The sequence below is a fragment of the Streptomyces aurantiogriseus genome (assembly GCF_014649375.1).
Taxonomy (GTDB): Bacteria; Actinomycetota; Actinomycetes; order Streptomycetales; family Streptomycetaceae; genus Streptomyces; species Streptomyces aurantiogriseus.
This window is the reverse complement of the sequence record NZ_BMSX01000024.1, coordinates 1-55,910: the sequence shown is the minus strand read 5'-3', so window position 1 is coordinate 55,910 and position 55,910 is coordinate 1. Positions and strand designations below refer to the sequence as shown.

The window sequence follows — 55,910 nt, the reverse complement described above, 5'->3', positions numbered from 1 at the left end:
AACAGCGCGGACTCGTCACCGCCGGCGCCCGCCTTGATCTCCAGAATGACGTCCTTGTCGTCACTCGGGTCGCGCGGGATGAGCAGGAAGCGCAGCTTCTCCGTCAGCTCCTCGCGCTGCTTCTCCAGCTCCTTGACCTCGGCGGCGAAGTCGGGGTCGTCGGCGGCGAGTTCACGCGCGGTCTCGATGTCGTCGCCGGTCTGCTTCCAGGAGCGGAACGTGGCGACGATCGGGGTGAGCTCGGCGTACCGCTTGTTCAGCTTGCGCGCGTTGGCCTGGTCGGCGTGGACCGACGGGTCGGCGAGCTTCTTCTCCAGGTCGGCGTGCTCACCGACGAGTTCCTCGACGGCCTCGAACATCTCTGGCTCCTGTACTGCGGACGAAAGGGAAGGCGGGCGACCAAAAACGCCGGTCCCGGCGCACGCCTCGGAAGGGCGCGCGGCCGTGGACCGGCGAAATGGGGCTCGCTACTTCTTGGAGCCGGCGGCCTTGCCGAAGCGGGCCTCGAAGCGGGCCACACGGCCACCGGTGTCGAGGATCTTCTGCTTGCCCGTGTAGAACGGGTGGCACTCGGAGCAGACGTCGGCGCGGATGGTACCGGCCTCGATCGTGCTGCGCGTGGTGAACGACGCGCCGCAGGTGCAGCTGACCTGCGTCTCGACGTACGCGGGGTGGATGTCGCGCTTCAAGGTGTCTCCTAGGTATCGGGAGGGCGCCGGGTCGCCACCGCGGGATGCGAAGGCGTGAACCGGAGCCGACGTACCAGTCTGCCAGGACTGGCGCCATCCCCCAAAACCGGGGGGTGAACCGATCTATTCCCCGGGGTCCGGGCTCGCGCCGGGACCACCGCTCGACGGCCCTACGACGACGTCACGACTCCCGCCGCCTCGCCCGTGGCGGTGCCCTCGGTGGCCGTCTTCGGGATGGGCTGGTCGTTCTTGAGGGCCGTCCAGACCTGCTGGGCCTTCTTCTCCTGGACGAGGACCCGGTTGGGGTTGGCGGGGTCGTACTGGACCGGCATCGTGACCATGTTCATGTCGGCCGCACTGATGCCCTTGAGGCCCTCCGCGAAGGACATCAGGGAGTTCAGCGAGCCGAGGTCGGAGTCGGTGGTGACGGCCTTGGTGGCGGTGTCGGCGAGGTCGTACAGCTTGGTGCCGCTGGTGAAGAGGCCGACCTGCTTGACCTGGTTGACCAGGGCCTTGACGAAGGCCTGCTGGAGCTGGATGCGGCCCAGGTCGGAGCCGTCGCCGACGCCGTGCCGGGTGCGGACCAGGGCGAGGGCCTGCTCACCGTCGAGGTGGTGGGTGCCGGCCTTGAGGTTCAGGTGGCTTTCGGGGTCCTTGATGTTCTTGGTGGTGGTGACCTCGACGCCGCCCAGCTCGTCGATGAGCTTCTGGAAGCCGGAGAAGTCGACCTCCAGGTAGTGGTCCATGCGGACACCGGTGATCGACTCGACGGTCTTGACCGCGCAGGCCGCGCCGCCCGTGGTGTACGCCGAGTTGAACATCACGTCGTTCGCGGCGTCATGGGTGGCGCCCTTGGTGTCGGTGCACTCGGGCCGGTCGATGAGGGTGTCGCGGGGGATGGAGACCACGCTGGCCTGCTTGTGCCCCTCGTACACGTGGATGATCATCGCCGTGTCGGAGCGGGCGCTGCCGTCGTCGGTGCCGCCGCCGAGCTTCTTGTTGGCGCCGGAGCGGGTGTCCGAGCCGAGGACGAGGATGTTCTCGGAGCCGTTGTCGACCTTCGTGGGACGGTCGGTGCCGAGGGCCTGGTCGATGTCGACGCTCTTGATGTTGCCGTTGAGCTTGAAGTAGACGTAGCCGAGTCCGGACCCCCCGATGAGCACCAGTCCGGCCGCGGTCCACGCGGCGAGCGTCGCGGCCCTGCGTCGCGCGGTGGGCGGCTTACGACGCGTGCCCGTGCCGGCTATTCGGCCCTTGCTCTGGTCGCCCATATCTCCTCAAGTCCTTGTTGGTCCGATTGCCCCTGGCCGTGGCTTTCAGACACGGTGTGTCCCCCCTTTCGAGTTTTGTTACCCACTGGTGAGACAGCGGAGCGCCATGAAGGGTTGCACAGGTGACTGAGAGGTGAATGAGAAAAGGGTCTGTGCGCCCCGCGTGTCACACGAAGCGCACAGACCCTTGTTCACCTGCGGTTTTCGGCCGGATCAGCCGAACAGGTTGTACGCCTGCCAGCCGGTGCCGAAGTCCTTGCGTGTGGCGAAGATCCCACCGGACGCGGCGCCGTTGCCGTTGCCCGGGTACAGCCAGAGCTTGCCGGCCGAGTCACGGGCCAGGAGGTCCGCGTGACCGTCGCTGTTCACGTCACCGACGGTGATCAGAGCATTGAAGCTGCTGGTGGTGAACTTGCCGACGAGACGGCGGGCCTCGAACGGAGCGGAGGCCTTGCCGGTGCCCTTGTAGAGGTAGGTCGAGCCGTCGGAGGTGCGGGCGAGGATGTCGGCCTTGCCGTCGTTGGTGAAGTCACCGTGGCCGCGGACCGCGTTGTACTGGCCCCAGCCGCCGCCGACCAGGGTCGGCGCGGCGAAGCCGCCGACGCCGTTGCCCGCGTAGATGTGGAGGTAGCCGGTGGAGTTCACCGCGAGCATGTCGGGCTTGTCGTCGCCGGTGACATCACCGGGGACGAGGATCTGCTTGTGCTTGCCCCAGCCCTTGGCGACGAGCTTGAACTGCCAGTCGCCCTCGGCGCCGTCGGGCCCGGGCACGTAGTGGTCCCAGTACACGTCACCGTTGCCGATGCGGTACAGCAGGTCGTCGTAGTCGTCCACGTTCAGGTCGTTCTGGACGAGCAGGTTGACGTTGCCGAAGTTGCCGAGGTTGTAGGTGCGGGTCAGACCCGTGACCTTGGAGTGCCAGCTGAACAGGCTGGCGTCCGACGTACGACGCGCCAGCAGGTCGGCGGTGTGGTCGAGGCTCCAGTTGGCGTCGTTGACCCGGGCGCGGATCGGAGCGGCGTACGTGCTCACCTTCGCGTACACGCCGTACTTGCCCTCAGCCGAGCAGTTGATGTCACCCCAGGAGACGATGCCGACGAGCTTGCCGCCGGCCACCAGCGGGCCGCCGGAGTCACCGTTGCAGGTGGTCTCGGAGGTGGCGTCGTCACCGGTAGGAGCGGCACCAGCGCAGACCATGTGGCCGACGATGTAGTCCGAGCCGTACGCGGTCTGGCACGCGGCGTTGGAGTTGATGTCGGCGTCCGCGACCTTGAGCGTCTGCGAGCCGCTGTCGGGGACGGTGGAGCTGGTGCGGCCCCAGCCGTACACCTTGGCGTCCGTGCCCGGGGTGTAGAGCGCCGTGTCGGTGTTCTGCATGATCGGCAGCGGCTTGGCCTTGACCGGAGCGGTCAGGGTGAGCACGGCCACGTCGTTGTCGATCGTGACGGGGCTGTACTGCGGGTGGTTCCACTGACGGTACGCACCGCGCAGCTCACCGCCGTGGTAGTCCCAGCTGCCGTCGGGGTTCTGGGTAGGGATCTGGTCCGTGCCGGTGATGACCGTGCCGGTCTCGTACCACTTGATGCCCTTGACACAGTGCGCGGCGGTGACGACCTTCGACGGAGCGACGACGACGCCGCCGCAGAAGTAGCCGTTGCCCTCTGCGTCCTTGAAGTGGAGCTGGGCCATCCACGGCGCCGTGGAGATGGTGGTCTCCTGGCCGCCGATGATGCGCGTGGACGGCGCGGTGGTCTGGGCCGACCGCGGCGACGTGACGAGCTTCTGCTTGCTGGCCTCGTCGGCCTTCATCGCCTCGACCGCGCGGGAGCGCAGTTCCTTCTGGGAGAGCGGAGCGGCCTTCTGCTGGGAGGCGGTGATCTCCGGACGCTCGCCGGCTTCCGCGGCCTGCGAGCCGGACATCATCAGCGCCGTGCCGCCCAGGGCGAGCGCGGCGGCGACGGCCGGTACCGCAAGTCTCATGCGGCGCTTGTGCCGACCACCACGGGTGCGTATCTGCACGCGGTAACCCCTCGGGTTGTACCGGCAGAACGCATCCGCTCCACCGGTGGAAACTGGGTCATCGGTGGGGCGCGAGAACATGTGGACAGGCCTGAGCTGAGGCCCCCCGGCCTCTCATGGCACTGCGGCGGAATCCCCCCCACCTCGATTGGGCGATGATACGCGCGTCAACTGGTGGTTGAACAGTGGCCGGTGGGGTCACGGACAAAACGAGACCGCCCCGTCACCTCGGAGGTGACGGGGCGGTCCGTTACGCGGTTACACGGTTACATCGAACCGCGTACCGATAGGACGTCAGTCGCCGTTCGGCATCGGCGTCGTCTTCTGGATCTGCAGCAGGAACTCGGCGTTCGACTTCGTCTGCTTCATCTTGTCCAGCAGCAGCTCGATCGCCTGCTGCTGGTCGAGCGCGTGCAGCACCCGCCGCAGCTTCCAGACGATGGCGAGCTCCTCGTTGCCGAGCAGGATCTCTTCCTTACGGGTACCGGACGCGTCGACGTCCACCGCCGGGAAGATGCGCTTGTCCGCGAGCTTCCGGTCGAGCTTGAGCTCGGCGTTGCCCGTGCCCTTGAACTCCTCGAAGATCACCTCGTCCATGCGGGACCCGGTGTCCACCAGCGCGGTGGCGAGGATGGTGAGCGAGCCGCCGTCCTCGATGTTCCGCGCCGCACCGAAGAAGCGCTTCGGCGGGTACAGGGCGGTCGAGTCGACACCACCGGACAGGATGCGGCCGGAAGCCGGCGCGGCCAGGTTGTACGCACGGCCCAGACGCGTGATCGAGTCGAGCAGCACGACGACGTCGTGGCCGAGCTCGACCAGGCGCTTCGCACGCTCGATCGCCAGCTCGGCGACCGTGGTGTGGTCCTCGGCCGGGCGGTCGAAGGTCGAGGAGATGACCTCGCCCTTGACCGACCGCTGCATGTCGGTGACCTCTTCCGGACGCTCGTCGACGAGGACGACCATCAGGTGGCACTCGGGGTTGTTGTGCGTGATCGCGTTGGCGATCGCCTGCATGATCATGGTCTTGCCGGTCTTCGGCGGGGCCACGATCAGACCGCGCTGACCCTTACCGATCGGCGACACCAGGTCGATGATGCGGGTGGTGAGGACACCGGGGTCCGTCTCCAGGCGGAGGCGGTCCTGCGGGTACAGCGGCGTCAGCTTGTTGAACTCCGGGCGGCCACGGCCGTGTTCGGGCGCCATGCCGTTGACGGAGTCCAGACGGACCAGCGCGTTGAACTTCTCGCGCCGCTCGCCTTCCTTGGGCTGACGCACGGCACCGGTGATGTGGTCACCCTTGCGCAGGCCGTTCTTGCGGACCTGGGCGAGGGAGACGTACACGTCGTTCGGACCCGGCAGGTAGCCCGACGTACGGATGAAGGCGTAGTTGTCGAGGATGTCCAGGATGCCCGCGACGGGGATCAGGACATCGTCCTCGGCGATCTGCGGCTCGGCGGCGCCCATCTCGTCGCGGCCACGGCGGCCACGGCGGTCACGGTAGCGGCCGCGACGGCCACGGCGGCCGCCCTCGAAGTCGTCGTCGTCCTGCGGACCGGCGCCCCGGTCCGGACGGCCGCCGCCCTGCTGCTGGCTCTGCTGCTGGCGCTGGCCGCCCTGCCCCTGGTCGTCGCCCTTGCCACGGCGGTCGCGGTCGCGGTCACGGCCGCGCTCACGGCGGTCACGACGGCGGCCCTCGCCACCGTCGGCCTCACCCTTGGCCTCTCCCTGCGGCTGGGCCTGCTCGGGCTGCGCCGGGGTCTCGGTCTTGGGCGCGGCCTTGGCCTCGGCCGTGACGGTCTCGGGGCTGCCCGCCTCGGCGGTGGCGCGGCGACGGCGGCGCTCGGTGGGGGCGTCGTTGCTGGCCGGCTGGCCGGGGATCTCGATCTGCTGCTGGGCCACGGCCTTCTCGGCGGGGGCCTCGGCCGGGGCGGCGGCCGCCTTCTTCTCGGCGGTGTCGTCGCCCGTACGCGCCTTCGAGGTGGCACGGCGCTTCGGCTTGGTCTCGGTGGGGGCTTCGGCCTTCGCGGCCGGGGCGCCACCTGCGGCCTGCGCCTCCTTGATGACCTCGATCAGCTGGCTCTTGCGCATACGCGCGGTGCCCCTGATGCCGAGGCCGGATGCGACCTGCTGCAGCTCGGCCAGCACCATGCCCTCGAGGCCGGTACCGCGGCGCCGCCGGGAGCCGGCACCGGTGGCAGGCGCGGAGGCGTCCGTGGCGGGCGCGGCAGCGGTCTCCTCGACACGTGCGCCCATCAGATCGGTGGTGTCGCTCACGAAGGGTCCTTCCCTGGAGCGGACGTCGGCCTGTCTGGCTCGGCGACCGGTTGTGCTGTCCGACTTCGGTCCTTGATGTGGCGAAGCCGGGGCGGTGGTCCGCCAAAGCGGCGGAAGAGATAACTGGTGATTGGCGCTTCCTCGACGAGCCGTGACACCGAGTGTCAGGTGGCGTGGTCGCACCGGTTCCGGAGCGTGCCCGGCAGACCGCTCAGCGTCGCTGTACGGCGTACTGCCCAGGTACGACGTACGGAACGCAGTGCGGCTTGGGGAGCTCCCGGAAGAATGTCTGTCCCGGACGGGGACACGAAGCACCTCGCCATGGTGGGGTCGGGTGCAGACTTGAGGTTAACACTACCGGATCCAACAAACATTCCCCCTCTCGAAATCCGGCAACCGTGCGCTTTTAAATGTCCCCGGAGGGCGCAAGCGGCAGCACGCTCGCTCCCTGCAGGTCCAGGGCCAGCCGGTTCGCGGCCCAGTCCGCGCCCGCCAGGGCCTCGACCTTGTCGGCCGTGTCCGCGTCGGCCAGCGCCATCACGGTGGGTCCGGCGCCGGAGATCACCGCGGGGATCCCGTCGGCGCGCAGCCGCTCCACCAGCGCGGCGCTCTCCGGCATGGCCGGCGCGCGGTACTCCTGGTGGAGGCGGTCCTCGGTGGCGGGCAGCAGCAGCTCGGGGCGCCGGGTGAGGGCCTCGACGAGCAGGGCGGCACGGCCCGCGTTGGTGGCGGCGTCGACGTGCGGCACGGTGCGCGGGAGCAGGCCGCGCGCGGTCTCCGTCAGGACCGGCTTTCCGGGCACGAAAACCACCGGAACGATGGAATCGGAGGGCTCCATCCTGATCGCCCGCGCGGCGCCCGCCTCCATCCAGGAGAGGGTGAAACCGCCGAGCAGACAGGCCGCGACGTTGTCCGGATGGCCCTCGATCTCGGTCGCGAGCTCCAGAAGCGCGGTGTCGTCCAGCTTGGACTCCCCGCCTATGGTCACGGCGCGGGCGGCGACGATTCCGGCGCAGATGGCGGCGGAGGAGGAGCCGAGGCCGCGGCCGTGCGGGATGCGGTTGGCGCAGACGATCTCCAGGCCGCGCGGCTGCCCGCCCAGGACGTCGAAGGCGGTGCGCAGGGAGCGGACGAGAAGGTGCTTCTCGTCACGCGGCAGCGTCTCGCTGCCCTCCCCCGCGATGTCGATGTGCAGCCCGGAGTCGGCCACCCGGACGACCACGTCGTCGTACAGCCCCAGCGCGAGGCCGAGGGCGTCGAAGCCCGGGCCGAGGTTGGCGCTGGTGGCGGGGACGCGCACCCGGACGGCGGCGGCGCGGAACGCTGGACCGGCCATCGCTCGTTGACTCTCCTTGAGCTGCGTGATGGTCGAATGACATTCGATGACGTACGAAGACCCACGGGCCGCTCAGACGGCGCGGCCCCGTTGCCGGCCGCGCGATATGCGGAGGCATATGCGGTAGGCGGGTTCGGTACAGCCTATCGAAGGAAGGTTCTGTGGCGACATAGGGCGCACAGGAGGCGCACGATGCGTGTCGTAAGCCCCCTGTGCACCCCCGAGGGGGTTAACCCCCTCGATTGCGTTTGGGCTCCCTGATCAGGCGAGGCCGAGGCGCGCGGCCGCGGTCACCGCGTCGACGGGGACGGTGACCGGCTGCGGGGCGCCGGCGACGGCCCAGTCCGGGTCCTTCAGTCCGTTGCCGGTGACGGTGCACACGATCTTCTGCCCCGGGTCGACCTTGCCCTGCTCGGCGGCCTTGAGCAGACCGGCCACGGACGCGGCGGACGCGGGCTCCACGAAGACGCCCTCCTGCGCGGCCAACAGCCGGTAGGCGCGCAGGATTTCACGGTCCGTCACCTCGTCGATGAGACCGCCGGACTCGTCCCGCGCCGCCAGCGCGTACTGCCAGGAGGCGGGGTTGCCGATCCGGATCGCGGTGGCGATGGTCGACGGGTCCTTGACGACCTCGCCGCGCACGATCGGGGCACTGCCGGACGCCTGGAAACCCCACATTCGGGGGGTCCTGGCGGCGACGCCGTCGGCGGCGTACTCCTTGTACCCCTTCCAGTACGCGGTGATGTTGCCCGCGTTGCCGACCGGCAGGACATGGATGTCGGGGGCGTCCCCGAGCATGTCCACGATCTCGAACGCGGCCGTCTTCTGGCCCTCGATACGTACCGGGTTGACCGAATTGACCAGCGCCACGGGGTAGTTGTCGCTCAGTGAGCGGGCGAGCGTGAGGCAGTCGTCGAAGTTGCCGTCGACCTGCAGGATCTTCGCGCCGTGCACGAGGGCCTGGCCCATCTTGCCGAGCGCGATCTTGCCCTGCGGGACGAGCACGGCCGACACCATGCCGGCGCGCACGGCGTACGCGGCGGCGGAGGCCGACGTGTTGCCCGTGGAGGCGCAGATGACCGCCTTCGCGCCCTCCTCCTTGGCCCGGGTGATGGCCATGGTCATGCCGCGGTCCTTGAAGGACCCGGTGGGGTTGGCACCCTCGACCTTGAGGTGGACCTCGCAGCCCGTGCGCTCGGAGAGCACCTGCGCGGGCACGAGGGGCGTGCCGCCCTCGCGGAGCGTCACGACCGGCGTGCTGTCGGATACCGGCAGCCGGTCCCGGTACTCCTCGATGATTCCGCGCCACTGGTGGGTCATTGCTGGTTACTCTCCTTCAACCCGCATGATGCTGGCGACACCCCGCACGGTGTCGAGCTTGCGCAACGCCTCGACGGTCCCGGACAGGGAGGCGTCGGACGCGCGGTGGGTGACGACGACGAGGGAGGCCTCACCGTCCTTGCCCTGCTGACGAACCGTATCGATGGACACCCCGTGCTCGGCGAACACGGTCGCGACCTGGGCGAGAACACCCGGTTTGTCCGCGACGTCGAGGCTGATGTGGTAGCGGGTGACCACGTCACCCATCGGCGACACGGGCAGGGCGGCGTACGCCGACTCGCCGGGCCCCGTTGCCCCGCTGAGCCGGTTGCGGCAGACGGCGACGAGGTCGCCGAGGACGGCGGAGGCGGTGGGCGCACCGCCCGCGCCGGGGCCGTAGAACATGAGCTGACCGGCGGCGTCCGACTCCACGAACACGGCGTTGTACGCACCGCGCACGGAGGCGAGCGGGTGGGTCAGCGGAATCATGGCCGGGTGCACGCGCGCGGTGACGGAGCCCCCGTCCGCGGCCCGCTCGCAGATGGCGAGCAGCTTGATGGTGCAGCCCATCTCCTTGGCGGAGGCGAAGTCGGCCGCCGTGACCTCGGTCATGCCCTCGCGGTAGACGTCGTCGAGACGCACGCGCGTGTGGAAGGCGATCCCGGCGAGGATGGCGGCCTTGGCGGCGGCGTCGAACCCCTCGACGTCGGCGGTGGGATCGGCCTCGGCGTACCCGAGGGCCGTGGCCTCGTCCAGAGCCTCCTGATAACCGGCGCCCGTGCTGTCCATCTTGTCGAGGATGAAGTTGGTGGTCCCGTTGACGATGCCCATCACCCGGTTGATCTTGTCGCCGGCGAGGGACTCGCGCAGCGGGCGGATCAACGGGATGGCGCCGGCGACGGCGGCCTCGTAGTAGAGGTCCTCGCCGTGCTCCTCGGCGGCCGCGTGCAGGGCGGCGCCGTCCTGGGCGAGCAGGGCCTTGTTGGCGGAGACGACGGAGGCGCCGTACTCGAAGGCGGTGGTGATGAGGGTGCGCGCGGGCTCGATGCCCCCGATGACCTCGACGACGACGTCGATGTCCCCGCGTTTGACGAGGGCGGTGGCGTCGGTGGTGACGAGGGCGGGGTCAATGCCCTCCCTGACCTTGGAGGGCCGCCGCACGGCCACACCCGCCAGCTCGACGGGCGCCCCGATCCTGGCGGCGAGGTCGTCGGCGTGCGTCGTCATGATGCGCGCCACCTCTGAGCCGACCACTCCACAGCCCAGCAGCGCCACCTTCAGCGGACGCGTACGCATCATCCGACCTCGTTTCCTCATACCGTCTACGGTTGCACCAGTCTCACTCACCGGACCGGAGTTTCTATCCCCGGTCCGGATCGTGAGACGTCTATTTCATTTCCCCGGGGCCGGCAGACAGGAGATCTTCCGCCCCTTTTTTCGATGGAGCCTTCCGGACCTTTCGGCCTTCCGGACCTTTCGGCCTTTCGGCTTTTCGGCCTTTCTCAGCTCCGGTTCTCAGCCGACGTCGAGCCGCAGGAGGTCCTCCTCCGTCTCACGCCGGACGATGACCCGGGCCTCCCCCTCGTGCACGGCGACGACCGGCGGCCGCAGCACATGGTTGTAGTTGCTGGCCATGGACCGGCAGTACGCGCCCGTGGCCGGTACGGCGATCAGGTCACCCGGTGCCAGGTCCCCCGGCAGGAACGCGTCCTTCACCACGATGTCACCGCTCTCACAGTGCTTGCCGACCACCCGGGCCAGCATCGGCTCGGCGTCGGAGGTGCGGGAGACGAGGGCGACGCTGTACTCCGCGTCGTACAGCGCGGTACGGATGTTGTCCGACATGCCTCCGTCGACGGAGACGTACGTCCGCAGCCCGTCGAGGGGCTTGATGGTGCCGACCTCGTAGAGGGTGAAGGCGGTCGGCCCGACGATGGCGCGGCCGGGCTCGACGGAGATACGCGGCGTGCGGAGTCGGGCGGCCTCGCACTCACGGGTGACGATCTCGGTGAGCGCCTTGGCGATCTCGTGCGGCTCGCGGGGGTCGTCGTCGCTGGTGTAGGCGATCCCGAGACCACCACCGAGGTCGATCTCGGGCAGCTCGACGCCGTGCTCGTCACGGATGTCCTTGAGCAGCCCGACGACCCGGTGGGCGGCGACCTCGAAGCCGGACATGTCGAAGATCTGCGACCCGATGTGGCTGTGAATCCCGATCAGCTCGAGCCCGTCGAGCTGGAGGGCGCGGCGGACGGCCTCGGCGGCCTGTCCCCCGGCAAGCGGGATACCGAACTTCTGGTCTTCATGGGCCGTGGCGATGAACTCGTGCGTATGTGCTTCCACGCCGACGGTGACACGGATCTGCACGCGCTGCCGCCTGCCGAGGGACTGGGCGATGTGCGCGACGCGGACGATCTCCTGGAAGGAGTCGAGAACGATCCGCCCGACGCCGGCGCGGATGGCCCTGTCGATCTCCTCCTTGGACTTGTTGTTGCCGTGGAAGGCGATGCGGTCGGCGGGCATGCCGGCGGAGAGGGCGGTGGCCAGCTCGCCGCCGGAGCAGACGTCGAGGTTGAGCCCTTCCTCGTGCAGCCAGCGGACGACGGCGCGGGAGAGGAAGGCCTTGCCGGCGTAGAAGACGTCGGCGTCGGCCCCGAAGGCGCTGCGCCAGGCCCGCGCCCGCGCCCGGAAGTCGGCCTCGTCGAGGATGTAGGCGGGGGTGCCGTGCTGTTCGGCGATCGTCTTCACGTCGATCCCGCCGACGGTGACGACGCCCTGATCGTCACGACTGACGGTCTGCGCCCACACCTTCGGATCGAGGGCGTTGAGGTCGGCGGGCGGGGCGGAGTAGTGGCCCTCGGGGAGGACGTCGGCGTGACGGGGCCCGGCGGGGTGTGCGGAACGGCTCATGGTGGGCGTGCTCTTTCAGAGGTGATCGGGTGCGTCGATGCCGAGCAGGGTCAGGCCGCCGGCCAGCACCGTCCCGGCGGCTTCGGCGAGCGCGAGCCGGGCGCGGTGGGCGGCCGAGGGTTTCTCGTCTCCGCGCGGGAGGACGGCGGGAAGGAAGGGGACGGCAGTGTCGGCGAGGTCCAGGAGATGCCGGGTGAGGCGGGAGGGGGCGCCGATTCCGTCCGGGTGCGGGAGAGCGCCGGCCGTGGTGAGCACGCGGGGGTAGTCCGCGAGGAGGGTCACGAGGGACCGGGTGTCCGGCACCTCCACGTCGCCGGGGTCGGCGGTGAATCCGAGGGCGGCGGCGTTACGGCTGACGGCGCGGGTGCGCGCGTGGGCGTAACGGACGCGGAAGAGGGGGTTGCTCTCGCGCTGGACCAGATGGTCGGCGGTGATGCGCGGCCGGTCGTGCGGGGCGGGGTGCAGCAGGGCCCAGCAGGCGGCGTCGAGCCCGAGGGGGGTGGGATCCTCCGGCGCCGGAACGGGCCGCAGGTTCACGGGTTCACAGTGGTCGATCTCGACACGGCCCCCCTGCGAACCCACCATCCGCACGAGCGCGTCGGCGAGCACTTCGGCGCGGACGTCATAGGGGACGCGGAGTTCGAAGACCCGTCCGGCGAGGCTGGAGCTGTGCCCGTAGCGCAGGCCCTCCTGGAGGATCCGCCGGACGAGGGCGGCGGAGGTGGCGGCCTGGTCGAGGCTGATGTTGAGAAAGCCGGGCCCGGTGATCTCGACGCCGACGACGCCTGCGGCGCGGGCGAGGTAAGGCTGCAGCACCTCGGCGACGCGAAGCGGCGGCTGCCCGGCGGGACGGGCCAGCTGCAGGGCGACGTTGGTGGCGTAGTCCCCGGTCCCTCCCGGCCCGGGCGGCGCCACGACCACCCGCGCGGGAACGGCCACACTCAGCTCCCCGGCGTCGACAGCACGACGTACCGCGTGCAGCACGGTGCGCGAGAGCTCGACGGGGGTCACGGGACAAGGGTAGGGGAGGAGGGGGGTGGGTGAGCGAGCCGGTTTGGTGAGGGTCCGGGATGTGGACGGGGGTGAGAAGGGGAGGTGGGGGCCGGGGGGCGGCTGTGCAGGTCTGCTGGTGGGTGGGGGTTGGGCGCTGGGCCTTCTGTGGGGGTGGCCTTCGCGGATATGGCCCTTCGCGGATATGGCCTCCATGGCTGGGGCCCTCCACGGCTGTGGCCCTCCATGGCTGTGGCCTCCATGGCTGTGGCCTCCATGGCTGTGGATGGGCGGCAGCCGGTTGTTCCTACTCGAGTTCCGACTCGTCTTCCGACTCAGCCGTCGACCCGTTTTCCTACTCGGCAGTCGGCCCGTTTTCCTACTCGGCCGTCGGCCCGTTCCCCACTCCGACGCCTTCCCCGGTGCCGAGCACGGTCCCGATCCCAAGCGCACCTCGAGCATGCATCGGGCCGGTCCCCTCCCCGTCGGCTTCTCTGCTCTTCCCCTCCATCAGCCGCCGCACAAGGCTGACGAGTTCGGCGGGCTCGAAGGGCTTGGGGAGAAAGGCGTCGACGCCGGCTTCGAGGCCGGCCTCGACCTCGTACGGCGTACAGGCGCTGATGATCGCGAGGGGAAGGTCCCGGGTGAGCGGATCGGCACGCAGCCGCGCGGCAGTCCGCAGCCCGTTCAGCCGAGGCATGACGACATCGAGGGTCACAAGATCGGGCCGCACCTGATGAACGACTTCCAGACACTCGGCACCATCGGACGCGGTCACGACCTCGAGGCCCTCCAGCTCGAGATTGACCCTGATCAGCTGCCGGATGACCTTGTTGTCGTCCACAACAAGCACCCGGCCCGACGCGCCTGGCACAACTCGAGAGTAGGTCCGCACCGGCCACCGCGTCCGGGTTTTCCCCACTTCCACCCCGTGCGGGGGACCCACGCCCCCGCCGGCCCCCGTAAACCCGTTCATGAACACCCTGAGGGAGCTGGTAGTGTTCTACTCGTCGCCGCGAGCGAGAAGCTCCGCCCGACACGCCCCCGTAGCTCAGGGGATAGAGCAACGGCCTCCGGAGCCGTGTGCGCAGGTTCGAATCCTGCCGGGGGCACAAACGCCGGAACAGTGTGACCAACCCGCTGATCTGCGGAAGTGCCAGACATTGAGAGCCGGATCCAGTCCCACTGGGTCCGGCTCTTTGTCGTTGTGTATCGCTGGTCGCGAGTGAGTGGCGAGTGGGGACGAGGAGCCGTGAGACAGGTTCCGGCCGACCTGCGCTGCCCACTGAAGTCCAACCAGTACACGCTGCACCAGGTTTGCCGGGGCAGCGGTTCAGAGCTGGCGAGCGCTAGCCTCCCGGCGGGACTGTCTAAGCAGCAGCACGTGAGGGGCAGGGGTACAAGTGGATTCCGGGCAGGCGCGGGAACTCTTCACCAAATATTCCGCAGCGATGGCCTACATCGAGGTGGAGTCCCCAAACGGAGACCTTGGTATCGGGTCTGCGTTTCATGTCGGGGAAGGCGTATTTGTAACGGCCCGCCACGTGGTGGAAAACAAGCAGATCAGGGAGGTCTGCATGACGGAATCTGTCTACATCCCATTCACTGAGGAGGAGTTGCGTACAAAAAAACCCCACACTTTCCTGAACGGTGACACCCCTGTGCACTCGGTGTCAAACAATGCCCTAGTCATAAAGCGAGGACCACTGTTTCTCCCTCGCACTGAAATCGATGTGGCAATCTTCGAGGTTGAGGAAATCAATCCCCGCACACCAGTCATTCCCCTTGGAAGTCATCTCAACGACTTCCTAGGGCAGAGTGACTTCGTGCTGTCGGAGGCTGTCGTTCTGGGGTACCCACCCATCCCGATGTCTACGACACCTGTCCTCGTTGGCGCACGCGCAGAGGTGAACGCTCAGGTCGACCTATACGACTCTTGCGACGTTCATTTCGTTCTGTCCGCCACCGCACGCGGCGGCTTTAGCGGCGGCCTCGCGTTCTCCGAGTGGGGCTTTGCCCTCGGTCTAGTGACTCGATCGCTGCTGACCAACGACGGGACGGCCGAGTCCGGCTACATGTCAGTCCTGTCGATTGAACCAATCTACGAATGCCTCGCCCACCATAAACTGCTGCCCGAATGCCAAGCGGACGGTTGGGACGATCTATGGAATACCCAGACCGTTCATTTCACCCGAGGAGATCGAGGCATTTCTGGTGGGTTCCGGGTACTGGGTTCGGTCGATTCTTTCGATAATGGGCGACGCTACCACCTGACGGTCTGCTGCGATGACGACGTTGAGGTTTTTGAGCAAGCCCTACAAACCGCCACCGCCGCGCTCGGCGAATATCAAACAGAGCTTGTTGAAATCCGCCCCCGGATGACCAGAATTCACATTATGGGGGCGGATCCAGACCCTTCTGTCAGCGCTGCAATCACCGCAGCCTTGACGGCTACCACCAGGCTATTTGCCCAGCATGGCTACACCTCATTGTCGTATCCGCCGGTAGAAACAGAGGACCCTCAGGTGTAGAAGATCAACGCTCCGTTTCCTCCCATCCCATAGCCGCCTCGATTTTCCTGTTGTTCAGCTCCTCGTGGCCGTCGATGCAGCCCTCGTAGCGGCGGTGGATGACCTCTGGGGAGTTGCCCGCGCGACGAGCAACCTCAGCCACGGGGACCCCAGCATTCAGCCAGTTCGTGATGCAGGTGTGCCGAAGGTCGTAAGGCCGGTGCGCGAGCGGGGAATTCGTCTTGTCTGGCGGGAGGGCGAAGGGCCTTGCTTCCTTCCACACCCTCCAGTAGCTGGACGCCCCCAGCACGCCACCGCGCTCGTTGGCGAAAAGCCTGCCGTCTTTGGCCGGGCTGAACTCCGTGATGTGCTCCCGGAGCATCGCAACCAGCAGCGGCGGTATGGGGACAGGCCGGTCAGCTTTGACCTCACGCGACTTGAGCCCCCGCTTGTCGTGGCGCTGCCCCGAATCGGTCCACTTCTTGCCGGACACCGGGCGGGTTTCCCGAAGGGTGAGGGTCCCCCAGCCGGTCTCGGGCAGGTAGCAGTCCTTCTCTCGCAACCCGACCGCTTCAGCCGGCCTCAGTGCGGCGTAGAGCTGGCAGCCAAAGAAGGCGACCAGTCGACGGCCGCGGTTGCGGTGCACGGACCCCACGTACGAGACGGCCATGAGGAGTGAAGTCCCCTGAGCCGCATTGACCAGGACCCGAGGATCCACCAAGTCACCGCCCGTAGGTCCGGTCCGCTTCACGTTGGCTAGCGGGTTTTCGTCCAGATAGCCCGCCTCGATCGCGTACTCCATGGCGGTGTTGAAGCCGCGACGACGCCGCTTATACGTCTCTCCTGCCGCAGGGGTGCCGTCCAATTTGAAGGAAAGCCGGTACTGAACGTCCCGGAGAATTCTCGGGTCCGTCAGCGAGGACAGCGGAAGCGAACGGTTGGAGAGCCACGTACAGGCGGCCACGAGGTCGGGCGGGGGCTCTTCGCCCTTGTGAGCCGGTACGACAGCCCAGCGCACGGCCAGCCGCACTTCCTCAGGGGTCGGTGCCTTCGCTCCGTCGCCCATCATGGCAAGCGCCACGGTGGCCAGGCTGTCAGCGATACCTTCACGCGTCTTCGCCGCTGCGGTACGCCACCGCGCCGCCATGTACTCGCGGCAGAAATCCCACCATGACGGGTCTGGTTTGGTGTTCTCCTTCGCCGCTGCGGCCCGGAATTCGGACTCTGGCAAGCCGGTGTCCACGTCGAACGCCTCGCCCCTACGCATGGCTTGCCACAACTCCGAGCGCCGACTCTCAGCGAGCGCGACGGTGGTGAAGCTGGCCGTCTTCACCTTGCCCGCTACCGTCCAACGGAGCTGGTACGGCGCCTTCTTGCTCTTCACCTTGTTCACCTTCCAGACCCGTACGTCAGTGGAAAGGGTGGGGGCCGGTGTCTCAGGGCCGGACGGGCGCCCGCTGCTGCGGGCGCCCGTGGTCTTGCGGTGGTTCACGCGGCTTCCTCTCGGGTTTCGATCCAGCGCTCCAGTTCCGAGCGACGGATTCGCACCGAGCCGTTCGGGAGTTTGATGGCCTTCGGGCCCTTCCTGAGCTGGCGCCAGCGGTAGAACGTCGCTCGCGGTACGCCTATCTCTTCGATCACTTCGGGGATGGTCAGCATCTCGTCGCGGGGCTTGGCCACGACTCCTCCTTGGGCGAGAGAGCAAGGGAAGGTGGTGGGACCAGCCGAGAGCCGCCACAGAAACCTCGAAAACCACAGAAACCCTGCATTGCGGGGCTGACCTGCGGCGATGCCGCACCGTGGGGGCTGCCACAGAAATCGCGGGAAGTTCCACAGAAATAGGCGGCCGGACCGGCGGGGGCCAGTGGCGGGCTATTTCTGTGGCTTCTCGGTTGGTTTCTGTGGCAGCGCTCCGCGAGCCCCTGGCAGGAGTGTCAGTGCTGGTCAGGGGCTTGCCGGGGTTATTTCTGTGATTCTGTGGTTTCTGTGGCCGGGGTCAGGCGGTCGGGTCGGTCAGGCGGGGGTGGATGAGGTAGCGGGGGGAGGGCGGCCGGCCGCGTCCTCCGGTGCGCTGGACGGCTTGGGCGCGCACGTAGCCGTGGTCTTCCAGCAGGGCCAGGACCGGATCGAGGTCGTTGGCGGTGCGGAACTCGGAGCGGGAGAGCTTGACCATCAGGTCCCGCTTGCTGACCTCGCGCCACCCGTGGGCGTGGAGGACTTCCAGCACGGTGCGGGCCCGCTCGACGATGCGGTCGGCGCCCATGGAGTCGAACGCGGCGAGGCTGTGGCTGATGAAGTACTCGGCCAGCGCGATCGCGTCGCGCATGGTGGCTTCCGCCACGGGCACCGTGTGCCCTTTGGTGAGGTGTTCGGCGAGGTGGAGCAGGGCGGCCATGCGGGCGGTGGCGCCGACCAGCTTGCCGCCCCAATCGCCGATCTGGCCCATGATGCCGCCGCGGGCTTCCAGCATCGGTTCCACCCGTGCCTGAAAGGCTTTCAGGGCGGCGACCGCCTCGGGGGTGAGCTGGATGAGGGCCGGATCGGTCCACTCGGCGAGGAACAGCGTCAGGTCGAGGACGTGACGCCGGTAGGTCTCCATCACCTGCTCGGGGATGGGGTCCGGCTCGATCTTGCGGCGGCCGACCAGCGACTCGGGGACCGAGTAGAGGAACCTGCCGAGCAGCCCGCGGCCCTTGAACCCGTCCTGACGTCCGATGTCGTCCAGGACCTGTGGCTGCACGCACAGCCCCATGGTGAGGGCGGGGTGTTCGATGTATTCCTCGCGGGTCTGCCGGTCGACCTTGAGGCGGTCTCCGGCGTGGCCTTTGAGGAAGACCCCCATGTTGGGCTTGCCGGAGTAGCGTCCGGCGATGATGTCGAAGATGTCGCCCTCCGCGGACATGACGGAGATCCGGCCGCCCTGCTCGGCCATGCGGGAGGTGACCGTCTCGGCGGTGGTGTCGTCGGCGAGCAACTGCGGTTTGGCCGGCACGCTGACGCTGTCCGCGGTCTGCGCCAGTGCGATCGCCGTGGACACCAGTTCATCCCGCTCGTCCGCGCCTGCCGTGGCTGCCTTGGACGCGGCCTTGTCGGCTGCCTCCTTGGCGAGGCGGGCGGTCATCTCGGCTTCCACGATGGCCGGTTGGACCAGCGTGCGGAGCTGCTGTTCGGCCTCGTACAGCGGGTCGGTGAGTAGACCGAACACAGCGGACTTCCGGTTGGCGGGCGGCAGCGAGACCACGACGTAGAGGTTGGTGGGCTCGCGCCAGTGTCCGCGCACCTGCACCACTGCCCTACCGCCCGCCGCGGTGGCGAGCACGGACAGGGCGATGCATCCGGCGAGGTCGACGGGGGTCTGTGTCTCCTCGGCGACCGCGGCCACGAACTCCCGCAGCCACCCTGGAAGGGAGGCGGTGGGGAAGGGCGCGAGCTTGCGGGGTCCGGCGAGGGGAACGGGGTCCTCCCACACGGGTGCGGGCGGCGCGTCAAGGGTGGGCAGTCCGGCCCACAGGTCGGTGCTGTCCACAGGCTGTGCGGTCATGAGGCTGCCCTCCCTTCGGTGGGATCGCCGACGTGCGGGTCAGGACCAAGTGCAGTGCGGACGCCTTCGGCGACGTTCCTTCGGTCGCCTACGGTGGCCCGTGGTGCGGCCTGTGTGGCGTTCTGAGGCTGTTTCAAGGGGTTGAAGGGCTTATAGGTCATGTGGCGCCCCTCTCGGCCGCGCTGAGCCCGTTGGCGACCGCGCGGCGGGCGTAGGGCTCGGGGACACCGACCGAGACGGCCGCGGCCACGATCTCTGCCCCGATGACGTCCAGTCCGCACGGTCCGGGGCAGGCGGTGTGCTGGGCGGCGAGGAACCGGGCCACGCCGAACGCCTGTGATCCGGCGCCGGATTCGACGCGGGAGCGCACGAGGGTGAGGCCACGTTCCAGGCCGGTGCGGACGTAGCCGTCGGTGTGGCGGCATCCGGTGGCAACCGTGCGGTCCCACGTGGCGCGCTCGGGGAGGGAAGAGACCACCTCCCCGCGGGCGGGGGTGGTCTCTTCCCTCACCACCAGGTCGCGGACTGCCGACGGCAGATCGGCCATGCGGCCGGCGCCCGGACCGAGCCAACGCGCGTATGACATCAGGGACTTGACGTCGACGCCCGCCCGGACCGCGTTGTGTGACCCCATGACGCCCCGGTAGAGCCAGTGCTCACCGCGTGTCGTCGGCACGGTGCGGGTGGCGGGCAGGGTCTCGTGGGCCCAGGCGACGGCCGCCGCGTTGTCGAGGTCGACCGTGGTCAGCCCCGCCCCGCCGGGGTAGTAGCCGACGCACACGGCTCGCTCCCATGCTGCCGCCCATAGCGGGGACGTGATGACGGCGCGGTCGGTGGTGGCGGCGGCGGCCCAGGCGTGGCAGGGGGCGGGGCAGCGGCAGGTGCCCGCGCGCTTCATGTTCGGCCTGCCGCCGCAAGTGTTCTTGGCGCAGGCACGGCAGTTGCCGAACGGCACCTTGCCGTCCCGCAGCGGCAGGACCGGCACTCCGGCCTCAGCCAGGTGCAGCGCGGTCCGCTGGTGGGGGATCACGGTGCTCATGCGACCGCCCCCAGCGTCCCCGTGGCGGCGAGGTAGGCGCGGCCGATGAACTCGCTGTAGGCGGGAGGGATCGCCTCGGTCAGCTCCTCGCGCATGTCGGTCCATGTGATGCCCATCGCGGCCTGAAGCTCCGGGACTGACGGCTTGCCCCCGCCGCTGCCGTACGCGGCCACGTACGGGCCGTCGTAGAAGCGGCCGTGCCGGTAGCCGCGTACCCGCCCACGGTGCGGGACGTGCGCCGGCTTCTCGATGGTCCAGCCGCCCAACTCGAAGTTGCGGTGCCGGATGACCCCGAGCCCGAACATCTCACCGCACAGCGTCAGATCCTTGCGGATCTTCGCGCGGCCGTTCGGCTGCTCGATGACGTACGGCAGGCCGGTCCTGTCGAGCAGGTCGCGCGTGGGCGCCACCAGGTCGACGTGAGCGCGGCCCCATCCCTGCGATGCGTTGGTGCCCACGGTCAGGGCACATCCGTGCTGGCACGGCGGGGAGGCATGGACGAACGCGTACCGGCGGATCTCGCCCGTAGCGATGAGGCGGACAAGGTAGTCGAGGGCGTCGCCCTGGTGGTACAGGAAGGGGTAGTGCGGGCGGTGGGCGATGTCGCAACCGTCCACGGCGAACCCTGCATCCTCATACCCCTTGCCAGCGCCGCTGGCGCACGAGAACAGATCCAACAGGCGCGGCCGGGATCGGTCTCGCCGGATGGGGGTGGGTTGGGTCATGCTGGGGGTCTCCTGTTTCTGTCGAAGGGACGGAGAACCGGGGCGGTCGCGGTCTTTGGCGAGAGGCGACCGCCCCAGCCACAGCTACTGCTCGGCGCTGAGCCAGTGGGCGTACTGCTGACGGACGTAGGTGCGCGGGTCGTGGAACGGGCCCGGCTGGTCCATGTCCATCAGGAACACGGCCGCCGCGTCGGCGGTCTCGGTGGCGTCACTGAATAGATCGTGGGGTTCGTCCAGGAGCGCGATGCGGTCCAGCAGCGCGGCCTTGCGCAGGTAGAAGTCACGTCCCAGCTCGGTGAAGCACTCGGCAGCAGCGAGGGTGCGCGCCACCCAGCCGATCTCGCTGTTGATGCTCGGGGCGTTGGCGTATGCCTCCTCGGGGGTGGGCCAGGGTGCGGTGGGCTCTGCGTCGGCGGGCTCGTACTCGGCGCGGGCGTAGAGGCGGTTCCGCTTGCGGTCACGGGAGGGGTAGACACTCACGGTGCCGGTCGTGAACGTCCGGTCCAGCGCGGCGACGATCGGTTCGGTGTCGGCGGGATCGCAGATGATGCGGATCTCGAACATGGCTTACTGCTCCTTGCTGGTCTCGATGGCGGGCAGACCCGCGGCCTCGACGGTCCGAGGGTCGAAGCCGGGCAGCGTGGCGCGGGTGATGAGTGCCTGGGCGAGCTGTTCGGCGTAGGCGGCTCCACTGCGGGCCACCTCGACCTGCGTCTGAGCGCGCAGGGTCTCGACGCGTTCGATGTGGGCGTGTTCCTCGCGCCGCTCGCTCACCTGCCGCTCGAACGCGACCGTCTCGCGGCGGTCCTGGCGCCAGTGGCGGGCGGCGAAGCAGTAGGCGAGCACGGTGGTCAGCGCCCACAGCAGCAGCGGCAGGGACAGACCGTCGGAATATCCGGCCACCCCGGCGAGGGCGAGGCTGCCCGAGACGGCGTAGCCGACGGCGGCGAGCACGGGTTCGCCGGCGCGGGCCAGCGACGCGCCACCCGCTGCGGCCCCGGCGGCGAGCACGGTCATGAGGGCCGCGTTGCCGACGGAGTGTTCGGCGCCGTTGGCGTTCCAGATCCGGGCCAGCGCGAGCACGGTCGTCGTGGCGACGGCGGGCGCGGCTTTGGGCGCGGCGATGGCGAGCCAGTGCCGCGCGACGATGGGTTCGTTCACGGGGTGGTCTCCTCTCACTTGCCGAGCGCGGAGAGGGCGTCGGCGGACGCCTGCACGAGGTTGTGGATGGGCTCGTACGCGCCGGTTCCGGCGACGAAGAACCCGAACAGGAACAGCACCAGGGCGGCACCGCCCCCGGCGGACCGGGTCTTGACGGCGAAGAACGAGGCGGCGCCGAACAGCAGCACGGCGGAGATGTTCAAGACCATCAGGAGTCCTCCGGACGGGCGAGGTTGGTGAACCGGGCACGCATGTCGGCCAGTACGCGGTGCAGGTCGGCGAGGCTGACCGGATCGGCGCGGAACCGGTCCTGAAGGTCGGCGAAGGGCAGGAAGTCGCTCGCCTCGTCGTGGCAGACGATGACGCGCGGGCGGCGCTGCTCGGGGTGGTAGGTCATGGCTGGTCTCCCGGGGTCAGTCGGCGGTGCCGGCGCGGTAGATGCGAGCCCAGCGGTTGTAGAGCCACCGGCCGGCGCGTATGCGCTTGCCGGTGGCGTGGCAGCGGCGGCAGTCCTTGCCGCGCTTGAGCTGTCCCTTGCGGTTGGTCTTGAGCTGGTGGCCCATGCCGCGGCACTTGCGGCAGTCGCCGAACGGCGAGGCGGCACACACAGCGGCGTAACACAACGTGACGCCAAGCAGGAGCGTGATAGCGAACAGGGTGAAGGCCATGAAGTGCCCTTCCAGGCGGGTCTCAGGGGTTTCCGCAGGTGGGCCGCTATGCACTAGCGGCCTGATCAGAGCGGGTTTGGGGCGCTATCGGGGCCGCTATCGATAGCAGGGTCTGGCGCTATCGATAGCGGCCCCCAAGGCTCAGCCCGCGTCCCGCTTTCCGTCACGCTCCGCAATCGCTGCGGTGATCTGGGAGCGGTCGATGCCCCGCTTGTTGGTGAACTTGCCCTCGATGCGGCGACCCACCTGGACGGTGGAGACGCCGCGGGGCTTCAGGGCCGCGGCGAGCGCGTCGGAGTCCCATCCGGCGTAGACCTCCGGGCGCAGTTCGGCGAGCCGCGCAACGACGGTCTCGGACCACACCTTGGTCTCCTTGGCGGGGACCACGGCGAGGATGTCGGCGAGCAGGTCGTAGCCGGTGCTCGCGTCCGTCTCCGGTTCCTCCCCAAGCGCGTGCCCGGACAGCAGTCCGGCCAGCTCACGGGCCTTGCGAGCGCGGGCGGCGATGCTGTCGGCGCCGGGCCCGTCCACATACACCGAGCCCACGATCCGCGCGTCCGAGCCTTCACCCACGAAGTAGTGGATGCCCTTGTCACCCCAGGCGAACATGGTCGCCCGCACGCCCCGCTTGTAGGCGGACGTGCCGAGCACCATGTCGTTCTCCAACTGCCCCATGACCTTCAGGCACCAACGGGCCGACGCGTTCGCGGAGATGCCGGTGGGCAGCGCCTTCGCGTCGGGGCGCTGGGTGGCGAGCAGGAGCACGATGCCGGTGGCCGGACCGCGCTTGACCAGGTCGGTTGCGATCTCCTCGAACTCGTCCTTGTGCTTGGGGTGTTCGAAGAGCACCTGGCACTCATCCACCCCGATCACGATGGGGTGCAGGCCAAGGGAGCGCTTGTCGGCGAGTTCGCTGGTCACCTTCGACTCCGGGCAGATGTCCCGCGGCAGCGAGCGGATCACCTTGGTACGCCGGCGCAGTTCCTCGCGCAGCGCCCGGAAGTCCTTCAGCGCGTACTCGATGGCCTCGTCATCGTCGCCCGCGGCGTGCCGGTGCGAGACCGCGTTGCCGACCGGGTCCAGATCGCCGGTGCCCTTCATGTCGTAGGTGTGCAGCTCCGCCCGCGGGTCCAGCGCAGCGATCAGCAGCAACAGCCTGAGCAGGAAGGTCTTGCCCATGCGCGGGATGGCGCCGATGATGCCCGCGATGTACATCAGGGTGACCTCGACCCAGCGCCCGCGCTGGTCGGTGCCGTAGGCGACGGGCTTGAACAGGTTCACGCTGCCGCTGGTCAGCAGCGGCCACTTGGGCTTCTTCGAGGTCGACATGTCCTGATCGCCGACCCACAGCACCAGGTGCCCGGTGTGCTCGTTCGGTACCGCCTCGGGCCACACACAGCCCAGCGGGCGGCGCAGGCCGGAGGCGAGCCGGTCGCGGCGCTCGATGACGTCGGTCACGGTCACGCCGTACGGGAGGTTGCCCTCCGCACGCCAGCCCGGACCGTCCCGCGTGATCGGGGCGGTGAACTCGAAGCCGTCCCGCCCCTTGCCCTGCGCCTGGTTGATGGCGGGGATGCCGAGCGAGCCGAGCGCACGCAGCACGATGTCCGACGTGAGCTTGACCGCCTTCGGGAGCTCCACCGCGCGGTGGATGACCGGGTCGTCCGCCTTGCGGCCGGCGAACCCGAGCGCCATCACGACCGCGCTCACCGACACCGCCTGAAGCCAGTCGGGGGCGAGCACGTAGATGGCGAGCGCGGAGCCGAGCCCGATGAACATCGCGAGCACGGCCACCAGGGTGCGGAGTCGGACCCGACCGTCGCGCTGCCGTGAGAGCTTCAGGTACTCGGCAGCGTCCTCGCGGCGGACCGCGGCGAGGCGGACCGGTTCACCCTCGCGGTCGGCCACCCACCGCATGGTGCCGCCCAGGAACTTCGCGGCCCCGGACGGCGCCTGCAAGGTGAGCCGCGCGGCGTAGACCGGCGTGCGGAGCGCGTGGTAGCCGACCGAGTGGGCGTAGTGCCGTGCCACCCATCCGGTGGCGGTCTTCAGCTCCGCCGTGGACTTCAGCCACGCCGGAACGACGTCACGGCGCTGCGCGGCGAGCAGCCGACCGAGGTAGCCCGGACCGGCCGCCTTGGCGGTCGGAAGGTCGACCAACCGGCGGGCGGTCGGGTCGCCCGACTCGTCAGCCGACCGACCGGTCTCGGGGTCGGCCGACGGGTCGGAGCCGGGTCGGGTGGTCGGGTCGGCCGACTCGTTGCGGGCCGATCGGGCCTTGTCGAGGTCGACCACCTCGCCCCCGGAGTCGGCCATTTCGGCTTCCAGCCGGTTGAAGAGTTCATTGTCGTCGTCGGGGTGCTTCACTGGGATTCCTTCCACTTTCGGGTGTGAGGGAGAGCGGGTCCGGCCGTCGCTGTAGGAGGTGAGCGGCCGGACCCGTGGGCTTACATGCCGGGCGGGAGTGCGCTGCCGTCGGGGAATTCGAAGACCGTGACCAGGACTTCAAGGCCGGGGTCGTCGGCGTAGGCAACGCGGGTGTAGATGACCGTGAACTCGGTGCCGTCGCGGCCGGTGGTCGGATAGGCGCGGACGTCGTGGCCCCAGGCCCGGCGTCGGCTGATCGTGAAGCGGGCGTAGGACGCCGGGATCACGCCGTGCATGCCGAAGTTGCTGCCGGACAGGCAGACGGCCCGCGCGGAGTCGGCGGGCAGCGGCCGACCCAGCGAGCCGCCCGAGCCGCGGAAGAGACGAGTGAGCCGTTTCAGGTTCACCACCAGCGCGACTTCGGCTGGGGCACGAGGTACGGGCAGCCGTTGTTCATGTGGTCCAGACACGGCTTGCAGTCCTCGCACGGCTTGAGCTTGCGGTGGATGCTCCGATCGTGGGCGTGCTGCCAGCACTGCGGGCACTCGCCGGGCGGTGTCTCCTTGGCAGCCATGGTCACCACCACCCCGAAGACTTCTTGGCGGCCTTGGCGGCGGCGGCTTCGTTCACGACCCGCTGCCGCTCGGTCTGCAAGGCGGTCAGCTCCGCGGTGAGCCGGGTCATCACCGACTGCCACAGCGTCTCCAGCTTCCGTTCCGCGCGGCTGCCGCTCTTGCCTCGGGCGACCTTGTACGAGCCGCCGGCGAGCGCCCGCATCACCGCCCGCCGCTCCTGGCCGGTGAGCGGCCACATCTCTTCCTTGCGGACCGCTTCGAGCTTGCGTTCCGTCCGCCGGATCTCGCGGTCCAGACGGTTGGTGTTGGGCTTGGCCATGGTCAGCCCCTCCTCGGGGTGTCGTGGACGGGAGCGGGGGTGGAGGTGTCGGGGAAGGCGCAGGGCACGCACAGGCCGATCGATGTCGGGATGACGTATCCCGCGTCGGTGCGGCACTGGGGACAGGTGCGGCGGGCGCACATCGCCTTGGCGAGCGCGGCCCGCTTGCCGGGCGTCATCGGCCGCACGGGCTTGGCGCGGTCGACGCGGTAGAGGTAGGCGACCAGCGGGCCGCGGCGGTAGCGCGGGCGCAGCACCTGAGCCGCGATCGGCTGACCGCCCGGACGTAAGCCGCGGGCGCGCAGTTGGCGGCGCGTGGCAAGCCCGTCGGGGGCGTAGCGCCACGGGTAGGTAGGGATGCCGTACTGGCTTCCAGCAGGGTCGTAGCACTTGCTGAATGCCGCGGGCATCAGGCGGCCTCAGCCTCGGACTCGCCGCCCTCCGCGTCGTCCACGGCGTGCAGCGGGCGGCCCTCAGCGCGCTCGGCCTTCAACGCGTCGCGCAGCGCACGGGCGTTGGCCTGCGAGACGTGCACCGCGGTCCGGATGCGGTCCGCGGTCAACTCCGCGTCCTTCCACTCCGCGGTGACCGTGCGCGCCTCGGTCAGCAGCTCCTCGAAGGTGCGCTGCGGCTTCGCCTTCGCCTTGCCTTTGGCGGGGGCCTGTCGGCGGGGGCGCGGCTTGGCGTCGGCCGGGGGCGCCGACGTGTCCACCGGGGGCAGCGCGGGGGTGGGCTCTTCAGCGGCGGGGGCGAGGTCGCCCATGCGCAGCATCACGCGCTCGCGCCGCGGGGTCTTGGACCGCCACCTACGGCCGTACTGCTCGCGCAGGTCCGCGCGGGCCAACTGCCGCTCCTTCTCCCGTGCCAGCGCCTCGGAGTAGGAGGTGACCTCCCACAGCGTCATGCGACGCCACAAAGCGAAGGTGGAAGGGAACGCGAGCAGCCAGCGGGAGAACCGGATCTTCTCCATCCGGCGACCAGTGGCAGCGCCGATCCGAACGGCGTAGATGTGCGCGCCGATCTCGGAAAACACCACCCACAGCAGCGGCATCGTGCCGTGCGCGACCTTGGCCGACGCGGAGTGTCCGGCCGCGATGTTCAGCCCGCACGTGATCAGCGTGAGCACCCAGGGCACGAACCGCACCCACGCCAGCGCCATATCCATCCGGATCAACAGCAAGTTGGCGACGGTGAACACCGGAATGGCCACGTCGATACCGACCGGCAGCATCCACGGCGAGTGAAAGCCCCAGCTCACCGCGGCAGCGGACACCGCGTCGAAGGAGGAGATCAGCCCCAGCGCGCCGACCGCGGCGGCAGCGAGCGCGCCGATTCCAGCGAGTCCCATCTCCGGGCGGGTCAGGGGCGGCACGCCGGACGCGGGCGCCTCGGGGGCGGGGGTGATGGTCATGCCGCAACCCCCTTGCGCGCCGTGCGCCGGCGAGCGGGACGGGCCAGGAGGACGACGTCGAACAGGTCCGGGTTCTCCTCGATGACCTGCGCGGCGATGCGGACCAGGTCGTCGGGGAGGTTCGGGTTGTCGGCGAGGATGTCGCGCGCCGCGTCCTCGCGGGCCGCGCGCTCTTCATCCGTCTCGCCCACGACTCCGAGCCACAGCTCAACGGGAGTACCGAGCGCCAGTTCCGCGAAGTCCTCGGTAGAGATGGCCTGTTGGCGGCCGATGTACGTACGCATGGCAGTTCTCCTGACATCGAAGGGGTGCCAGGGCGGTCGCGGTCTTTTGGCGAGAGGCGACCGCCCCGGAAGACGAGAGCCGCACCGCAGACGCGGGCGGGGTGCTGCGGGGAGCGGCGAGGCTCAGACGGTGGCGATGATGAGCGCGGCGACCAGCAGCCACAGGTGGTGGAAGGACTGGTCAAGCGCGTAGGCGCCGGTCCCGATGTGCGGGTTGTCGTCGCGGCCGGCGCGCGGGGTGCCGAGCCGGTAGAACTCGCCCTTGCCGGTCACCTTGGCCAGCCACGCCAGCGTGCTGCGACGGTCCGCCCACCAGTGCGTGACCGCGTCGATGCCGAGCCCAGCGAGGAGGCCGAGCACGGACAGCCGCAGGTCCAGCAGCCACATGACCGGCAGCAGAACGGCGACCTTGGTGGCGGTCAGGGTGGCGACGTGCCGGGCGTCCGCGAGGCGGCCGACCCAACCGGGACGGCCCTTGTGCGCGGACTGGTGAGAGGTCTGCACCCAGTGATCGCCCACGCTGTGAGCGACGTACAAGGAGACGAAAACGGCCGCGAAGGTGGCAGTGTCCACGGCGGTCACCGGCTCTCGTCGCGGGACTGGACGAGCTGAATGGCCAGGCGAGCGAAGTGGGCAACGGCGTCGAAGTCCGCGAACGTCACTCCGTAGGTCTCGGCCGCCTGAAGCATGCCTTGCAGGATCGAAGCGGCATCGGCCACCTGAGCGGCCGTCGGCCGGTGACCGGGGGCGAACTCACCCGCGGCCGAACCGATGCGGTGGGCGATGTCGTCTAGGTCGCGCTGATTCACGGATCTTCTCCTGTTGTCGAGGGACTTGAAGCGCGGTCGCGGTCCTTGGCGAGAGGCGACCGCCCGGAAAGAAACCGGGCCGCGATGGTGGATCTGTGCTCGGCTCCCCTCTGCCCCGCTCGTGCGAGACGAGCGGAGGAGGCAGCCGGCCGCCGCGCCAGAGCGCGGCGACAAGGTGAGGTGGTGCGTGTCTCCTTCGGGAACACGAGCTCCCGGCGAAGGCGTATGGAGACGTGACCTTTCGGTCTCAGCCCTCCGGACTGCCAAGGGGTCCGGGTCCCTCGTCCCCACAGAAGCGGGGCCTCATGACCCCTCTCGGGGCCCTTTGTGGCACGTTCTTGCAGTTCAAACACATGCGAAACAGGGCCGATGAAGCCCTTCCGGGCGCTCGAGCAGACGCCTACGGCCAAGGAGATCGCGGCAGAGTTCCGCGAGAAGATCACGGGTCCCCATCGCGAGTACGAGCCTGGCGACCAGCTCCCAGCCGCTCGCAAGCTCGCCAAGGAACTTGGCGTGCAGCTCATGACTGTTCAGAGCGCGTTCGGTCAGCTCCGTGACGAGGGGTTGGTTCTCACTCAGCAGGGCCGCGGAACGTTCGTCCGCGATCCTTCTGTGCCCCTCGGCACAGAGCCGGGCAGTAGCCCTGCATTCACCGCTCTCGCCGCGGAACTCAGCACGATTCATGACGCCCTGCACCTACTTGGCGAGCGCCTTGATCGCCTTGAGCGTCTCGTGGGTAGCGAGACTCCACCGTCGCCGTGAGTTCGTCCGCGCGCCTCAGTAGTTGTTCGACCTTCACGCGCGCCTCGCTCAAACTCGCTTTGATCAAAGCGAGTTCAGCAGGAGTCATGCCTTCCAGCTCGCCGCTTCGCTCATTGCTCCCTGACATGCCAATGAGCATGTGGCCGCGAACGGCAGAGGACCCGGACAGAGTGTCCAGGTCCTCTTTCCTTGCAGGTCAGGAAGGTTGACGACTCGTCATTGAGTGACTTCGTCCACTGCGTCAAGCACTGCCGCCCACGGTAGTTCGCGCCCCGCCGGCGCTTCCCGCGGCTCGTACAGCGGCCACACGTCCGGGCCATAGACGACGTGCACGCCCCCCGCCCGGAGAGCCTCGATGTGGCGCTGCCAAGCCGGATGGCGAGCGTGCGCCGCGTTCACCCGCGGAAAGACAATGACGGGCAATCCGACGGTGCCGATAGCCTCGCCCACCTGCGTCAGTGCCTGGTTATCCATCAGGCCTATTGCCAGCTTGGCCACCATGTTTGCCGACGCGGGGGCAACCACATAGCAGTCAACCGGCGGGTGCGGTCGAGCCTCGCCGGGCAATCGCGGCTCATGGCGTACAGGAAGCCCGGTCAGCTTCTCCAGCCGCTCAACCTCGCCGCTCATCCGCAGCCACTGACCTGCGGTCGGCGTCAGCGTTACGGCCACCTGCCATCCACGGTCCATCGCGGGTTCGACGAGACCCGTACGCAGCTCCTCCACTCCCCCGGCCGCCGATCCAACAACCCCGAGCACCCCGCGCTTGCCTGAACTCACTGCACCGCCCTGCACCGTTGAGCCATCACGAACACCTCGGATGAGTGCGAGCCACCCGTGATCGGAGACTGTTTGATCAGGTCCCGTAGCGTCTCGCGCACCCTGGGATTGTTGCGTACGAGCTGCGGCGCTGTGCGCTCAGCGGTCCGCAGCTCGGTGAACGCCTGATCTCCTCGGCCAGCGAGGGACAGAGCCCGGGCGTAGTCGATCCGGTGCGACACGCTGCGTTCCTGCGGCATGTGGTCCACGTTGATCTGGCCGTGCTCCACCACGTACGACACGTTGTCCAAGTCCAGCTCAATGGACAGGCGGTGAAGGAGGACGTTCGTAGGCCCGAATCCCGTCTGCCAGTAGTTCTCATCCGAGCCCAGGTCATCCGCGAGCTCTTCGGCTTGGCGAAGCAGGCCGGCAGCTGTCGGCCGGTCCTGGTGACGCGCTGCCGCGACAGCGGCGCGCAGATGGATCATGCCCAACAGGCTCAGCGCTGCCGGGTCATGCTCGGTGACCTGGGACGAGAGCCATGCCGCAGCCGTGTTGCCCAGTTCGAGCGCATCGTCATACCGGCCGTTGGCCAAGAGTGCATGCGTGCCGGAACGCGCTGCCGAAGCCAGCACGAGCGGATCATCCGACTCGTCAGCGGCCCGCATGGCGCGCTCGGCGGCGAGCCACGATATGTCCGATTCTCCGATCTTCGCGAGCGTCGTGGCCGCGAGATGGTGAGTGCGAGCCGACATCGCCCAGCAATCGCTGCGGTCGTAACCTCGCCGCGCGGCGCGGTCCTCCAGCTCCTGTGCCGTTTGCAAGAGTGCCGGAAGAGCCGCGATCACGCTGCCGAGCCGCCCGCCCTGGTAGTCGTTCCACGCCTGCTCCACGCGTAGGGCGACGGGAGCCGGCGTAGGAAGTTGCGCCTCTGCCTCGGGGCCGAAGAGCAAGCGTGAGAGTCGCCGCGGGGTCATGAGCGCGTCACGCACGGCCGGCACGTCGTCCTGCTGTCGGTCATCCTCCATGAGCACGGTCTGACCGAGCAGGTCTCCGAGAGGCACCCGCAGGGTGCGGGACAGCTCCGCGAGCATGTCTACGCGGGGCGGCTTCCTACGGCCCGTCTCGATCTTCGCCAGCCAGTCGGTACTACGGCCGACCAGTCCGGCCAGAACCTCTTGCGTGTAGCCGCGGCGCTTGCGGTAGAACGCGATTCGCTCACCGACACTGAGGTGATCTCCAAGACCACGCATTGCGTGATGCCTCCTGATCGTAGGGCCACGTTCACGGTACCGAGCCGGTCGTCACGCCGGACAGACGCTCTTGCTGACCAGCCCACTAAGCCTGAAGGGCTCAACAGCAAAGGACCCGGACAGAGTGTCCGGGTCCTTAAACGCCTGATCATGGGCGGGTAGGCGGCTGAACCAGCAGAGTTTCACGGCCTGCCGGGCACCGACAGCTGCGTTTTGAGCAGGATCACACCGGAGTTCTACACTTCAGCCCGGTTGACGGAAAAGGAGATCAAAGGGATCTGCTTGCCGACCGCCATGCACCACGCACTTGTCTATCTCTAACTCCCTGCCAGCGAGGGAAGCGACGAATTCCGCGGAATCCCGCCAATCTGCTTTAAGTTGACGCCCAAAGGAAAGGCCTACTACAGATACCGCGCCAGCTTGCTTGAGCGCATAGGCGGCGCTGGCCATGGATCCACCGGTCGTGAACGTGTCATCGAATAGCAGAACTCGCCTACCGCTAACTATGGGGCTAGCGGTAAATAAACCCGGAACTATCTTTTCACGCCGCGCTCCCGCTTTAGAGGCATCATTCTTAACCAGAGCATCACTTCTCCATTCAGAGGCGAAGTCCCGCACATGCCCAATCAGGGCATCTAAGTGACTTTGACCTCCCCGCGCAGAAGAGTGCGACGGCATGGCCACTTGCAGGTCAAACGGCCCTCCGTAAAAACCCTCTATGCACGTCAAATGACGCCTCATAAAGGTCCAGAGAAGGGACCCTAACGGGCGCCTTAACCAGACATCAGGAGCCTCATTCTTGGCACGCCACAGGATTCCCTCAAGTCCGCCATGAAGGGAATAGCACATCGGGACGAACCCGTCGAGCACAGACGAGAATGTCCGTCGACAGTTGTAGCAGCGCTCATATGGCGTCCCTTGGGGCCCCACAGGCGTCGGAGTTCGACACAAGGAGCACGTACCAGCGTCGTCGGCCATAACCGAGGGCGCAACATGTTGCTCACGCAGCCACTGCACCCAGTTCACGGTGCTCCAATTACGGTCGTCGGGACGCACAAAACGGCGGTAGGACAACCTTGACCCCCTGCATGCAGCTCGGACCCCACCAAGAGGCTAATCCTACTGTCAGACAGCAGGCAATCACTTGGCGTCAAAAAGGAGCTGCGTAGGGCTCGAAACCTCCTCTACGCGAACGGGAGTCTCCAAGATTTCGAGCATCTGTTCGGTATTGGTCACGGGGGTTGCACGCTGGGCCTCGACCATCTTGCGGGCCCACGGCTGCTGATCCACAAGAGACTGGAGCAACAACACATGCCGGCCTTGCTCTGCCGCCACGCGAGCCTGCATCTTGGCGCCGGAAGTCCCCGACGCTTCGATCACGACGCTCCCCAGACTGATGCCAGAAGTGACGTGGTTCCTCCGGGGGAAGGTGTCCCGCCCTGGAGGGCGGGAGGGCCAGAACTGAGAGACGATTAGCCCTTGTTCGGCGATCTCTTCCGCGAGATCAAAGTTTTCCTTCGGGTAGCACTTTGTGATACCAGTACCGATCACCGCGATTGTCCGACGGCCGAAGTGGAGCGCGGTGCGATGCGCGGCTGTATCTACGCCGCGAGCGAGACCCGACGAAATGACGTATCCAGCTTCGCTGAGTTCACGCGCGACTCGACGGGCGCGCGAAAGGCCCAGCTCTGTAGCGTCCCGCGTACCTACAACTGCGACTGAACGGGCGTCGGCTTGGTGATCGAGCTTCCCGCGATAGAACAAGAACGGGGGTAGATCCGCTACCGTCCTCAGATTCTCGGGGTACTCAGGGTCCAGCACTGTGACCAGGGTGGCTTCGGCCCCGGCAGCCTGGCCCAACTCGCCCTCAACACGGGCGAAGTGCTCACTCAGAGAACGTTCCCTTAGCCCCTGGCGGAGCACAGGAAGAGCCTTGCGGGCTGCAGCAGACTCTTCGGGGATGAACCCCTCACACAGGCTGTCGAGGTGCCCCCTCAACGCACACCGGGCGAGTAGCGCCCAATCGACACTCTTGCCCTCTATGCGGAGCGAGCAAAGCGCTAACAAGCGCATCCGTGCTTCATCGATCATCTCTGACTCCTTCTACTCAAAGATCACTGTTCGAAGGATCGATGACTGAAAGTCTAGGGGTCAGCCATACCCCGCTGCTACAGATACGCACGCCGAGAAAGAGTGAGATGCAGAGGCGCAGCAGGTGACCTGCGCCGATGGAGGAAAAACGACTGCGACACATCTGGAAGGCCACTCGAACGTGCTCCTCCGCTCCCCAGACCTCTCACTGCTCGTCTCGACCCTCTGCCGCGGCGCCACAGACAGGGCTCCAGCGACCCCAACGTGCGTGCCCAACGGCGTGGCAACGGCCACGCGCTTCGGGGGACAGTCGGAGCAGGTCAGCGCACTGACACCTCCTGGTCCGATGGCGACCCAGCTTGCTTCGGGACAAACAGGTTGGCCCGCCATGACCATGCGACAGACTGCCCTCTGTGGCTGATCAGCAGTACGAGGACGCGTACCACGCTTGGCGGGCATCGCTGCACACGCTCATCTCAGATGCACCGCGACTCGCTCGATGGCAAGAGCGACGTTTCCAGTTCGCTCACCAGGTGGGCGAGTTATTGACCCGGCCGGATGCCAGCTCCCCCGCCACGACCGGCCCTGTGCTCTACGGAGTCTTCCTCTCTGGAGTGGGGCTCTGCTACGTGGGACAGACGCAGGAAGCTGGACGGCGCTTACGAGACCTTCCAGTGGGCGAGAGCCACCACTTGGCAAACACGGTCCCTCCCGAACTATGGGAAAGGGTGGTCGTCGTCCGCTGGCCTGACCTCTTGGCGAGGGCTCCGGTCGGTGAACGAGCGACTGCCGCGGAGCTGGGATTCGACGTCTGTGGGCTCGTGCTGGAGCACCAACTACAGGTGACAACTTCGCCGCCTCTGAACAGTCGCCGGCGTAATCGTGATGGAGATTGGCGTCCAAGGAACCACACGCAGAGTCGGTCCCGCGGTGCTACGCACGCACAAGCGCTGCCCGCCCTGTGGCAGTTGACCTGGGAAGCCTGGCATGGCCTCGCAACGCTTCAAGCACCCGTAAACAGCCAGATGCTCCTGACCACGGAGGCTGGCCGTGTGGTCTTTCCGGCAGCACGCTGACGGCCGCCCTACCGAAGCGCCGCTGTCCTTACTCGACGCCAGCGTTGGCGCTTCTGGTCTGTCCGCCTTCTGGCTATGGGCAATCTTGCGCGTGAGTGGCGCGTGAGATTCACACGCTTGCGGCCTTGAGGAGAAGTTCATGCAGGTCAGAGGCAAAATCGAAGGTCAACGAAGCGTGCCCTCCGGAGCCGTGTGCGTAGGTTCGAATCCTGCCGGGGGCACCGGAAATCAAGGCCCTGAACTGCAGAAGCGCAGTTCAGGGCCTTTCTTATGCATGCCAAACGCACACGGGCCCACCTTGCCGCCACCACTCTTTGGGCAGCAGCCCTGACCTGGCCTTTGCCACGCTAGGCGCCGCGTGTCCCACTGAGTTCGCGAGGGTCATGCGCTTGCACCGCCGAGTCTCGGCGGCTGCGACCGTACCGTCCTGTTTCAGCCGGCGGGCCTGCAATGCGGTTCGCATCACGGCTGGGTCCGGGATGCCCCCCAGCGGGCGCGACGCCCTGACGTCCCAGCTCAACGACGGATTGAGGCGCCTTGAGGCGCCCTAATGATCCACCAACTGAGACACGCACACCCCTCATGCGAGGAGGATGAGCGGTAGGATTAGTGGCATGAGTGAGCCCACTGGCAAGTACTCGATCACCATGCCCCGCGACATCGCCGAGGCCGCCAAGGTCCGCAGCGGCCCCTCTGGCCTGTCCGCTTATGTGACCGCCGCCGTCGCCCGCCAGATCGAACGGGACAACCTCAACGAACTCATCCAAGTCGCCGAAGCCGAGCACGGCCCGGTCGGGGACGAGGAGATCCAGGCACTCCGCGACCAACTCCACCAGGCTCGCCATGAGCAGATGCGGGGCGGAGAGAGCGCCGCGTGAGCCGTTCCCCCGCCGTCCCTGGCGGCACCCTGGTCCTGGACAGCGAAGGACTGGCCAAGGCTGTCCTGCGCGACCGCACGGTGACCGGCTGGCTCGCTTTGGCCCGCGCCGATGACCTGCGGGTGATCACCTCGGCGGCCACGCTCGTGGAAGTAGTCCATCCCCGGATCAACCGCCCAGCCTTGGAGTGGACGCTCTCCCGCCTCGTTGTGGAACCGGTCACCGAGTCGATTGCACAGCACGCCGCCACGCTCCTCGCCGATACCAGTCTCCACGGCCACAAGTACGCCATCGACGCCATGCTCAGTGCCACCGCGCTGGCCGCCGCCGGCCCCGTCACGGTCCTCACTTCCGACCCCGAGGACCTCACCACGCTATGCGGCAGACGAGTCACCGTCATCAAGATCTGACCATCAGTCCTCGGGGCTTTATCGCCCCGACCGTTGGTCTCAGCGACCAGCGGAAAAGCTGAGCTACGCAGATCAAGGAACTCGCTGAGGGCATCGGCTCAGTAAGGCCGTTGGGTCTCGTGATCGCTCAACGCAGCCTCGTAGCAGGCCAACAGAGCGTCGAGGTCCGCCAAGAGAAGGCTGCGGAGTCGCGGGCCTCGGTCAGGTCGCCACGCTCGCATGCCTGCAGCATCTCGGCTACATCGCTGCGGAGGATGGGAAGAGAATCGCCCTCCACCACTGCCAGCCGCCACGACGCGCGCGCCGAGGCATCCTGGGCGTAGAACTCCGGCCCGCTCACGCTTCACCCTTGCGCAGGGCGACCGTCTGCCACCACACCTCGGCACGGCCGAGCCGGTCGGCTCCCTCCTCTACGAGTCGCACGAGCTGCAGCCCCGCTTGCTGAGCGTCCCGCACGACCTCCTCGGCGGGCACGTCGGACATCACCCGGTCCGTGGGCGGGGCTCCGCGTCGAAGCGAGACGACCAGTAGTCCGGACGGAGCGAGCAGCGCGGCCAGCCGCTTCATCGCCTGTCCACGTGCCGTCGGCGGCAGGTGCATCCACACCGCCGACAACAGCGTGAGCTCAAAGGCGCCTTCCAGCCGGGACAGCTCGGGCAACGAATCCTCTGCCCACCGGATGTCCTCGCTCGAGTGCAGGCGTTGTGCGACCTCCCGTAGCTCGCGCACCGGCTCCGCCGCCACCACCTGATAGCCGCGCCGCGCCAGTGCCGCGGCGTCCCGTCCGGTGCCGGCCCCGACGTCCAACACCCTCGCTGGAGCCGGCGGCAGAAGATCCAGGACTCCGCCATGCACTTCCTCGAAGGTGACGCTTCCGTACCGCTGCGCAAGGGACCCGGCGTTTTGCGTGTAGTACTGCTGAACCACCGCAGCAGGTTGGCCTGCCGCCGACGGCTCGCCGGGTTGAGTGGAGTTCTCGCCTGTACGGACCATGGCCCCAAGCTACGGGAGCCCTCTGACAACGTCCGGTGCGCGGAGGAAGGGTACGGGTGGGCATTCTCGTTCGCGAAGCGCCTCAGCCCGTCACGCATCACGGTCGTTCCTCGGACGCGAGCTCCAGCGGACAACGGCAGGCCGTCGCGGTCGCCCGCTCCGTCGCCTGGGCCCGCAGCGTCGTCGGTCTTCGAGATCGTGGACCGGATCCACGTCCACCGGCTGGGCAGGCCCGCGGTTGTGATCAAGCCCTCCGACTACTCCATGGCGGAGGTCGTCGCCATCATGACCGGCGCGCTCGCCGTCGACGAAGCCGGAGATACTGTCTCGTAGCGGATTCCGAGGCGGCGAAGGCCGCCGGAGTCCGGGCCACCTGACGACACGTATCACCTCACAGGTTCCGGCCGAGGCCGCGGCCGGAACCGACGAGCACAGGAGACCGTTCCCTCCATGGCAGCGAACCGCCGCCCCACCCTGGCAGATGTCGCCCGAGAAGTGGGTGTCAGCGCCAAGACCGTCTCCCGCGTGCTCAACGCGGACGGACCCGCCTCAGCCCAGACCAGGGAACAGGTCCTCGCCGCCGTCGCCAAGCTCGGCTTCCAGCCGAACCTCATGGCCCGCAACATCCGCGTCGGCGGACCCGACACCACCATCGGACTGGTCATCCCCGACCTCGGCAACCCCTTCTTCGGAGCCGTGGCCCGGAGCATCGAGGACACCGTCCACGACCGCAGCCTGACCCTGCTCATGGGCTCCTCCGCGGACGATCCCGACCGTGAACGCGCGTTGACCGACAAGTTCCTCGCCCGCCGCGTCAGCATCCTGATGGTCGTGCCGTCCGTCGGCGCCGACCACTCCCATCTCAAGGCCCACCGGACCGCGGGCCTGCCCGTCGTCTTCATCGACCGTCCGGGAGCGGCCCTGGCCACGGACAGCGTCGTCAGCTCCCACCGCACGGGCGCCCACGAAGGTGTCGCCCACCTGATCGCCCACGGCCACCGGCGCATCGGTTTCATCGGTGACCTGCCCACCAAGCTCTACACGCGCCGCGAACGCCTGGCCGGTTACCGCACGGCCCTGCAGGAAGCCGACATCCCCTACGACCGCTCCCTGGTCGCCAACGCCCACGACCGGCAAGGGGCCGAGGCCGCGACCTCCCAGCTCCTCGGTCTGGCCGATCCCCCCACCGCCCTGTTCGCCGGCAACAACATCGTCGCGCTGGGCATGGTCACCGAACTCGCCCGCAGCAGGCGGAAGGACGTCGCCGTCGTCGCCTTCGACGACGTGGAGCTCGGCGAGGCACTCGAACCGGCCCTGACCGTCGTCGCCCAGGACCCCCAAGAGATCGGCAGAACGGCAGCGACCATCGCCCTGGCCCGCCTGGACGGCGACCGCTCCCGCGCCCGCACCATCACCGTCCCCACCCGCCTGATCGTCCGGGGGTCGGGGGAGCGGCCCGCGGCCAAGCTGATCAACGTCGGTGGGTCGTGATGTCACTCCTCCAGGCGAGGTGACGTCGCTCCGCTATGCCAGGCCACCGTTGCTCATCAGCAGCTGGCCGTTGATCCACCCGCCTTCCCGGGAGCACAGGAAGTCCACCAGGTTCGCGGTGTCCCGCGGGGTGCCCAGCCGGCCGAGCGGGGTGTTGCGGACGCAGTGCTCGCGGATGTCCTCGGACATCCAGCCGGTGTCGACCGGGCCGGGGTTGATCGCGTTGGCGGTCACGCCGAGGTGGGCGAGTTCGCGGGCGGCGGCCAGTGTGATGCGGTCCAGGGCTCCCTTGCTCGCTCCGTAGGGCAGGTTGCCGACGGTGTGATCGCTGGTGAGGCTGATGATCCGGCCGGTTCCCCGTTCTGCGGCGAAGCGGCGTCCGAACTCGCGGATGAGCAGCCAGGTGGCACGCGCGTTGACGGCGAAGTGCCGGTCGAAACTCTCGACGGTGGTGTCGAGCAGGCCGGAGTCGACCGACTCGCAGTGGCACATCACCAACGCTGTGACACTCCCCAGCCGTTCTTCGACCTCGTCGAAGACGCGTGCCGGAGTGTCCGGGTCGGCGAGATCCGCCTCGATCGCCGTGGTGGACGCTCCCTGCTCGGTCAGAGTCCGGCTGATCGCCTCGGTCGCGCCGGACTCCCTGCCCCAGGTCATGCGGTCGTCATAGGGGGTCCAGTAGGTGAAGGCGATGTCCCAGCCCGAGGCGGCCAGCCGGTGGGCGATGCCGGCGCCGATACCGACGGTGCGGCCCACGCCGGTGACCAGGGCGAGCGGACGGGCGGCGGGCGGGGGCGGGCCGGGGGTGGTCTGGTCTTGATCGGTGCTCGTCGTCACGGTCCGGGATCGTCCACCGCCGGCGCCGGAGCGTCAATCGCTTTTCCCTGCTGATCACGAGCGCGGCGAGCGCGCCGGCCCGCTCCTGGGGCACGCCCATGTCCGCCAGGGCCCGGGCCACCGGCCCTGTCCAGGTGGCGAACGCGGCGGCCGCGGCCTCCCGCGTGGAGACGGCGGACTCCGCACGTACGCGAGGTGCCACTACGACGACAGGGGTTACCGGCGGTAGCCCAGCAGGATCTTCCGCGGCCAGAGTGCTGCGCCAGGAACTGCGGGCCTCATCGGCACGGGACGTACACCGTTCAGGGGCTGTTGCGCGCCCGCCTCGGCGAGCGGGCCCGGCGCTGCGACGGCGCCACCGTCCTCGGCTCCGCACGGAGCCGCAGCACTGCCCACGCCCGCCCCCATCCCACCCCGTATCCGGCGCGGGAGCCACCTGGAACCACCCTCCTGGGTGACACTTCTCGCCCCGTCCGACGCGCCGCCACAATTCTCGTAAATATGACCGTACGACATGTCTTATTTAGGCATGCACACACATACGCGGCGCACCGTGCTCGGTGCCTCCATCGCGGCCGTCGGTTCGGGAGCGCTGGTCTCCTGTTCCGGTTCCGGCTCGCATTCCGGCGGTGGCCTCCACTCGGTGACCGGTTCGCGTTCCGGGGCCGGCGCACCCTCGGCGACCGGTTCGCGTTCCGGTTACGGCGCCCCGTCGGTGGCCGGTCCGGATTCCGGGGTCGGGCCCCATGCGGTGGACCGGGGCGGCGGCCACCGCGGCGGTGTCTTTGTGCCCAAGGGGCCCGAGGGGTACGTGAACCCGTCCGATCCCGAGGTCGTCGCCGCCGAGAAGGCACGCGGGGCCGGGCCCCTTCGCGCCTTCACGTTGACCGCGATGGAGGCGTCCCTCGATCTGGGCGGACGGACCGTCAGATCGTGGGCGTACGGGGACACGCTGCCCGGCAAGGAGGTGCGGGTCACGGCGGGGGACGTGCTCGGGATCAAGCTCGTCAACCACCTCCCCGAAGCGACGACTCTGCACTCGCACGGCATCCGGCTGCGCTGCGACATGGACGGCGTGCCGGGACTGACCCAGTACTCCATCAGGCCCGGGGCGGACTTCGCCTACCGCTTTTCGGTGGCGCACCCAGGCACGTACTGGCTGCATTCACACTCCGGAATGCAGCTCGACCGGGGTCTGTACGCTCCGCTGATCGTCGAGGATCCCAAGGAGCCGTTGTCCTACGACAAGGAGTGGGTCGTCATCCTGGACGACTGGGTGGACGGCGTGGGCGGCTCCACCCCGGACGGTGTGCTCGCGCAGTTGCGCCACGGCAAGGCCGCGCCGATGGACATGGGTGAGGCCCCGGAGCACGCGCACGCGCCGGGCACCAAGAGGTCCGCCGGCCCCTCCCGCGTCCTCCATGGCTCGCGAAGCCGCATGCTGCACAGCGAGGGCGGGCATGTCGACTATCCGTACTACCTGGTCAACGGGCGACTTGCGCAGGCTCCCACCGTGTTCCGGGCCCGGCCCGGGGACCGGATCCGGCTGCGGATCATCAACGCCGGGGGTGACACCGCCTTCCGGGTGGCCCTGGGCGGCCATGTGATGACGGTGACGCACACGGACGGCTACCCGGTCCAGCACACGAAGACGGACGCGCTGCTGCTGGGCATGGCCGAGCGCTACGACGTCCTGGTCACCGCCAAGAGCGGGGTGTTCCCGCTGGTCGCGCTCGCCGAGGGCAAGAAGGGGAGGGCACTGGCGATCCTGCGTACCGGCGGCGGAAGCCCACCCGGGCCCTCCGTGCATCCGGAGGAGCTCGACGGCCGGGTCGTGCCGGCGAGACGGCTCGTGCCGGACGATTCCGTGGCCCTCTGCGACCGCGCCCCGGACCGCGAGCTGCGCTTCCGGCTCAACGGCGACATGCGGAACTTCAACTGGAGCTTCGACCGCCGGCCCTACTCCGTCGAACAGCGCCACCCGATCCGGGAGGGGGAACGCGTCCGTCTGACCCTCATCAACGCCACCGACATGTGGCACCCCATGCACCTGCACGGCCACACCTTCGCCCTCACCGGCATCGACGCGGTCGGAGCCCGCAAGGACACCGCGCTGGTCCTGCCGCACCGCAAACTCGTCGTCGACTTCAACGCCGACAACCCGGGGTTGTGGATGCTCCACTGCCACAACCAGTACCACTCCGAGTCCGGCATGATGACCATCCTCGGCTACGGGAAGTGACGACAGCACGGGCCACCGGCGAGCGGTCGCGGCCGGGTGCCGACCCCGTTTCGGCGGTGGCCGAACTGTTCGGGGCCTAGCCTCGGCCGCATGGGTCTGCTTCTGGGTTCCGGGTTCGTGCGGTGACGGGCTGGGAGATGGTCGCCGTGGCCATGGCCGGGGTGGCGGCCGGTGGCGTCAACGCCGCTGTCGGGTCGGGGACGTTGATCAGTTTTCCGGTGCTGCTCGCCGTCGGGTTGCCGCCTGTCTCCGCCACCGTCTCCAACGCGCTCGGGCTGGTGCCCGGGTCGGTCGGCGCGGCGATCGGGTACCGGCGGGAGTTGGCCGGGCAGGGGCGGCGGGTGCTGGTGCTGAGCGGTGGGGCGCTGGTCGGGGGGATCGTCGGGGCCGCTCTGCTGCTGGTGCTGCCCCCGGGGGCGTTCGAGGTGATCGTGCCGGGGCTGGTGGGGCTGGCTCTCGTGCTGGTGGCGTTGCAGCCGCTGATCGGGCGGTGGGTGGCACGCCGTGGGGCCGGCGCCGTCGGGCGGGAGCGGGTGCGGCCCGCGCTGTTCGGGGGGCTGATGCTCGCCAGCGTCTACGGCGGCTACTTCTCCGCAGCTCAGGGGATCCTCTACGTGGCGCTGATGGGGCTCTTCCTCGACGAGCCGTTGCAGCGGCTGAACGCCGTCAAGAACGTCCTCGTCGCGGTCGTCAACGGCGTCGCCGCCGTCTTCTTCCTCTTCGTCGCCGACTTCGACTGGACGGCTGTCGCGCTCGTCGCGGCGGGCTCGGCGGTCGGGGGGCGGTTCGGGGCCGGCGTGGGACGGCGGTTCCGGCCGGCGGTGCTGCGGGGGCTGATCGTGGCCGTCGGGGGATTCTCCCTCGGGCATCTGCTGCTGCGGTGAGCGGACGGCCGGACCGTCAGCGTCGGTCGTGCGGTCGTGTCGTGCGGTCGCGACGGTGAGCGGACGGCCGGCCGGTCAGCGCCGGTAGTGCGGTCGTGTCGTGCTGTCGCGGACGCGCAGTTCGGCCGGGACGACCGTCAGGGCCGGCGGGGGGACGGTGGGGGTGTCGACGCGGGTCAGGAGGACGTGGAGGGAGCGGGTGCCGATGTCCGAGAAGTCCGTGCGGACCGTGGTCAGCGGCGGGAGGAAGTGGGCGGCCTCCGGGATGTCGTCGTAGCCGACCACGCTGACCTCGTCGGGGACGCGGCGGCCCGCCTCGTGCAGGGCGCGCAGGACGCCCAGCGCCATCTGGTCGTTCGAGACGAATACGGCGGTGACCTCGGGATTTTTCGCCAGTTCACGGCCCCGCTCGTAGCCGGAGTCGGCGCTCCAGTCGCCGGTGAGAGGGGCGGGGACCTCGGCGCCGGCCGCCTTCAGGGTGTCCCGCCAGCTCTCCGCACGGCGTTCGGCCGACGTCCAGCCGGCCGGGCCCGCCACGTGCCAGACCGTGCTGTGGCCGAGGGCGAGGAGATGCTCGGTGGCCTTGCGGGCGCCGGTACGGGCGTCCGAGGTGACCACGGGGGTGCCGTCGCCGAGGTCGTTGTCGAGGACCACCAGAGGGGTGTCCAGACGGGCCTCGGCCAGCGCCTTCGCCACCCACAGCTGCGGGGCGATCGCGATCACGCCGTCCGCGCCCTCCGCCGCCAGGCGGTCCGCCGCCTGCACGACCGTGTCGCGCTCCGCCGTGTCCAGGGCGATCGAGCTGATCAGGTAACCGGCCTCCTGCGCCGCGGTGTTGATCGCGGTCAGGGTGGAGGCCGGGCCGTAGCGGGCCGCGTCGAACGAGATCACGCCGAGCATCCGGGTACGGCCGCTGGCCAGCGAGCGCGCGCTGCGGCTGGGGCGGTAGCCGAGCGTGCGGATGGCGGCGAGGACCGCCTCGCGGGTCTCCGGCCGAACCGCCGGGTGGTCGTTCAGGACCCGCGAGACCGTCTGCTTCGAGACACCGGCCAGCTTCGCCACGTCGTCCATCACGGGACGCGCGCCCGCGAAGTTGCGACGACTGCGTCCCTTGGTCGCCGGGCCGTCGGCGGCGCTTGGCGTCATGGTGGGTGCTCGCTCTTCCTTGTCCGTGGCGGGTTCGTCCGTGGCGGGTTTGTCCGTGGCGGACCCACAGGATAGGCCGGGCGGAGCGAGCAGTCCGAGGTCAGCCCTGGGCCAGGACCCACCTCCGCCTCGTGATCCACTCGGCCCGCCGGACCTGCGCCACACCCGGCGCCGCCTCCCGCGGCACGTACACCGCCGCCCCCTCAGCCATCGGCAGCACCCGCACCACGAGCCTCTCCCCCGCCGGCAACCGGTCCAGGCCGATCTCCCAGGGCCGGCCCGAGAAGAACTGGTCGGCCACCAGCGTGCCACCGACGTGAGCGCGCGCCACGTCGCCCGTCCAGTGCAGCCGCAGGAGGGTGCCCGGTGGAGCGGCGGGCGGGATGTCGATCTCGTACACGGCCGCCGTCGTGTCGTAGTGGGCGTCGGCGGGCGCGCTCGCCCGGTCCAGTACGCCCGTCGCGGGGGCCGGGGGTGCGCCCGCCGGGCGGAGCAGCGTGAGGGACGGTTCGGTCGAGATCTCCTCCGTGGTCGTGATCTCCTCCGTGGTCGTGATCTCCTCCGTGGTCGTGATCTCCTCCGTGGTCGTGATCTCCTCCGTGGTCGTGATCTCCTCCGTGGTGTCGGGAAGCAGCGTGTAGCGGGTCAGGACGCCGTCCCTCGTCTCCTTCACCGTGGCTCCGGACGCCGTCGGCGGGCGCTGTGGTGCGGGGAGGACGGAGAGGGAGATTGACGGGGCGGTCGTACGGGTGTGGAGGCGTACTTCGTCCGCCTCCCCGTCGAAGACCACGCCCTCGGCGCACAGGACCAGGCGTTGCGCGCCCCACGCCTCGCCCCGGTACGCCGTGCGGGCCGTGGCCGCGTCCAGGACCAGCAGGGCGACCCGGCCGCCGTCGGCGGTGTCCACCTCGACCAGGGCGTCCGTGCCGGGGCGCAGGCCCGTGATCAGGATGCGGTCGTCGTCGGCGGTCGTGTCCGCGTGCTCGGCCCTCACCGAGCTCACCGTCCTTGCGTCCAGGGCCAGTTCGGGGGTGATTCCCTCCGTCGCCGCCAGGACCAGGATCGTCCGGCCGTCGTCCTCCCCGACCATGCACACCGGCTGGGCGGTGGCCCAGTCGAGGCGCAGGCCGGCCACGTCCAGGCGCAGGGGCCAGCAGAAGTAGGCGCCCGCGGGGACGGTGACCGGCGTGCTGGGCAGGGTCAGGGGCGGTGCCTCGGGGAAGTCGATCGTGAAGGTCGTGTCCGGGTGGTCCGGCAGGGGTTCGTGCGGCTGGTGGTCGGTGACGAAGAGGAAGCCGGAGCCGCGGCCGTCGGTGCGGACCGCCCAGCGCAGGGTGTCGCGGTCGTGCTGGCCCCGCGGACCGTGTTCCGGCAGGACCGACACCATCGGGGCGATCCGCTCGCCGAAGTCCGCCAGCAGCAGGTGCTGGAGGCGGAGTTCGTCGTACGACGGGCGGTACTGGCCGTACTCGCCGAGCGGGGCCTGGAAGTCGTACGTCAGGACCGGGAGGTCGTTGGGGTAGTCGGTCGCGTGGGATTCCTGGAGGGTCGTCGACTCGCCGACCGGGTTCGTGCCCCCGTGGAACATGTAGTAGCCCTGCCAGACCGAGCCGCAGCCGATCTTGGTGAGGCCGAGGGCGCCGATGTCGGCGGCGTCGACACGCGGGCGGCGGTGATAAGCGACCGCCATGCCGCCGCCCAGCTCGCAGGTGGCCCAGGGGAAGCGGTCGGCGTGGTCCCGGGGGTCCGTGCCGCGGACGGTCGTGGGCCTGAGGTCCGCGCCGATGCCCTCGTCGTCGCGCTGATGGGTGAAGAAGTAGTGCTTGCGGCAGGTCTCGGGCCAGCCGCCGTCGGCCTCGGTCCAGAAGGCCTCCGGGTAGCCGCCGTACAGCGGGAGGAGTTCGTCGCCGGGGAGTTGGACTCCGCCCCAGGCCGTCGATGTCCACAGGGGGGCGCTGAGGCCGACGTCCTGGGCCATGCGTTTGAGGGTCAGGAGGTGGCCGGGCTGGTCGTAGAGCTCGTTCTCGATCTGGATCGCGATGATCGGGCCGTCGTGGGCGCGGTCCAGGTCGTGGAGCTGGGACGCGATCGCCTCGAACCACGGGCGTACGGCGGCCAGATACGCGGGGTCGTCGGTGCGTGGGGCGCCGGTGCGGGCGAGTACCCAGTCGGGCAGGCCGCCATTGCGGACCTCCGCGTGGGACCAGGGGCCGATGCGGGGGATGAAGTCCAGGCCGTGGCGGGCGCACAGCTCGGCGAAGCGGCGCAGGTCGCGGTCGCCGTCGAAGCGGATGCGGGCCTCGGTCTCCTGATGGTGGATCCAGATGATGTAGGAGGCCACGGCGGTGACCCCGCCCGCCTTCATCTTCAGCAGTTCCTCCTCCCACTCCCCCGCCGGGTGGCGGGAGTAGTGGAACTCGCCCGAGACGGGGAACCAGGGGCGGCCGCCTCGGATGAGCCAGCGGCTGGTCACCTCGATGGGGTCCTTGGCGGTCGGGGCGTCCGCGAACGGGAGGTGGCCGGTCAGCGGGGGCGCGGCGGGACCGGGGACACGCAGGTGGTGCGAGCGGGACATCAGGAGTGCTCCGGGCTGCCGAGGTCGGGGGTGTCGGTGAGGTGGGCTCGGGTGGCGGTGGTGCCGTGGAGTTCGAGGAGGACGAGGTCGTTGGTGCCGGGGTGGAGGACCGGGGCCGGGACGTAGAGGGTGCGCTGGGGGCCTCGGTTCCAGTAACGGCCCAGATGGAAGCCGTTGATCCAGGCCTGGCCCTTGGTCCAGCCGGGCAGGGAGAGGAAGGTGTCCGCCGGGGTGGTGACCTCGAAGGTGCCGTGGTGGAAGGCGGGTTCGGCGGAGGTGGGCGTGCCGGCCGGGGTGAAGGCGGGCGTGCCGGCCGGGGTGAAAGCGGTCGTGCCGGCGGCGGTCGTGCCGGCCGGGGTGAAGGCGGTCGTGTCCGGTGCCTCGTCCAGGGGCAGGGGGTGGCAGTCCCAGCCGTGCAGGGGGGTGCCGTCGAAGGTGACCGGGCCGAGCAGGCCCTTCGGTACGCCGATGCGGGGGCCGTAGTTGACCCGGCCCATGTTCTCGACGAGGACGTCCAGGACGGCGCCGGGGCGCGGGACGTGGACGGGCAGGGTCTCGTCGTAGCGCTCGCGTTCCAGGACGCCGGAGGGGGCGCCGTCCACGAAGACCTGCGCCCGGTCGCCGACTCCGCCCGTGAAGTGCAGCAGGCCGGCTCCCGGGGTGGGGAGAGTGGTCCGGTAGTGGACGTAGCCGGCGCGCTGTCCCAGCTCGTCGGCGGTGAGGGGGTCGGTGGAACGGACTGGTGTGCCGAGGTGGGAGAGGAGGGGGGTGCTGCGGGTCAACTCCACGGTGGTTTCCGGGAGTTTGGGGGCGGGAGCTGGCGCCGGGTCGGACGGTACGGGAGCGTGGCGGGCGATCACCTCGCGGAAGGCGTGGTACTTCGGGCCCGGATCGCCGCTCTCGGTGAGCGGGGCGTCGTAGTCGTAGGAGGTGATGGTGGGCACGTAGGCGTGGTGGTGGTTGGCGCCGTTGGTGTAACCGAAGTTGGTGCCGCCGTGGAACATGTAGATGTTGACGGAGGCGCCCGCGGAGAGAAGTCGGTCCAGGTCGGCGGCGGCGTCTGCGGCGTCCCGGCCGTGGTGGGGGCCGCCCCAGTGGTCGAACCAGCCGATCCAGAACTCCGAGCACATCAACGGGCCGTCGGGCTGGGCCTCGCGGAGGCGGGCGAGGTTGTGTTCCACGCGGCTGCCGAAGGTGGCGGTGGCGAGGACGCCGGGGAGTGTGCCGTGGGTGAGGTGGTCGCCGCCCGCCTGGTCGCAGGTGAAGAGGAGTTCCTCGATGCCGCGGGAGCGGAGGGAGGACTCCAGGTGCTTGAGGTAGGCGATGTCGTCGCCGTAGGCGCCGTATTCGTTCTCCAGTTGTACGGCGATGACGGGGCCGCCCGCCGCCGCCATGTACGGCAGGAGTGGGGGGAGGAGGAGGTCGAGGTAGCGGTCCACGGCGTCCGTGAAGCGCGGGTCGCTCGTGCGCAGGCGTATGTCGGCGTTGGCGGGGTCCGCGGTGAGCCAGAAGGGCAGGCCGCCCCCGTCCCACTCGCCACAGATGAAGGGGCCGGGGCGGAGGAGGACGTGCAGGCCCTCGTCGGCGGCCAGGCGCAGGAAGCGGGGCAGGTCGAGGAGGCCGTCGAGGTCCAGGGTGCCGGGTTCGGGCTCGTGGAGGTTCCAGGGGACGTACGTCTCCACGGTGTTCAGGCCCATCAGGCGGGCCTTGCGGAGGCGGTCGGTCCACTGGTCGGGGTGGACGCGGAAGTAGTGGAGGGCGCCGGAGAGGATGCGGAACGGTTCGCCGTGCAGGAGGAAGCCGTTGCTCGTGGTGGTGAGGGCGGGCATGGGGGTCCCTTCTTCGAGGTGGGTGGCGTCGGGGTTTCGCGTGCGGCTGCGGGTGCGCTTCGCGTGCGCCCGGTGCCGGGGGGTGGGTCGGGGTCGTGGCGGTGCGGGTTGCGCCTGCGGGTGGTGGGTGGGTCGGGGTCGTGGCGGTGCGGGTTGCGCCTGCGGGTGGTGGGTGGGTCGGGGTCGTGGCGGTGCGGCGAGCCCGTCACGTGTTGGGCGTACGGCTGCCTGCTGCCACACTCCGAGTTGGCTGTGCAGCGCTACGCGACGGGCTCCTGCCGCACCGCCACGACCCACTCCCGCCGTCAGGCGGGTGCGGGTCCGTCGGGGTTCTCCGGGCGCCTACGGGCGTGTCGTGCGGATCAGCCACAGGGTGGCTGCCAGGCAGGCTGCTGAGGTGGCGGCCAGGAGGAGGGGTACGGCTCTGATGCCGGACCACTCGATGACCTTGCCGAGGGCCGGGCCTGCGGCCACGCCGCCCACCATGGAGGCGGCTATGACCACCGCGCCGGCGCGTCTGGCGTGGGGGGTTGTCCGGTGGAGCCAGGGCAGGCCGGTGGGGAAGATCGGGGCGATGAAGAGGCCTACGCCGGCGTAGGCGTACGGGGCCAGGTCCGGTACGGCGGCCAGGAGGAGGCAGGCGGTCATCCCGGTGCAGGAGACGGTGATGATGGCCGGGGCCGAGAAGCGGAGGGCGAGGGGGGCCACCAGGAAGCGGCCCACCGTCATCATCAGCCAGTAGACGGAGGTGGCGGTGGCTGCTGCGCCGGCTCCGTAGCCGACGGTCTCCAGGTGGGTGGGTTCCCAGCCGCCCACGCCCGCCTCGATGCCCACGTGCAGGACGTAGAGGGTGATGAAGACCGCGAGGACCGAGGTGAGGCTGCGGGCCAGCGGGTCCGGGCCGGCGGTGGTTTGGGGGTCGTTGGGGTGGGGGGTGCGGTCTCTTACGCCCTTCAGGCAGAGGAGGAGGGGCAGGTTGACCAGGGCGAAGGCCAGGAAGAGGGCCGGGTAGTGGTCGGCGCCCACCGCGCCGATGAGGGCGGGGCCGAGGATCGCGCCTATGCCGAAGTGGGCGTTGAGGATGTTCAGCAGGGCGGCGGAGCGGTGGCCGAAGCCCACGGCGAAGAGTTGGTTGAGGCCGTAGTCGATGCCGCCGAAGCCGAGGCCGGCGAGGAGGGCTGCGGTCAGGGCCGTCGGCCAGGTGGGCGCCATCGCGAATCCCGCGGCGCCGAGCGCCATCAGGAGGTACGAGGCGCCGAGGATGCGGCGGTTGCCGGCGCGGCCGTACAGCCGGTCGAAGAGGAGGACACCGGCCACGCCGCCGATGAAGTGGGCGCTCAGGGCGAGTCCGGCGGCCGAGGGTGAGAGGTCGAACTCCTTGCGCAGGGCCGGGATCGCCGGGCCGTAGAGGGCCTGGAGGGCGCCGATGAGGACGAAGCCGACGCAGGAGGCGGCTACGGCGGTGGGGGTGAAGGCGGGGGTGGTCGGTGTGGCGGGGGTGGCCGGGGTGGTGGGGGCGCGACGCGCTGTCGAGTGGTCGGTCACGCGGACTCCAGGGGACGGCCCACGGCGTGTGGGCGGGCCAGTGACTAGCTCCGACCCGGTTGATGTTACCGGTAACATTCATGCCGTCAAGATCTCCCGCAAGGGAGGGGGGCGCTGTCACCACCGCCGCGATTCCAGCACGCCAGGCAATGGCCTAGAGTCCCTGCATGCATCTGGACGAGGGGCGACGGGCCGCCGAGGCCGGGGACTGGGTGGCCGCGGGGCACGCCTTCGTCCGGGCCGCCATGGAGGGCAGTGCGGAGGGCGCCGAACTGGCGACTCGAGTGACCGTCGAGCTCGCACCGTTGGCGGACGGCGGGTCGGCGGAGGCCGCCGCGCTGCTCGCCGGGATCTACCTGGAGTACTTCGACGAGTCGGCCCTGCCTCTGGCCGTGTCTTACGCCCGCGCGGCGGCCGAGGCCGGGCTTGCCGCCGGACAGCGCACCTACGGGCACATGCTGGTGAGGGGGCTCGGCGTCGCCGAGGACCGCGAGCGAGCCGCCGAGCTGTTCCGGGCGGCCGCCGAAGGCGGAGACGCCTACGGCAGCTTCAACCTCGCCCAGCTGGTCGATGACCCCGACGAGTCCCTGCGGCTGTTCGAGGTTGCCGCGCGGGAGGGGATCGTCGTTGCGGGTGCCGTGCTCGCCGACCGGCTCTCGGCGCTGGACCGGGACGAGGAGGCGCTGCACTGGTACGTCTGGGCGGCCGAGCGCGGACATACAGGGGCGATCAATGCCGCAGCCTGCTGGTACCGCGACGGCTTCGGCACCATCCCCGACCCGGTGCAGGCGGTTCGCTGGTTCTTCGTCCTGCTCGCGCACGGCGACGGGGACGGCATCCACGAGGCGATCCAGCTGGTGAAGGCCGGTGCCCTGAACGAGGAGCAGCTCCGCGAGGCCGGGCGGCTCGCCGGTGATCCCGGCGCGGCAGAGGCCCTGATCGACACCGTCCTGGGCGGCGGTCGGACCCAAGAATCCGACCAGCCCTGATGCTTTGGGCAGTCCCTGCTTCTACGACGACGGCCTCAAGGCCCGCCTCGTGTATGCCGGTTGCCTGGGTCCGCACCCGACCGACACGAAGACCTGACCTGAGCGGTCAGCTCCGGGCCGCGTACCTCACGAACGCGGCCCACTCGGGCGCAGAGAAGGCGAGTTGTGCGCGGGCGGGGGCCTTGGAGTCGCGGATGTGGAGGTGCTGGGCGTGGTGGCGGCTTCCAGGCACGCGCCGCCCTCGTTGCCGCTGTAGCTGCTCCTGAACCAGGCGGCTTCGAGGCATTCACCGCCCTCGGCGCCGCTGTAGCTGCTGTACGCCCCTCTCCAGCGCGGAGATCAGATCCGGGCCGTAGCCGAGCCGGTCCCCCACGTCCCGCTGCATGAGTGCGGCCCGCTCCCTGAGCAGTCTCAGCTGTTTACCGACCGCCCGGTTCAGGTCGTTCAACTGATCGACCTCGTCGTACGCCTCCTCGGCCTCGGCACCTTCCACCTGCTCGGGCACCGTCATTCCGCGACCCCGCACTCTCCGTCCGAAGGATCCCCACGCCGGATACAGAGTAGAACCGCCCGAACACGCTGCGTGATGAGAAGTGGGAAATCTCCACCCGGGGGTGGACCGCCGTGCGCTCTCGGAACCAGGGTGATGTCGGCTCGGGCACGGCTTGGTTGCGACAAGGGCTTTCCGGAGTAAGGCAGTTGGGGGTGCGGAAGCATGCCGGTCATGGGACGGGACCGGTATGTCGACTTCTTACGGGCGTGGGCGATCCTGCTCGTCGTGCTGGGGCACTGGCTGATCACGGGGCTGGTGCGGGATCCGGACGGGGAGATCAGCGCGCCTGAGCTGTTGGCGACCGTGCCTTGGACGCAGTGGCTGACGATGGGGTTCCAGGTCATGCCGCTGTTCTTCCTCGCCGGGGGATATGCGGCGGGCGGGTCCTGGACGCGGGCGCGGGCCGCGGGCGGGACGGCCGCCGGGTGGGTGGGGCAGCGGGCGGTACGGCTGCTGCTGCCGGCCGGTGTCTACAGCGGGCTTGTCCTCGTGGCCGTCGGGGTGTGCTCGGTGGTCGGCGTGGATCCGTTCACGCTGGCGCTGGTGGGGTGGGCCATGGCCATGCAGTTCTGGTTCCTGCCCGTCTACCTGCTGCTCAGCGCACTGACGCCGGGGATGCACGCGCTGCATCGGCGGTGGGGAGCGCGTGTTCCGGCAGGGATGGGCGCCGTCGCTCTCCTCATCGGCGTCCTGGACGTGGCGATGGACGTGCCGTACGTCGGCGCGCTCAACTACGTGCTCGTGTGGGGCGTGGTCTATCAGCTCGGCTTCTGCTGGCGGGACGGACTGCTGGGCGGGAGTCGGCCGGTGCCGGTCGGTCTGGCCCTGGGGGGTGGGGTGGGCTTCGCCGCGCTCGTTGGGCTCGGCCCCTTCCCGGTCAGCCTGATCCTGGTGACCGGTCAGGATCCCAGCAACACCAACCCGCCGTCGGCCGCCATGCTGGCGTGGGGGGTGGCCCAGGTCGGGCTGTGTCTGCTCGTCGCACCCGCAGCGCGGAGGGTGCTGGAGCAGGAGCGGGTGTGGCATGCGGTGCGGGTGACAGGGGCCGCCAGCATGACCCTGTACCTGTGGCACATGCTGCCGGTGCTGGTGATCGCCGCCGCCTTCTATCTGACCGGCCTTGCCCCACAGCCCGCGTTCGGGTCGGCGGCCTGGTGGGGGTGGCGGGTGCCGTGGCTGCTGGTGCTCGGGGTCGTCCTGGTGGGGGTCGTACGGGTGCTGTGGCCGCTTGAGCGGAGGTTGGCCGCACTGGACCTCGGGGCCCGGCCGGACGCCTCAGGCCTGGGGCCGACCTGGCCGCTGTGGGCCGGACTCGGCCTGAGTGTCTGGGCGTTGACGTACTTCGCCGGGCACGGGTTCGCGCACGGGGGGCGGTTCCCGGTGTGGCCGGCGGTGGCGCTGGGGGTGGGCACGGTGCTCGTGGCCTGCCGGTGGGGGACGGCTGGGCGAGCGGCCGGGAAGGGCCGGACGGGCCTTCGGGGCGAGGGGGCCTTGGAGGAGGCTGCTTCCTGATGCCGCGTGTCAGGCATCAGGCCGGGTGTGTGGCCGGGGCGGGTCCGGGGCAACGCTGCGCTGGTCGCGCAGGAGGCGGTATGGCCTTTTCCCTCAGCGCGTTTGCGGTCAGAAGCGGCGGGAGTCGTTAGAGGTGCGGACGTCAACCAGCGTGGAGGTGGAGAAGACGCACTGAAGTCCCCGGCGGTAACGCCGGGCCCGTGCAGATCCGCGCGTGCGTCTGCGGCTCGGGGTGCGGCTGCGGCCGTGCGCCGACCACCAGATTGCGCTGAAGGGCTCCCCCGGCCCCTGCGCCCCGCCAGTCACCGACGACAAACGTCACCGGTGCTATTCGGCGGTCCAGAACTCTCAGCTTGGGAAGCTGCGGTCATTCGGAGCCCGTTTGGGCACTGAGCTGGGTGGATGTCCAGGACGAGGCTTCATCAACCGTGGCCGCTTTTACCGTGGTTCCCCGTTGTTCCCCGCTCGATCTGGTGGGCTTGTGGTGCAGCGGTCGTGTCCTCGCCTGGCGCGGTCGAACCGTCGGTTTCGCCGTAGAGGTCTGCGCGGAGGCGTTCCTTGGCCGCTTCGAGCCGCGGACCGTAGTCGGGCATGAAGATCTCGCTCAGCGTCGTGTCCAGCGTTCCTGAGATCGAGTAGATCGGCGACCATACCGCTCGGTCGTGCACGATCCCTTCAAGATCGTCGGACTGGAACATGACCCGGTAGAGCCAGTCCGACAGCACGAACGCTTGATCGCGCGTGAGTCTGATGATGATCGCATCCTCATCCACGCACCCAACCTAGCCTTCGACTGGTTGTGCTCAGGGCCGGGCGGGCGGCAGTGGCCCGCACGCTTCCAACGGTGGTGGTGGGGCGGTGGGGCGGTGGGCTGTGTGCGAGGGCGTTCACCTGCGTTCATGGGCGGTTGGACCGCGAGACGAACCCGGCGTGCGGTCCTCGCTGAACGGCCGTGAACGGGGCTGAATGAGACGGAAACTGAGACGGCCACGCGTACCCCTACGGACACGACAGGTCGTTTGGCAGATCGCAGACGTCGTCGCGCATGTGTAGCCTGCGGAGGTCTTGGACCAGTGCGACGGGGTAGGGATGCATTGCCCACTTGGCGAGATAGCCGGCCTCGTCGTGCTCCTTGAGCACAGTGTGGGCCGCAGCCAAAACAGCATGAGCGAACGTGGGACGCGGATGGGTCGACTGCCACATCACCGTGCCGCCGGAGTCCGGAAGGTCGGGGCTTACGGCGAGGTCGGGGAACTTGTAGATGGTCACGTTGATCGCGTCATCGGTTGTGCGGAGCACCCAGCGAAGCTCTTGGGGCTCGGCGCCGAAGAAGAACCGGGCTGAACGCTGCTGCCCATACAGCTCGCCTGTGCCTGCTACGAGGTCCGCCAACGCGTCAGTGCAGTAACTGGCGATCACCGATGCTGTCTGAGAGCCATCAGCTAGGACCTGTCCGGGCGATCATGTGACAGTTCGGCGAGAGCGATCCTGATTGGGCCCCCCAGGAAATGGATCTTCGTCCGCTGTCGGCTGTGGCAAGGTGCTCGCATGTCCAACCCCATCGCGTACCCGATCTTCCGTACAACCGACCCGGTACTGGCGCTGCACGTGGCGCGTCAGCTTGTGGCAGTGGGCGACCGGCAGTACGCGGAGGTGTCAGTGAACGTCGAGCTGTGCACCGTCCCGGAAGTGTTGCGGATACGCGAGGCGCTGCCGGATGCCTGGTTCCGGAAAGAGGATGTCGAGGACTGGGCTCGAGATCCTTCCGACCCTACGGGTTTGCACGGCGGAGTCCACGCGCCCGAGCTTTCCGCCGATCGGGACTTCCTCTCCTCGCACCTGCCGCTCTGGGCGTCGATGGAATACCGGCCCGTGGGCAGCGTCGAGGAGGACTTCGCTTCCTTGGTGGGCCCGAACATCGGCGAGATCTGGTGGTCCAGCTTGATCTGGCCCGACGTACCGGACCGTGACATCCACGGCGAAGCCAACAATGCCCGGGTCTCTTTGCTGTTCAACTGCCGAACCCAAGGCCTCGACCAGCGCTCCGACGACCACACTGTGCTCGTCCATGTACGCCGTAGGAATCGCGACGGGTCCGAGGAACGGCACGCTGCCTGGCTGGCAGAGCAGATCGGTCAGTTGGTCATCGGCCCGCCTCAGGAGTGATCCCTTGATCGGCTGAGCCACTCCAGGTCGATACGTGACTGCTCCGGCCACGCATCGTTTCAGGTGGACATGGGGCGGGGTGAACTGAGTGATGCAGAGTGGGAACGTCTGCGGCCGTTCCTGCCAGTCAGTAACGGGCGTTGCGGCCGGTGGCGTGATCACCGGCAGGTGGTCAACGGGATTCTTCACCGGGTGCGGACCGGGGTGCAGTGGCGTGACCTGCCCGAACGGTTCGGGCCGTGGAAGACGGTCTATGAACGCCACCGGCTGTGGTCGGCTGACGGAACATGGGGACGGCTGCTTCAGCAGGTCCAGGCCGAGGCCGACGCGGCAGGTGAGATCGACTGGAATGTCTCGGTGGACTCCACCATCGTGCGGGCGCATCAGCACGCGGCCGGCGCCCGCACCGACCCGCCGTCGGCACCCGCCTCAAAGGGGGGCGAAGTCCCAGAACACCAGGACGAAACCGCGTGGCAGAGCCTGCACGCCCGCCTGGTGGAGGTGGTGCGGGAAGTGAGGGCCTGGGTCGCTCGCGCGGCGGGTTCACCACCAAGCTTCACCTGAGCGCGGACGGCCGCTGCCGCCCGCTCTCCTTGATCGTCACCCCAGGCCAGCGGGCGGACTGCACCCAGTTCAAGCCAGTGCTGGAGAAGATCCGCGTCCCGAAGTCCGGCCCGGGCAGACCACGCAAGACGCCGGACAGCGTCGTGGCCGACAAGGCCTACAGCAACGGCCCCTGCCGCGAGTACCTGCGGTGCCGGGGCATCCGGCACACGATCCCGGAGAAGACCGACAGCCAGGCCGCCCGGCTCCGCAAAGGCTCCCGCGGCGGACGACCACCCGGCTTCGACGAGGACCGGTACAAGAAACGCAATAACGTCGAAAGGGCTATCAACCGGCTCAAGCAGCACCGAGCCGTCGCCACCCGCTACGACAAACGCCGTTACGTCTACCTCGGTACCGCGACCGCCGCAGCCCTCACCATCTGGCTCCGAACGTGACCTCTCGGGCCAGTCGTGGGCGGCGAACTCCGCGTACGGAAGGAACCCGACGGCTCCGGGGCCCAACCCGATTGCCCTCGCTACCCGGCACGGTGTGACATGTGGGCATGAGCAGAATGGCGCAGGTCATCGTGTTGGCACGATACGAGGACGAGGTGATGGAGCCGCTGACGCGGCCGGACGAGGCCCGCACCTGGCACGGCTGCTTCATCCAGATCCCCTGGTTTGTAGGGGGCTGGTACATCGAGTTCGAGCGATGGGACCGGCGCCGCGGCGTCCTCAAGGACCTGGAGTCCCTGCCGTGGAACGAGCCCGCCTGCGTGCAGGTCATGCTGCACGACGAGGACGACGACCTGTTCGGTCTGTGGATGTTCCGCGGCGGAGTCCTCGTCGAGGTGGGCATCCCCGGCACCCAGCGGGTGCACATCGCTGCCCCGACAAGGGAAGTGGACCCCGGCTTCCTGGTCCGGACCGGCCTGGGCAGGGGAGAGGACCGGCACTCGCCAGAGCACGTACAAGACCCGCAGTCGTGCTGGTGACCCGCCGCAAATCGGGGCCGGACAGGTACTGAAGTCGCCGTTGCCAGTCCTGCCCGAGGCCGCCCCGGTTTCATCTGGCTCCGAACATGATCGGCCGGACAGGTCCTAGTAGGGCTTGGTCAGGTTCGCATTGGGGTGGGTATGTCGCGGTGGCAGGTGGGGCA

At 69.0% G+C, this 55,910-nt stretch carries 55 protein-coding genes, 1 tRNA gene and 2 pseudogenes (1 of these 58 running past the window's edge); 14 read left to right on the top strand and 44 right to left on the bottom strand.

Annotated elements, in window-relative coordinates; all coding sequences use genetic code 11:
- From prfA to IE263_RS37975, 11 genes are all read right to left on the bottom strand, one after another.
- Positions 1-359, bottom strand: the beginning of a protein-coding gene (prfA, locus tag IE263_RS38025) for a peptide chain release factor 1 (protein ID WP_189942648.1). 709 nt of this gene lie to the left of the window's left edge; only the first 359 of its 1,068 coding nucleotides appear in the window; the start codon lies at positions 357-359; the stop codon falls past the left edge of the window.
- Between the two features lie 108 nt (positions 360-467).
- Positions 468-689, bottom strand: coding sequence for a 50S ribosomal protein L31 (rpmE, locus tag IE263_RS38020; RefSeq protein ID WP_189942647.1), 222 nt, complete (start codon positions 687-689; stop codon positions 468-470).
- Positions 690-859: 170 nt separating this feature from the next.
- Entirely contained in the window at positions 860-1,960 is a 1,101-nt protein-coding gene (locus tag IE263_RS38015; RefSeq protein WP_189942646.1) for an LCP family protein, read from the bottom strand.
- Positions 1,961-2,173: 213 nt separating this feature from the next.
- Positions 2,174-3,940, bottom strand: coding sequence for a trypsin-like serine protease (locus tag IE263_RS38010; protein WP_189942645.1), 1,767 nt, complete (start codon positions 3,938-3,940; stop codon positions 2,174-2,176).
- A gap of 333 nt (positions 3,941-4,273) precedes the next feature.
- Positions 4,274-6,253 (bottom strand): transcription termination factor Rho, encoded by a 1,980-nt coding sequence (gene rho / locus IE263_RS38005; protein WP_189942644.1) that lies wholly within the window; start codon positions 6,251-6,253, stop codon positions 4,274-4,276.
- A 406-nt stretch (positions 6,254-6,659) separates the two neighbouring features.
- On the bottom strand, positions 6,660-7,589 hold the full coding sequence (thrB, locus tag IE263_RS38000; RefSeq protein WP_189942643.1) for a homoserine kinase: 930 nt from the start codon (positions 7,587-7,589) through the stop codon (positions 6,660-6,662).
- Positions 7,590-7,850: 261 nt separating this feature from the next.
- Complete coding sequence (gene thrC / locus IE263_RS37995; RefSeq protein ID WP_189942642.1) at positions 7,851-8,909, bottom strand: threonine synthase; 1,059 nt, start codon at positions 8,907-8,909, stop codon at positions 7,851-7,853.
- Between the two features lie 6 nt (positions 8,910-8,915).
- Positions 8,916-10,208, bottom strand: a complete 1,293-nt coding sequence (locus IE263_RS37990) for a homoserine dehydrogenase (RefSeq protein WP_189942641.1) — start codon at positions 10,206-10,208, stop codon at positions 8,916-8,918.
- Between the two features lie 216 nt (positions 10,209-10,424).
- Positions 10,425-11,816 (bottom strand): diaminopimelate decarboxylase, encoded by a 1,392-nt coding sequence (gene lysA, locus IE263_RS37985; protein WP_189942640.1) that lies wholly within the window; start codon positions 11,814-11,816, stop codon positions 10,425-10,427.
- Positions 11,817-11,831: 15 nt separating this feature from the next.
- Positions 11,832-12,827, bottom strand: coding sequence for an ArgS-related anticodon-binding protein NrtL (gene nrtL / locus IE263_RS37980; protein ID WP_189942639.1), 996 nt, complete (start codon positions 12,825-12,827; stop codon positions 11,832-11,834).
- 358 nt (positions 12,828-13,185) lie between these two features.
- Complete coding sequence (locus tag IE263_RS37975; RefSeq protein ID WP_189942638.1) at positions 13,186-13,782, bottom strand: response regulator; 597 nt, start codon at positions 13,780-13,782, stop codon at positions 13,186-13,188.
- 64 nt (positions 13,783-13,846) lie between these two features.
- On the opposite strand from IE263_RS37975, the gene IE263_RS37970 reads away from it, so the two are divergent.
- A tRNA-Arg gene (locus IE263_RS37970) sits at positions 13,847-13,918 on the top strand.
- 291 nt (positions 13,919-14,209) lie between these two features.
- Entirely contained in the window at positions 14,210-15,337 is a 1,128-nt protein-coding gene (locus IE263_RS37965; RefSeq protein WP_189942637.1) for a trypsin-like peptidase domain-containing protein, read from the top strand.
- A 4-nt stretch (positions 15,338-15,341) separates the two neighbouring features.
- On the opposite strand, the gene IE263_RS37960 is transcribed toward IE263_RS37965, so the two are convergent.
- From IE263_RS37960 to IE263_RS37870, 19 genes are all read right to left on the bottom strand, one after another.
- Positions 15,342-16,808 (bottom strand): tyrosine-type recombinase/integrase, encoded by a 1,467-nt coding sequence (locus IE263_RS37960; RefSeq protein WP_189942636.1) that lies wholly within the window; start codon positions 16,806-16,808, stop codon positions 15,342-15,344.
- The gene (locus tag IE263_RS37955) at positions 16,805-16,996 is read right to left on the bottom strand and encodes a helix-turn-helix transcriptional regulator (RefSeq protein WP_229911390.1); all 192 of its coding nucleotides are present in this window, start codon (positions 16,994-16,996) and stop codon (positions 16,805-16,807) included. The genes IE263_RS37960 and IE263_RS37955 overlap by 4 nt, the downstream gene beginning before the upstream one ends.
- Positions 16,997-17,312: 316 nt before the next feature.
- Complete coding sequence (locus IE263_RS37950; RefSeq protein WP_229911389.1) at positions 17,313-18,857, bottom strand: YfjI family protein; 1,545 nt, start codon at positions 18,855-18,857, stop codon at positions 17,313-17,315.
- A gap of 157 nt (positions 18,858-19,014) precedes the next feature.
- Positions 19,015-19,896 (bottom strand): bifunctional DNA primase/polymerase, encoded by an 882-nt coding sequence (locus IE263_RS37945; RefSeq protein WP_189942635.1) that lies wholly within the window; start codon positions 19,894-19,896, stop codon positions 19,015-19,017.
- Positions 19,893-20,621 carry a DNA cytosine methyltransferase gene (locus tag IE263_RS37940; protein ID WP_189942634.1) on the bottom strand — a complete coding sequence of 243 codons (729 nt, stop codon included), beginning with the start codon at positions 20,619-20,621 and terminating at the stop codon, positions 19,893-19,895. Before IE263_RS37940 ends, IE263_RS37945 begins: the two co-directional genes overlap by 4 nt.
- An 84-nt stretch (positions 20,622-20,705) precedes the next feature.
- Positions 20,706-21,185: a hypothetical protein gene (locus tag IE263_RS37935; RefSeq protein WP_189942633.1), complete on the bottom strand. Its 480-nt coding sequence runs from the start codon at positions 21,183-21,185 to the stop codon at positions 20,706-20,708.
- A gap of 3 nt (positions 21,186-21,188) precedes the next feature.
- The gene (locus IE263_RS37930) at positions 21,189-21,782 is read right to left on the bottom strand and encodes a hypothetical protein (RefSeq protein ID WP_189942632.1); all 594 of its coding nucleotides are present in this window, start codon (positions 21,780-21,782) and stop codon (positions 21,189-21,191) included.
- 14 nt (positions 21,783-21,796) lie between these two features.
- Positions 21,797-21,991 (bottom strand): hypothetical protein, encoded by a 195-nt coding sequence (locus IE263_RS37925; protein ID WP_189942631.1) that lies wholly within the window; start codon positions 21,989-21,991, stop codon positions 21,797-21,799.
- Positions 21,991-22,179 (bottom strand): hypothetical protein, encoded by a 189-nt coding sequence (locus IE263_RS37920; RefSeq protein ID WP_189942630.1) that lies wholly within the window; start codon positions 22,177-22,179, stop codon positions 21,991-21,993. Before IE263_RS37920 ends, IE263_RS37925 begins: the two co-directional genes overlap by 1 nt.
- 16 nt (positions 22,180-22,195) lie before the next feature.
- On the bottom strand, positions 22,196-22,450 hold the full coding sequence (locus tag IE263_RS37915) for a hypothetical protein (RefSeq protein ID WP_189942629.1): 255 nt from the start codon (positions 22,448-22,450) through the stop codon (positions 22,196-22,198).
- 141 nt (positions 22,451-22,591) lie between these two features.
- On the bottom strand, positions 22,592-24,817 hold the full coding sequence (locus IE263_RS37910) for a cell division protein FtsK (RefSeq protein WP_189942628.1): 2,226 nt from the start codon (positions 24,815-24,817) through the stop codon (positions 22,592-22,594).
- A gap of 80 nt (positions 24,818-24,897) precedes the next feature.
- Positions 24,898-25,227 carry a hypothetical protein gene (locus IE263_RS37905; protein WP_189942627.1) on the bottom strand — a complete coding sequence of 110 codons (330 nt, stop codon included), beginning with the start codon at positions 25,225-25,227 and terminating at the stop codon, positions 24,898-24,900.
- Positions 25,221-25,391, bottom strand: a complete 171-nt coding sequence (locus IE263_RS37900) for a pRL2-8 (RefSeq protein ID WP_189942626.1) — start codon at positions 25,389-25,391, stop codon at positions 25,221-25,223. Before IE263_RS37900 ends, IE263_RS37905 begins: the two co-directional genes overlap by 7 nt.
- A 2-nt stretch (positions 25,392-25,393) precedes the next feature.
- The gene (locus IE263_RS37895) at positions 25,394-25,711 is read right to left on the bottom strand and encodes a hypothetical protein (protein WP_189942625.1); all 318 of its coding nucleotides are present in this window, start codon (positions 25,709-25,711) and stop codon (positions 25,394-25,396) included.
- A 2-nt stretch (positions 25,712-25,713) separates the two neighbouring features.
- On the bottom strand, positions 25,714-26,121 hold the full coding sequence (locus IE263_RS37890) for an RRQRL motif-containing zinc-binding protein (protein ID WP_189942624.1): 408 nt from the start codon (positions 26,119-26,121) through the stop codon (positions 25,714-25,716).
- Positions 26,121-27,122: a DUF2637 domain-containing protein gene (locus tag IE263_RS37885; RefSeq protein WP_189942623.1), complete on the bottom strand. Its 1,002-nt coding sequence runs from the start codon at positions 27,120-27,122 to the stop codon at positions 26,121-26,123. The genes IE263_RS37890 and IE263_RS37885 overlap by 1 nt, the downstream gene beginning before the upstream one ends.
- Positions 27,119-27,406 (bottom strand): hypothetical protein, encoded by a 288-nt coding sequence (locus IE263_RS37880; protein WP_189942622.1) that lies wholly within the window; start codon positions 27,404-27,406, stop codon positions 27,119-27,121. Before IE263_RS37880 ends, IE263_RS37885 begins: the two co-directional genes overlap by 4 nt.
- 123 nt (positions 27,407-27,529) lie before the next feature.
- Positions 27,530-27,979 (bottom strand): DUF3307 domain-containing protein, encoded by a 450-nt coding sequence (locus IE263_RS37875; protein WP_189942621.1) that lies wholly within the window; start codon positions 27,977-27,979, stop codon positions 27,530-27,532.
- A gap of 5 nt (positions 27,980-27,984) precedes the next feature.
- A complete protein-coding gene (locus IE263_RS37870; protein ID WP_189942620.1) occupies positions 27,985-28,215 on the bottom strand; it encodes a hypothetical protein in 231 nt (76 codons plus the stop codon).
- Between the two features lie 369 nt (positions 28,216-28,584).
- On the opposite strand from IE263_RS37870, the gene IE263_RS37865 reads away from it, so the two are divergent.
- The gene (locus IE263_RS37865) at positions 28,585-28,977 is read left to right on the top strand and encodes a GntR family transcriptional regulator (protein ID WP_189942619.1); all 393 of its coding nucleotides are present in this window, start codon (positions 28,585-28,587) and stop codon (positions 28,975-28,977) included.
- Positions 28,978-29,193: 216 nt separating this feature from the next.
- On the opposite strand, the gene IE263_RS37860 is transcribed toward IE263_RS37865, so the two are convergent.
- The 3 genes from IE263_RS37860 to IE263_RS37850 form a co-directional block, all read right to left on the bottom strand.
- On the bottom strand, positions 29,194-29,757 hold the full coding sequence (locus IE263_RS37860) for a flavoprotein (RefSeq protein WP_229911388.1): 564 nt from the start codon (positions 29,755-29,757) through the stop codon (positions 29,194-29,196).
- Complete coding sequence (locus IE263_RS37855) at positions 29,754-30,989, bottom strand: helix-turn-helix domain-containing protein (protein WP_189942618.1); 1,236 nt, start codon at positions 30,987-30,989, stop codon at positions 29,754-29,756. Before IE263_RS37855 ends, IE263_RS37860 begins: the two co-directional genes overlap by 4 nt.
- Positions 30,990-32,129: 1,140 nt before the next feature.
- Positions 32,130-33,080: a DNA-processing protein DprA gene (locus IE263_RS37850; protein WP_189942617.1), complete on the bottom strand. Its 951-nt coding sequence runs from the start codon at positions 33,078-33,080 to the stop codon at positions 32,130-32,132.
- Between the two features lie 1,690 nt (positions 33,081-34,770).
- Here IE263_RS37850 and IE263_RS37845 point away from each other — a divergent pair.
- Both IE263_RS37845 and IE263_RS37840 read left to right on the top strand, forming a co-directional pair.
- Positions 34,771-35,034 (top strand): CopG family transcriptional regulator, encoded by a 264-nt coding sequence (locus IE263_RS37845; protein ID WP_189942616.1) that lies wholly within the window; start codon positions 34,771-34,773, stop codon positions 35,032-35,034.
- A complete protein-coding gene (locus tag IE263_RS37840; RefSeq protein WP_189942615.1) occupies positions 35,031-35,444 on the top strand; it encodes a type II toxin-antitoxin system VapC family toxin in 414 nt (137 codons plus the stop codon). Before IE263_RS37845 ends, IE263_RS37840 begins: the two co-directional genes overlap by 4 nt.
- A gap of 336 nt (positions 35,445-35,780) precedes the next feature.
- Here IE263_RS37840 and IE263_RS37835 read toward each other — a convergent pair whose 3' ends face one another.
- Positions 35,781-36,437, bottom strand: coding sequence for a class I SAM-dependent methyltransferase (locus IE263_RS37835; RefSeq protein ID WP_189942614.1), 657 nt, complete (start codon positions 36,435-36,437; stop codon positions 35,781-35,783).
- A 104-nt stretch (positions 36,438-36,541) separates the two neighbouring features.
- Here IE263_RS37835 and IE263_RS37830 point away from each other — a divergent pair.
- Both IE263_RS37830 and IE263_RS37825 read left to right on the top strand, forming a co-directional pair.
- Positions 36,542-36,814: pseudogene (locus IE263_RS37830) on the top strand (sugar ABC transporter ATP-binding protein); the annotation flags it as partial.
- Positions 36,815-36,887: 73 nt separating this feature from the next.
- On the top strand, positions 36,888-37,928 hold the full coding sequence (locus IE263_RS37825; RefSeq protein WP_189942613.1) for a LacI family DNA-binding transcriptional regulator: 1,041 nt from the start codon (positions 36,888-36,890) through the stop codon (positions 37,926-37,928).
- Between the two features lie 33 nt (positions 37,929-37,961).
- On the opposite strand, the gene IE263_RS37820 is transcribed toward IE263_RS37825, so the two are convergent.
- A complete protein-coding gene (locus tag IE263_RS37820) occupies positions 37,962-38,696 on the bottom strand; it encodes an SDR family oxidoreductase (protein ID WP_373312227.1) in 735 nt (244 codons plus the stop codon).
- Positions 38,593-38,967 (bottom strand): LmrA/YxaF family transcription factor, encoded by a 375-nt coding sequence (locus IE263_RS50185; protein WP_373312219.1) that lies wholly within the window; start codon positions 38,965-38,967, stop codon positions 38,593-38,595. The genes IE263_RS37820 and IE263_RS50185 overlap by 104 nt, the downstream gene beginning before the upstream one ends.
- 327 nt (positions 38,968-39,294) lie before the next feature.
- Between IE263_RS50185 and IE263_RS37815 the strand changes: the two genes are divergently transcribed.
- Together IE263_RS37815 and IE263_RS37810 are read left to right on the top strand one after the other, a co-directional pair.
- A complete protein-coding gene (locus IE263_RS37815; protein WP_189942611.1) occupies positions 39,295-41,007 on the top strand; it encodes a multicopper oxidase family protein in 1,713 nt (570 codons plus the stop codon).
- A 122-nt stretch (positions 41,008-41,129) separates the two neighbouring features.
- On the top strand, positions 41,130-41,891 hold the full coding sequence (locus IE263_RS37810) for a sulfite exporter TauE/SafE family protein (RefSeq protein ID WP_189942610.1): 762 nt from the start codon (positions 41,130-41,132) through the stop codon (positions 41,889-41,891).
- A 75-nt stretch (positions 41,892-41,966) separates the two neighbouring features.
- Here IE263_RS37810 and IE263_RS37805 read toward each other — a convergent pair whose 3' ends face one another.
- The 4 genes from IE263_RS37805 to IE263_RS37790 form a co-directional block, all read right to left on the bottom strand.
- On the bottom strand, positions 41,967-43,037 hold the full coding sequence (locus IE263_RS37805) for a LacI family DNA-binding transcriptional regulator (protein WP_189942609.1): 1,071 nt from the start codon (positions 43,035-43,037) through the stop codon (positions 41,967-41,969).
- A 100-nt stretch (positions 43,038-43,137) separates the two neighbouring features.
- Positions 43,138-45,612, bottom strand: a complete 2,475-nt coding sequence (locus tag IE263_RS37800; protein WP_189942608.1) for a beta-galactosidase — start codon at positions 45,610-45,612, stop codon at positions 43,138-43,140.
- Complete coding sequence (locus tag IE263_RS37795) at positions 45,612-47,441, bottom strand: glycoside hydrolase family 35 protein (protein WP_189942607.1); 1,830 nt, start codon at positions 47,439-47,441, stop codon at positions 45,612-45,614. Before IE263_RS37795 ends, IE263_RS37800 begins: the two co-directional genes overlap by 1 nt.
- Positions 47,442-47,783: 342 nt before the next feature.
- Complete coding sequence (locus tag IE263_RS37790; protein WP_268256100.1) at positions 47,784-48,986, bottom strand: MFS transporter; 1,203 nt, start codon at positions 48,984-48,986, stop codon at positions 47,784-47,786.
- 167 nt (positions 48,987-49,153) lie between these two features.
- Here IE263_RS37790 and IE263_RS37785 point away from each other — a divergent pair, with 167 nt between their 5' ends.
- Positions 49,154-49,975 (top strand): tetratricopeptide repeat protein, encoded by an 822-nt coding sequence (locus IE263_RS37785; RefSeq protein ID WP_189942605.1) that lies wholly within the window; start codon positions 49,154-49,156, stop codon positions 49,973-49,975.
- A 106-nt stretch (positions 49,976-50,081) separates the two neighbouring features.
- Here the strand turns inward: IE263_RS37785 and IE263_RS49045 are convergent.
- Together IE263_RS49045 and IE263_RS50180 are read right to left on the bottom strand one after the other, a co-directional pair.
- Positions 50,082-50,239 (bottom strand): annotated as a pseudogene (locus tag IE263_RS49045) (DUF397 domain-containing protein); the annotation flags it as partial.
- Between the two features lie 22 nt (positions 50,240-50,261).
- Positions 50,262-50,486, bottom strand: coding sequence for a helix-turn-helix domain-containing protein (locus IE263_RS50180; protein WP_189942604.1), 225 nt, complete (start codon positions 50,484-50,486; stop codon positions 50,262-50,264).
- 213 nt (positions 50,487-50,699) lie between these two features.
- Between IE263_RS50180 and IE263_RS37770 the strand changes: the two genes are divergently transcribed.
- Complete coding sequence (locus tag IE263_RS37770; RefSeq protein WP_189942603.1) at positions 50,700-52,040, top strand: acyltransferase family protein; 1,341 nt, start codon at positions 50,700-50,702, stop codon at positions 52,038-52,040.
- 422 nt (positions 52,041-52,462) lie between these two features.
- Here the strand turns inward: IE263_RS37770 and IE263_RS37765 are convergent, their stop codons facing one another.
- Together IE263_RS37765 and IE263_RS37760 are read right to left on the bottom strand one after the other, a co-directional pair.
- Positions 52,463-52,813 (bottom strand): hypothetical protein, encoded by a 351-nt coding sequence (locus IE263_RS37765; RefSeq protein WP_189942602.1) that lies wholly within the window; start codon positions 52,811-52,813, stop codon positions 52,463-52,465.
- Positions 52,814-53,039: 226 nt separating this feature from the next.
- Entirely contained in the window at positions 53,040-53,432 is a 393-nt protein-coding gene (locus tag IE263_RS37760; RefSeq protein WP_229911387.1) for a hypothetical protein, read from the bottom strand.
- A 156-nt stretch (positions 53,433-53,588) separates the two neighbouring features.
- Between IE263_RS37760 and IE263_RS37755 the strand changes: the two genes are divergently transcribed.
- From IE263_RS37755 to IE263_RS37745, 3 genes are all read left to right on the top strand, one after another.
- Complete coding sequence (locus IE263_RS37755) at positions 53,589-54,206, top strand: hypothetical protein (protein ID WP_189942600.1); 618 nt, start codon at positions 53,589-53,591, stop codon at positions 54,204-54,206.
- A gap of 69 nt (positions 54,207-54,275) precedes the next feature.
- Positions 54,276-55,207 (top strand): IS5 family transposase gene (locus IE263_RS37750; RefSeq protein WP_444545106.1). Its coding sequence is split into 2 segments (ribosomal slippage): positions 54,276-54,653 and positions 54,656-55,207, totalling 930 coding nucleotides; the frame shifts between segments, so codons are not numbered across the junction.
- A gap of 107 nt (positions 55,208-55,314) precedes the next feature.
- Positions 55,315-55,746, top strand: a complete 432-nt coding sequence (locus IE263_RS37745) for a hypothetical protein (RefSeq protein ID WP_229911386.1) — start codon at positions 55,315-55,317, stop codon at positions 55,744-55,746.
- Positions 55,747-55,910: the final 164 nt, after the last annotated feature.

Bases quoted from the DNA above. Each gene is read 5' to 3' on its own strand.
- IE263_RS38015 (WP_189942646.1), bottom strand. From the start codon at position 1,960: ATGGGCGACCAGAGCAAGGGCCGAATAGCCGGCACGGGCACGCGTCGT.
- IE263_RS38010 (WP_189942645.1), bottom strand. From the start codon at position 3,940: ATGAGACTTGCGGTACCGGCCGTCGCCGCCGCGCTCGCCCTGGGCGGC.
- thrB (WP_189942643.1), bottom strand. From the start codon at position 7,589: ATGGCCGGTCCAGCGTTCCGCGCCGCCGCCGTCCGGGTGCGCGTCCCC.
- thrC (WP_189942642.1), bottom strand. From the start codon at position 8,909: ATGACCCACCAGTGGCGCGGAATCATCGAGGAGTACCGGGACCGGCTG.
- IE263_RS37990 (WP_189942641.1), bottom strand. From the start codon at position 10,208: ATGATGCGTACGCGTCCGCTGAAGGTGGCGCTGCTGGGCTGTGGAGTG.
- lysA (WP_189942640.1), bottom strand. From the start codon at position 11,816: ATGAGCCGTTCCGCACACCCCGCCGGGCCCCGTCACGCCGACGTCCTC.
- IE263_RS37975 (WP_189942638.1), bottom strand. From the start codon at position 13,782: ATGAACGGGTTTACGGGGGCCGGCGGGGGCGTGGGTCCCCCGCACGGG.
- IE263_RS37950 (WP_229911389.1), bottom strand. From the start codon at position 18,857: ATGACCGCACAGCCTGTGGACAGCACCGACCTGTGGGCCGGACTGCCC.
- IE263_RS37945 (WP_189942635.1), bottom strand. From the start codon at position 19,896: ATGAGCACCGTGATCCCCCACCAGCGGACCGCGCTGCACCTGGCTGAG.
- IE263_RS37940 (WP_189942634.1), bottom strand. From the start codon at position 20,621: ATGACCCAACCCACCCCCATCCGGCGAGACCGATCCCGGCCGCGCCTG.
- IE263_RS37935 (WP_189942633.1), bottom strand. From the start codon at position 21,185: ATGTTCGAGATCCGCATCATCTGCGATCCCGCCGACACCGAACCGATC.
- IE263_RS37925 (WP_189942631.1), bottom strand. From the start codon at position 21,991: ATGGTCTTGAACATCTCCGCCGTGCTGCTGTTCGGCGCCGCCTCGTTC.
- IE263_RS37920 (WP_189942630.1), bottom strand. From the start codon at position 22,179: ATGACCTACCACCCCGAGCAGCGCCGCCCGCGCGTCATCGTCTGCCAC.
- IE263_RS37915 (WP_189942629.1), bottom strand. From the start codon at position 22,450: ATGGCCTTCACCCTGTTCGCTATCACGCTCCTGCTTGGCGTCACGTTG.
- IE263_RS37900 (WP_189942626.1), bottom strand. From the start codon at position 25,391: ATGGCTGCCAAGGAGACACCGCCCGGCGAGTGCCCGCAGTGCTGGCAG.
- IE263_RS37895 (WP_189942625.1), bottom strand. From the start codon at position 25,711: ATGGCCAAGCCCAACACCAACCGTCTGGACCGCGAGATCCGGCGGACG.
- IE263_RS37890 (WP_189942624.1), bottom strand. From the start codon at position 26,121: ATGCCCGCGGCATTCAGCAAGTGCTACGACCCTGCTGGAAGCCAGTAC.
- IE263_RS37885 (WP_189942623.1), bottom strand. From the start codon at position 27,122: ATGACCATCACCCCCGCCCCCGAGGCGCCCGCGTCCGGCGTGCCGCCC.
- IE263_RS37880 (WP_189942622.1), bottom strand. From the start codon at position 27,406: ATGCGTACGTACATCGGCCGCCAACAGGCCATCTCTACCGAGGACTTC.
- IE263_RS37865 (WP_189942619.1), top strand. From the start codon at position 28,585: ATGAAGCCCTTCCGGGCGCTCGAGCAGACGCCTACGGCCAAGGAGATC.
- IE263_RS37855 (WP_189942618.1), bottom strand. From the start codon at position 30,989: ATGCGTGGTCTTGGAGATCACCTCAGTGTCGGTGAGCGAATCGCGTTC.
- IE263_RS37850 (WP_189942617.1), bottom strand. From the start codon at position 33,080: ATGATCGATGAAGCACGGATGCGCTTGTTAGCGCTTTGCTCGCTCCGC.
- IE263_RS37845 (WP_189942616.1), top strand. From the start codon at position 34,771: ATGAGTGAGCCCACTGGCAAGTACTCGATCACCATGCCCCGCGACATC.
- IE263_RS37835 (WP_189942614.1), bottom strand. From the start codon at position 36,437: ATGGTCCGTACAGGCGAGAACTCCACTCAACCCGGCGAGCCGTCGGCG.
- IE263_RS37825 (WP_189942613.1), top strand. From the start codon at position 36,888: ATGGCAGCGAACCGCCGCCCCACCCTGGCAGATGTCGCCCGAGAAGTG.
- IE263_RS37815 (WP_189942611.1), top strand. From the start codon at position 39,295: ATGCACACACATACGCGGCGCACCGTGCTCGGTGCCTCCATCGCGGCC.
- IE263_RS37805 (WP_189942609.1), bottom strand. From the start codon at position 43,037: ATGACGCCAAGCGCCGCCGACGGCCCGGCGACCAAGGGACGCAGTCGT.
- IE263_RS37800 (WP_189942608.1), bottom strand. From the start codon at position 45,612: ATGTCCCGCTCGCACCACCTGCGTGTCCCCGGTCCCGCCGCGCCCCCG.
- IE263_RS37795 (WP_189942607.1), bottom strand. From the start codon at position 47,441: ATGCCCGCCCTCACCACCACGAGCAACGGCTTCCTCCTGCACGGCGAA.
- IE263_RS37785 (WP_189942605.1), top strand. From the start codon at position 49,154: ATGCATCTGGACGAGGGGCGACGGGCCGCCGAGGCCGGGGACTGGGTG.
- IE263_RS50180 (WP_189942604.1), bottom strand. From the start codon at position 50,486: ATGACGGTGCCCGAGCAGGTGGAAGGTGCCGAGGCCGAGGAGGCGTAC.
- IE263_RS37770 (WP_189942603.1), top strand. From the start codon at position 50,700: ATGGGACGGGACCGGTATGTCGACTTCTTACGGGCGTGGGCGATCCTG.
- IE263_RS37755 (WP_189942600.1), top strand. From the start codon at position 53,589: ATGTCCAACCCCATCGCGTACCCGATCTTCCGTACAACCGACCCGGTA.
- IE263_RS37745 (WP_229911386.1), top strand. From the start codon at position 55,315: ATGAGCAGAATGGCGCAGGTCATCGTGTTGGCACGATACGAGGACGAG.